General features: G+C 69.5%; 46 protein-coding genes (1 of these 46 running past the window's edge). 23 read left to right on the forward strand and 23 right to left on the reverse strand.

The genetic code is table 11. The features are described 5' to 3' along the window. Positions 1-58 precede the first annotated feature (58 nt). The 8 genes from G7072_RS13850 to G7072_RS13885 all read right to left on the reverse strand — a co-directional run bounded on the left by G7072_RS13850 (position 59) and on the right by G7072_RS13885 (position 13234). Complete coding sequence (locus G7072_RS13850) at positions 59-1285, reverse strand: restriction endonuclease (protein WP_166087321.1); 1227 nt, start codon at positions 1283-1285, stop codon at positions 59-61. Between the two features lie 20 nt (positions 1286-1305). Continuing rightward, complete coding sequence (locus G7072_RS13855) at positions 1306-4569, reverse strand: AAA family ATPase (protein ID WP_166087323.1); 3264 nt, start codon at positions 4567-4569, stop codon at positions 1306-1308. A 261-nt stretch (positions 4570-4830) separates the two neighbouring features. Beyond that, on the reverse strand, positions 4831-7767 hold the full coding sequence (locus tag G7072_RS13860; protein WP_166087325.1) for a type I restriction endonuclease subunit R: 2937 nt from the start codon (positions 7765-7767) through the stop codon (positions 4831-4833). After that, positions 7767-8903 carry a restriction endonuclease subunit S gene (locus tag G7072_RS13865; protein ID WP_166087327.1) on the reverse strand — a complete coding sequence of 379 codons (1137 nt, stop codon included), beginning with the start codon at positions 8901-8903 and terminating at the stop codon, positions 7767-7769. Before G7072_RS13865 ends, G7072_RS13860 begins: the two co-directional genes overlap by 1 nt. Next, positions 8900-10393, reverse strand: coding sequence for a class I SAM-dependent DNA methyltransferase (locus tag G7072_RS13870; RefSeq protein WP_166087328.1), 1494 nt, complete (start codon positions 10391-10393; stop codon positions 8900-8902). Before G7072_RS13870 ends, G7072_RS13865 begins: the two co-directional genes overlap by 4 nt. Continuing rightward, a complete protein-coding gene (locus G7072_RS13875) occupies positions 10390-11892 on the reverse strand; it encodes a class I SAM-dependent DNA methyltransferase (RefSeq protein ID WP_206063120.1) in 1503 nt (500 codons plus the stop codon). The genes G7072_RS13870 and G7072_RS13875 overlap by 4 nt, the downstream gene beginning before the upstream one ends. A 201-nt stretch (positions 11893-12093) precedes the next feature. Beyond that, a complete protein-coding gene (locus G7072_RS13880) occupies positions 12094-12879 on the reverse strand; it encodes a hypothetical protein (RefSeq protein WP_166087332.1) in 786 nt (261 codons plus the stop codon). A 49-nt stretch (positions 12880-12928) separates the two neighbouring features. Continuing rightward, complete coding sequence (locus G7072_RS13885) at positions 12929-13234, reverse strand: nucleoside triphosphate pyrophosphohydrolase (protein ID WP_166087334.1); 306 nt, start codon at positions 13232-13234, stop codon at positions 12929-12931. Positions 13235-13267: 33 nt separating this feature from the next. Here G7072_RS13885 and G7072_RS13890 point away from each other — a divergent pair, with 33 nt between their 5' ends. Both G7072_RS13890 and G7072_RS13895 read left to right on the forward strand, forming a co-directional pair. Further along, positions 13268-14260 (forward strand): HNH endonuclease domain-containing protein, encoded by a 993-nt coding sequence (locus tag G7072_RS13890; RefSeq protein WP_206063121.1) that lies wholly within the window; start codon positions 13268-13270, stop codon positions 14258-14260. 846 nt (positions 14261-15106) lie between these two features. Further along, on the forward strand, positions 15107-16957 hold the full coding sequence (locus G7072_RS13895; RefSeq protein WP_166087336.1) for a hypothetical protein: 1851 nt from the start codon (positions 15107-15109) through the stop codon (positions 16955-16957). Between the two features lie 525 nt (positions 16958-17482). On the opposite strand, the gene G7072_RS13900 is transcribed toward G7072_RS13895, so the two are convergent. Further along, positions 17483-18334 (reverse strand): hypothetical protein, encoded by an 852-nt coding sequence (locus G7072_RS13900; RefSeq protein WP_166087338.1) that lies wholly within the window; start codon positions 18332-18334, stop codon positions 17483-17485. Positions 18335-18922: 588 nt separating this feature from the next. On the opposite strand from G7072_RS13900, the gene G7072_RS13905 reads away from it, so the two are divergent. After that, positions 18923-19264 (forward strand): endonuclease, encoded by a 342-nt coding sequence (locus G7072_RS13905; RefSeq protein WP_206063123.1) that lies wholly within the window; start codon positions 18923-18925, stop codon positions 19262-19264. Between the two features lie 608 nt (positions 19265-19872). Here G7072_RS13905 and G7072_RS13910 read toward each other — a convergent pair. Beyond that, the gene (locus tag G7072_RS13910) at positions 19873-20841 is read right to left on the reverse strand and encodes a nuclease-related domain-containing protein (RefSeq protein ID WP_206063125.1); all 969 of its coding nucleotides are present in this window, start codon (positions 20839-20841) and stop codon (positions 19873-19875) included. Positions 20842-21149: 308 nt separating this feature from the next. On the opposite strand from G7072_RS13910, the gene G7072_RS13915 reads away from it, so the two are divergent. The 7 genes from G7072_RS13915 (at position 21150) to G7072_RS13950 (ending at position 30446) form a co-directional block, all read left to right on the forward strand. Continuing rightward, positions 21150-21404, forward strand: coding sequence for a helix-turn-helix transcriptional regulator (locus G7072_RS13915; RefSeq protein ID WP_240917292.1), 255 nt, complete (start codon positions 21150-21152; stop codon positions 21402-21404). 1161 nt (positions 21405-22565) lie between these two features. After that, complete coding sequence (locus tag G7072_RS13925; RefSeq protein ID WP_166087344.1) at positions 22566-23729, forward strand: hypothetical protein; 1164 nt, start codon at positions 22566-22568, stop codon at positions 23727-23729. A gap of 258 nt (positions 23730-23987) precedes the next feature. Further along, positions 23988-25217, forward strand: a complete 1230-nt coding sequence (locus tag G7072_RS13930) for an AAA family ATPase (protein ID WP_166087346.1) — start codon at positions 23988-23990, stop codon at positions 25215-25217. Next, positions 25214-26539, forward strand: a complete 1326-nt coding sequence (locus G7072_RS13935) for a VWA-like domain-containing protein (protein WP_166087349.1) — start codon at positions 25214-25216, stop codon at positions 26537-26539. The genes G7072_RS13930 and G7072_RS13935 overlap by 4 nt, the downstream gene beginning before the upstream one ends. A 209-nt stretch (positions 26540-26748) precedes the next feature. Next, positions 26749-28032: a Fic family protein gene (locus G7072_RS13940; RefSeq protein ID WP_206063126.1), complete on the forward strand. Its 1284-nt coding sequence runs from the start codon at positions 26749-26751 to the stop codon at positions 28030-28032. Positions 28033-28112: 80 nt separating this feature from the next. Further along, positions 28113-29399, forward strand: a complete 1287-nt coding sequence (locus G7072_RS13945; protein WP_166087351.1) for a plasmid pRiA4b ORF-3 family protein — start codon at positions 28113-28115, stop codon at positions 29397-29399. A gap of 39 nt (positions 29400-29438) precedes the next feature. After that, on the forward strand, positions 29439-30446 hold the full coding sequence (locus G7072_RS13950) for an FkbM family methyltransferase (protein WP_166087353.1): 1008 nt from the start codon (positions 29439-29441) through the stop codon (positions 30444-30446). Between the two features lie 146 nt (positions 30447-30592). Here G7072_RS13950 and G7072_RS13955 read toward each other — a convergent pair whose 3' ends face one another. The 6 genes from G7072_RS13955 to G7072_RS13980 form a co-directional block, all read right to left on the reverse strand. Further along, positions 30593-32080 (reverse strand): FAD-dependent oxidoreductase, encoded by a 1488-nt coding sequence (locus tag G7072_RS13955; protein WP_166087355.1) that lies wholly within the window; start codon positions 32078-32080, stop codon positions 30593-30595. Between the two features lie 118 nt (positions 32081-32198). Then, positions 32199-32474, reverse strand: a complete 276-nt coding sequence (locus tag G7072_RS13960) for an HU family DNA-binding protein (RefSeq protein ID WP_166087357.1) — start codon at positions 32472-32474, stop codon at positions 32199-32201. A 148-nt stretch (positions 32475-32622) separates the two neighbouring features. Continuing rightward, positions 32623-33453: an ABC transporter permease gene (locus G7072_RS13965; RefSeq protein WP_166087360.1), complete on the reverse strand. Its 831-nt coding sequence runs from the start codon at positions 33451-33453 to the stop codon at positions 32623-32625. Then, positions 33453-34529: an aliphatic sulfonate ABC transporter substrate-binding protein gene (locus G7072_RS13970; protein WP_166087362.1), complete on the reverse strand. Its 1077-nt coding sequence runs from the start codon at positions 34527-34529 to the stop codon at positions 33453-33455. Before G7072_RS13970 ends, G7072_RS13965 begins: the two co-directional genes overlap by 1 nt. 79 nt (positions 34530-34608) lie before the next feature. Then, positions 34609-35493 (reverse strand): ABC transporter ATP-binding protein, encoded by an 885-nt coding sequence (locus G7072_RS13975; protein WP_166087364.1) that lies wholly within the window; start codon positions 35491-35493, stop codon positions 34609-34611. A 157-nt stretch (positions 35494-35650) separates the two neighbouring features. Beyond that, positions 35651-38113: a phosphoketolase family protein gene (locus G7072_RS13980; protein ID WP_166087366.1), complete on the reverse strand. Its 2463-nt coding sequence runs from the start codon at positions 38111-38113 to the stop codon at positions 35651-35653. 119 nt (positions 38114-38232) lie between these two features. On the opposite strand from G7072_RS13980, the gene G7072_RS13985 reads away from it, so the two are divergent. The 3 genes from G7072_RS13985 to G7072_RS13995 all read left to right on the forward strand — a co-directional run bounded on the left by G7072_RS13985 (position 38233) and on the right by G7072_RS13995 (position 41317). Continuing rightward, on the forward strand, positions 38233-39822 hold the full coding sequence (locus G7072_RS13985) for an MDR family MFS transporter (protein ID WP_240916955.1): 1590 nt from the start codon (positions 38233-38235) through the stop codon (positions 39820-39822). Between the two features lie 35 nt (positions 39823-39857). After that, a complete protein-coding gene (locus tag G7072_RS13990) occupies positions 39858-40289 on the forward strand; it encodes a MarR family transcriptional regulator (RefSeq protein WP_240916956.1) in 432 nt (143 codons plus the stop codon). Positions 40290-40441: 152 nt separating this feature from the next. Then, positions 40442-41317 carry a hypothetical protein gene (locus G7072_RS13995; RefSeq protein ID WP_166087368.1) on the forward strand — a complete coding sequence of 292 codons (876 nt, stop codon included), beginning with the start codon at positions 40442-40444 and terminating at the stop codon, positions 41315-41317. Positions 41318-41630: 313 nt separating this feature from the next. Here G7072_RS13995 and G7072_RS14000 read toward each other — a convergent pair whose 3' ends face one another. Beyond that, entirely contained in the window at positions 41631-43526 is a 1896-nt protein-coding gene (locus G7072_RS14000; protein ID WP_166087370.1) for a LuxR C-terminal-related transcriptional regulator, read from the reverse strand. 102 nt (positions 43527-43628) lie between these two features. On the opposite strand from G7072_RS14000, the gene G7072_RS14005 reads away from it, so the two are divergent. Together G7072_RS14005 and G7072_RS14010 are read left to right on the forward strand one after the other, a co-directional pair. Beyond that, on the forward strand, positions 43629-44453 hold the full coding sequence (locus G7072_RS14005; RefSeq protein ID WP_166087372.1) for a class I SAM-dependent methyltransferase: 825 nt from the start codon (positions 43629-43631) through the stop codon (positions 44451-44453). Between the two features lie 49 nt (positions 44454-44502). Next, positions 44503-44907 (forward strand): RidA family protein, encoded by a 405-nt coding sequence (locus tag G7072_RS14010; RefSeq protein ID WP_166087375.1) that lies wholly within the window; start codon positions 44503-44505, stop codon positions 44905-44907. A gap of 218 nt (positions 44908-45125) precedes the next feature. Here the strand turns inward: G7072_RS14010 and G7072_RS14015 are convergent, their stop codons facing one another. Next, positions 45126-45482 carry a TfoX/Sxy family protein gene (locus G7072_RS14015; RefSeq protein ID WP_166087377.1) on the reverse strand — a complete coding sequence of 119 codons (357 nt, stop codon included), beginning with the start codon at positions 45480-45482 and terminating at the stop codon, positions 45126-45128. A gap of 113 nt (positions 45483-45595) precedes the next feature. Beyond that, positions 45596-46450, reverse strand: coding sequence for an NAD(P)-dependent oxidoreductase (locus G7072_RS14020; RefSeq protein WP_166087379.1), 855 nt, complete (start codon positions 46448-46450; stop codon positions 45596-45598). 149 nt (positions 46451-46599) lie between these two features. Here G7072_RS14020 and G7072_RS14025 point away from each other — a divergent pair, with 149 nt between their 5' ends. After that, positions 46600-47778 (forward strand): zinc-dependent alcohol dehydrogenase, encoded by a 1179-nt coding sequence (locus tag G7072_RS14025; protein WP_166087381.1) that lies wholly within the window; start codon positions 46600-46602, stop codon positions 47776-47778. A 143-nt stretch (positions 47779-47921) separates the two neighbouring features. Here the strand turns inward: G7072_RS14025 and G7072_RS14030 are convergent, their stop codons facing one another. The 3 genes from G7072_RS14030 to G7072_RS14040 are packed head-to-tail and all read right to left on the reverse strand — an operon-like array spanning position 47922 to position 50211. After that, positions 47922-48080: a hypothetical protein gene (locus G7072_RS14030; protein ID WP_166087383.1), complete on the reverse strand. Its 159-nt coding sequence runs from the start codon at positions 48078-48080 to the stop codon at positions 47922-47924. An 11-nt stretch (positions 48081-48091) separates the two neighbouring features. Next, positions 48092-48340: a hypothetical protein gene (locus G7072_RS14035; RefSeq protein ID WP_166087385.1), complete on the reverse strand. Its 249-nt coding sequence runs from the start codon at positions 48338-48340 to the stop codon at positions 48092-48094. Then, positions 48337-50211, reverse strand: a complete 1875-nt coding sequence (locus G7072_RS14040; RefSeq protein ID WP_206063129.1) for a hypothetical protein — start codon at positions 50209-50211, stop codon at positions 48337-48339. The genes G7072_RS14035 and G7072_RS14040 overlap by 4 nt, the downstream gene beginning before the upstream one ends. A 58-nt stretch (positions 50212-50269) precedes the next feature. Between G7072_RS14040 and G7072_RS14045 the strand changes: the two genes are divergently transcribed. The 3 genes from G7072_RS14045 (at position 50270) to G7072_RS14055 (ending at position 52459) form a co-directional block, all read left to right on the forward strand. Continuing rightward, the gene (locus tag G7072_RS14045) at positions 50270-51028 is read left to right on the forward strand and encodes a MerR family transcriptional regulator (RefSeq protein WP_166087389.1); all 759 of its coding nucleotides are present in this window, start codon (positions 50270-50272) and stop codon (positions 51026-51028) included. A gap of 68 nt (positions 51029-51096) precedes the next feature. Continuing rightward, positions 51097-51477, forward strand: a complete 381-nt coding sequence (locus G7072_RS14050) for a hypothetical protein (RefSeq protein WP_166087393.1) — start codon at positions 51097-51099, stop codon at positions 51475-51477. Between the two features lie 82 nt (positions 51478-51559). Further along, a complete protein-coding gene (locus G7072_RS14055; RefSeq protein ID WP_166087395.1) occupies positions 51560-52459 on the forward strand; it encodes a universal stress protein in 900 nt (299 codons plus the stop codon). A 34-nt stretch (positions 52460-52493) separates the two neighbouring features. Here the strand turns inward: G7072_RS14055 and G7072_RS14060 are convergent, their stop codons facing one another. Continuing rightward, positions 52494-52799, reverse strand: coding sequence for a GNAT family N-acetyltransferase (locus G7072_RS14060; RefSeq protein WP_206063131.1), 306 nt, complete (start codon positions 52797-52799; stop codon positions 52494-52496). A 154-nt stretch (positions 52800-52953) separates the two neighbouring features. On the opposite strand from G7072_RS14060, the gene G7072_RS14065 reads away from it, so the two are divergent. The 4 genes from G7072_RS14065 to G7072_RS14080 all read left to right on the forward strand — a co-directional run. Next, positions 52954-53931, forward strand: a complete 978-nt coding sequence (locus tag G7072_RS14065; RefSeq protein ID WP_166087397.1) for an NAD(P)/FAD-dependent oxidoreductase — start codon at positions 52954-52956, stop codon at positions 53929-53931. A 9-nt stretch (positions 53932-53940) separates the two neighbouring features. Then, on the forward strand, positions 53941-54759 hold the full coding sequence (locus tag G7072_RS14070; RefSeq protein ID WP_166087399.1) for an ABC transporter: 819 nt from the start codon (positions 53941-53943) through the stop codon (positions 54757-54759). Positions 54760-54907: 148 nt separating this feature from the next. Next, positions 54908-55477: a TetR/AcrR family transcriptional regulator gene (locus G7072_RS14075; RefSeq protein WP_166087401.1), complete on the forward strand. Its 570-nt coding sequence runs from the start codon at positions 54908-54910 to the stop codon at positions 55475-55477. 60 nt (positions 55478-55537) lie between these two features. Then, a protein-coding gene (locus tag G7072_RS14080; RefSeq protein ID WP_166087403.1) for an MMPL family transporter crosses the window boundary here: on the forward strand, positions 55538-57671 show its 5' portion. It continues 173 nt past the right edge of the window; 2134 of the gene's 2307 nt are visible here — the first part of the coding sequence; its start codon is at positions 55538-55540; its stop codon lies beyond the right edge, outside the window.

Here is a 57671-nt window from a genome sequence, read left to right on the forward strand (position 1 = left end):
TCGGCTCCCAGACCGATCCACGCAGGGCGAAGCGTGATGCCCAGGATCGCAGCGGTACTCACGCCAGTGCCGGCACTTCATCTAGCGCGCGGAGCGCAATCTGCCGGATGCGTGCCAGCACCTCCTCTGGTGACTGGCGCAAGTTGATCGGAGCAGCTACCACGTCGACTCCGGTGTTCTTGATCGTGCGTCGGATGTCCTGCCCGCCGCCGGCATAGATCAGCCAGGCCACCGGGACCTGGAGCGCCGTGCAGTAGGCGAGCATCTGGTAATGGTCGGCGTTGGCGTAGTCGCCGGTGCTCGATGCGAGTTTGTACTTCGCGTCGAAGACGACGTTGGGAGTGCCACCATCGTCTAGGTGAACGACGTCCACGTCCATGACGACGTCCCCATGCGGGTCATCCGCTCCCTTGCCGGTCATGCCCTGGCTCCAATCTCCTTCACCTGTCAGATACGCGGGCAACTGCGGGCGAACGAAACCGGGGTGGTCGGCAAGTACATCGCGGAGGGCGGTAGTGACGAAATCCTCGAAGACCTTCCACATCACGACGACGAAGGCCGACATCTCGACGCCGACGGCGCTGGCGCGGGCCGAACTGTTCCGCAGTAAGACCTCGGCCAACCCCAGGGCCGACTGGTATCGCTCGTTGAGGCGAGAGCGGTGCCAGCGCGGGATCGGTGTACCAGGCAGGAGCCGGGTCACCCCGGCGAACCGTGCGGCCAGGTGGAGCAATCGTCGTCGCGTCTCTGGCTGCAGGCGGGGTACGCCGAGCATCAGGTGGAGCGCCGCAAGCAGGATCTGGTTTTCGGCGATGTCTGGGCTGAACTCGTCGTACCTCACCTCGATCGGTACGAGGTACCCGGGCCGGCGGCGGATCTGTTCCTCGAACGCGATGCGGCCGCGGACCGTCAGGAGAGCTTCCTGCTCGGTTCGGTAGCCCTGCAACAGCCCCAAGGTCAGCGACCGCTCGACGGACACCACCAGCGAGTGAGCCATGGCCGGCCACAGGTCGCTATACGTCTCGGCCATGACGGAGTCCGGGCGGAAACCAGGGTTCTTGGCATAGCCGAGGAGGAACATTAAGTGGGCCACTCCCAGCTTGTGCTTCGGGGTCACCTCGATCTGGAGGTCTTCGAAACGCACGGCCCCGACTCGGCCGTTGGGCAACAGCCGGAAGCTATGACCGCTCAGGGGCTGGACATCGACGAGCTTCGACTCCGCGAGGAGCCTCGCCTGGTCGGTGTCCAGCTGGACCTCGATGCCGTCAGCGTTGAGCTCGTCCATCGACTCGTGCCTGAAGGCCATCAGGTGTCCGAGTCGGCCGAGCTCTCGTCGGCCTTGGTCCGGATCTCGATGCGCTTCCTCAACGACATCAGGCCGAAGTCCTGATCAATCGCCTCAGGGGACTTGCTGCCGTAGAAGTGTTCATGCAGCAACGGCAGGATGTCGTATCGCCACACCAGATCGAGCGCTCCTGGTTCATGTAGTCCGTCGCGCATCAGATACGACGGCCCGATGTGCAGGTCGTGCCCACGCTGCCCCATCGTCGCGTTCAGTTCCTCGAGGAGGTCGACCCGGTCGTCGGTCAGTTTGTTTCGCTTGGCGAACTCGGCGAGTACTCCACTAACGGGTTCCCGTTGCGGATGCATTTCGTAGAACGGGAACCGTCGCCGGATGGCGGCGTCGACGAGGGCGATCGAGCGGTCCGCCGTGTTCATGGTGCCGATGATGAACATGTTGTCGGGAAGGCTGAACGGTTTGTCGGGTCGGTACTGGAGCCGTACGGTCTCCTCCCGGTACTCCAGCAGGAAGTACAGCTCGCCGAATACCTTCGCCAGGTTGGCACGGTTAAGCTCATCGATGATGAGCACGTAGGCCTTGCCTCGATTCTCCGCCTTGGCTGCCTCCGCCGCCATCAATTTCAGGGGTCCGTCCTGGAGGGCAAAGTGCGCCTGGCCGTCTTTCTCTACAGGTCGGAAGCCCTCAAAGAAGTCCTCATAGCCGTACGACGGGTGGAACTGCACAAGCCGGACCCTGCTGGGATCTTGCGCCCCCGCCAGGCGTTCTGCGAGCTTCTTGGCGACATACGTCTTCCCTGTCCCGGGCGGGCCGTAGATGACGAGCTGCCGTCGCCGGTTTAGCAGGTTGACCAACTCCTGGAGCGGCGATATCGGCATGAACAGCTCGTCGGCCAGGCTTTGGGGGACAGCAGGCAGCATCGCCCGCTCGGCCGGCTTGGGAGGGGCGGGTGAGTCCACCGACGCGACCGTCTCGTTGTCCACCAGCTCAGACAGAAGTCGGATCACGGCCGTCAGGTCGACAACGTGCCCCTCCTGTTCCAGGGCGGCGTTGAGCTTGGCAGGGAGTCCGCCCAGCGGCGTCCGTGACTCAGACCAGAGAACTGGGCGGCTCAGCAGCGAAGTCGACTGTTCCTCGTGGGGCACAGTGTCATCGATCGTGCCGATGATGAGCTGCTCTTCTGTCAGGGCGACAACCAGGTCGTCCTCCTGCATCCCCTCGAGGAATGTATGCAGGGCGACGGACAGTTCGTCACGCTGCGAGGGCGGGAGGTGGGCGTAGCCGTCCGCCACGAGGCTTGAGACCTCGGACCGGGTCAGGCCGGGCTTCAAGGAGAGCTCGGCGTCGTCACGGAGATCAACGCATTTGTTGCTCAGCCACCTGCTTACGTCCTCAGGGGTGTCAGAGCGGACCAACCAGGCGCGCGGGCCTGCAGACGAGCCGGGGCGCCAACGGTTCACGTATGGCGGGTCGTACCACGACACGAAGCCCTTCTTCTTCCGTTCGTGAAGGTTCCGGAGGGCGACGAGGTCGCGCGTCACCTCGTCGTCCTGATCGCCGCTCGAACCCCCGACGTCTGAGATGAGTCCGTTTCGGATCTTTCGGCGGTGGGCTGCACTCACGATCGACGGATAGATACCCGGCCACGCGAGGTACTCGACGACGTAACGGATCGATGGCGAGTCGCCGGGCACGCTCGTCGTTACCTCACGGAAGGCGACGGGGTCCCGCAGCGCCTCGTCGATGACCTCCGGGGATTGTTCAAGCCAATGAAGTACGAACCGACACAGCCACTGGAGATGTTCGGGTGCGCGGGCATGGTAGCCCTGGCCACCCGCGAAGGCGTGGCCGTCGTCCAGTCCTGTTCTCTGTGCTTCGGGTAAGGGCGGAGCACCCGACACCGCGGCCAGGATGGCGCCGATCCGGTCGGCCTTCGTCGTCGCCTTCATGTCGTGCAGCGGCGCGTCCCTGATGTAGAGCAGCTCGGCGGCCAGGCACAACACGCCGTCGGACGCGCCCTCGAGCTGTTGGGCGAGGCGGTCCGCGAAGCGCTGGCCGCTTTCGCCGGTTGTGAACCGGGCGGCGAGATCCTGGGCGTTCTCGACCGACCAGCTCCGGATCCCCCTGACGAGGGCTGAGGTCTGGCCCCTCAGCCCGGCGCCCAGCACCTCCCACGCGGCACCCTCCATCGCGGGGCATATCCCGGCCCCCCGACCGACGCGCACCTCGTCGGTGCGCCCCTCGCGCCAGTGCTGCAGCTCGGCACGCTTCATGGGGTGCCACGTGTCAGGTGGCGCCCACTTGAGAACTGCCCAACCCAGGCCCTGAGCGTCGAGCCGGTCACGCAGCCGCGGCTCCTCGTCCGTCCAGCGCTCGCGCAGGCCGTCGCAGAGCGAAAGTAAGGTCGCGTAGCGCTCCCCCGGTGTGGTACCTGCGGTCTCGCCGACCCGTTCTGCCCAGGCTTTGCCTAGCGCGGGTCGGTACGGAGCGAACGACGACGCGTCCCGGCCGAGCAGGAGGCAGGAGGCGAACACGGTGCGATCTCCGGGACTGACGTACTCATCCCAACTGCCGAGCTGCTCACCGAACTCCTCGACCGCCTCCACTGTGCCCGCGGAATACAGCTGCCCGAACGCTGCGCGCACCTCATCGGGATGATCGAGGATGCGGTTGCGCAGCCAGGTCTGGGCAAACGAGTCGACGAGATTCCCGGCTCCGGACGCCTGCTTAAGTCGCACGGCCCAGTCCCTGCTGTTGGCCGCACAGGCGGCGCCGGCCGCGGCCCACTTTTCGGCAGCCTTGAGCTTGTAGTCGCGCTCCTCGACGTCAAGGTCGATGACACTGGAAAGTTCGCGTGCCCAAAGGATAAAGGATTCCCAGCCGACCCCTTGCGACGCGCTTTCAAGCTTCGACGCGTGGTAGCGACGCGCGATCTCTAACCAGAGATCGTCAGCCGACAGTTCGCCGAGCGCCTCGGCTCCGCTCTCTGTGAGCGAGTACCCGCGATCCTCGTCTCGCGTCAACCAACCGCCAAAGGTGGACCAGGACATAGCAGCGTTGGCGGCCGTGCGCCAACGAATCTGCCCACTCGCGTTCGTGCTCAGTTCGCGTTCGTTGAAGCCGATGAGCTCGGAAACGCGCGATAGGATGTCGCCGCTACGCATGGGACTCTGACCGGCGGCTAAGACTTCGTAGACGGTCCGAGTCAGCAGACCGCGGCGGACCCCATCGCTCGGCGAGCTAGCCCCGTCGCTATCGGCGTCGTTCACGTCCACCCCTCACTGTCACGTGGCCACGTCCCGAAGCCATTACGACCCTATCTGCGATTCAACATCTGGCGTCCCTCGAATGCTGGTGATTTGGGTAGCCTCGAGTACCAGCGCCGAGCATGCCGCGCAGAGCACGTCGCCGGCGACCGTGCGCGCCGCCCACCCCGGCGAACTGGGCGCGATGAAGCCCAGCGGACGAGGTCAAGCAGTCCTCAACGACCTGCACAAATGATCGGAGACGTAGTCCGATCACTCTGCTCGTCAGTAGTACTCACGGACATAGCCCAGCGCCTTCTCGAAGACGTCGTTCTCGCGGATCTTGAACTGAACGTAGAGCGTCCTGCGCAGCGCCTGCCGGACCTCCTGGTCGCCTCGAATGGTCGACTGCCAGCCCTCAAAGCGGACAGCTCGAACTACCTCGTCGATTCGATTGACGACATTCTCGACGATGATCGGGGTTTCCTCACCCTTGAGGGCCTCGAATAGCTCGGTGAGCGCCGCTTTGCCCTGCTCCTCCCGGGGCACGTCGGCAGCGGCCTTGCCCGCGGCGACGGTGTCACGGGCCAGTTCCAAGAGCTCGCGCAGGAAGTCCAGGCTGGACTGCTGGATGTCGGCGTACTTCTCCCGGAGCGCGTTGAGGCGCTGCCCGAGCTCGATGAAGACCGGGTTGTTGAGGTGGCGCGCGATCCGGGCGGTGATCTGCTTCTCGACCTCCTCAATCGGGACGTCCTTGCGCTTTCCCGTCATCAGGTCCTCGATGGTCTGAGCATCCAGGACAATCGTTTCGGCGCCTCGCGGGATCTCGACCTCGACGTGCTCGTTGATCAGGTCGATCGTCTTCGCTCCGAGAGCGTGCCACACCAGACGGCCGGCAATGTCGGACGGGCGCACGGACTCGTAGACGTCGGTCAACCAGCGGTAGTCATCGCGGTACTGGGCGAGCATCGGATCGGGGCTAAGGGCCTCCCACAACTGCGAGACGACGCTGTACGCCAGACCGAATGCATCCTTGGCCCCGTCGTCCGCGATCGCCGACTGTGCTTGAACGAGTCCCGCGTAGCCGCCGACGGTCCGATCGACTCCGGGGAAGAACGCCAGAGCCGCGGCCATGGCCGGCTCGAGCTGCTTCTTGAGCTCCTCGATGTTGGAGATCAGCTGCTGCACGGACTTCTCGTCGAAGGCCAGCGACTTGGCGACGTCGTCGAAGATGCCGAGGTAGTCGACGATCAACCCATGGGTCTTGTTGGGCGGGTGGACCCGGTTGGTGCGGGTGATCGCCTGAAGGAGCGTGTGCTCCTTGAGCGGTTTGTCGAGGTACTGGCAGTGCAAGATCGGTGCGTCGAACCCCGTCAGCAACTTCGCCGTGACGATGATGATCTTCAGCGGATCGGCCGGGTCGTTGAATCGCGCGACGACCTGCTCCAGCGCCTCCGCTCCCGGTGTCCACCTCGCCCAGTCCGGCGAGTCGCCGCGGGACTTAGACATCACGATCGTCGAGACGTCCGGGCCGAGGTGCTTGTCGAGCTCCTCCTTGTACGCAACGCACGAGGCCTTGTCGTAAACGACGACCTGCGCCTTCAACCCCTGCGGTTCGACCTTGGAGCGGAAGTGGTCGGCGATGTCGGAAGCGATCTTCGCGATCCGTGACGGGGTCTTGATCAGAACCTCGATCGATGCGGCCTTCCTCGACAGCGTGATCTTGTCCGCCTCCGTCAGTCGCTCCTCAATTGCGAGTTCCTCGAACGCGGTGTCGATCGCCTCCTGGTCGATGTGCAGCTCAGACAAACGCGGCTCGAAGTGCAACGGCAGGGTCGCCCCGTCGCGGATGGAGTCGTGGAAGGAGTACCGGGACAGATAGCCGCCCTCGTCCTCGGGCGACCCGAACCACATGAACGTGTTGCGGTCGCGCTTGTTGATCGGCGTGCCGGTCAGGCCGAAGAGGAAAGCATTGGGCAGCGCCTCGCGCATCTTCTGCCCGTAGTCGCCCTCCTGAGAACGGTGCGCCTCGTCGACCATCGCAATGATGTTGTCGCGCGCGTCGAGCACGCCCGGCGCCTCGCCGAACTTGTGGATCGTGGTGATGATGACCTTCCGCGCACCCTGGCTCAGCAGCGTCTGTAATTGGGCGCGCGAGTCGGTCGAGACAAGGCCGGGTACGTCGGAGGCGTTGAAGGTGCCAGTGATCTGAGTGTCGAGGTCGATGCGGTCGACCACGATCAGGATCGTCGGGTTGGTCAGCGCAGCCATCGCCCGCAGTTTGAGCGCGGTGAAGACCATGAGCAGCGACTTTCCCGAGCCCTGGAAGTGCCAGATCAGACCCTGCTTGATCTTGCCCAGCAGTACCCGCTCGACGATCAGGTTGGTCGCTTGGAACTGCTGGAACCGAGCGATGATCTTGATCTTGCGGTGCTTCTTGTCGGTGGCGTAGATCGTGAAGAACCGCAGAAACTCCAGTACTGCCGCCGGCTTGAGGACACCCTCGACCGCCTCTCCGACCGCGACCAGACCGACCTTGGCCGGGGCATCATCTTCGGTTGTCTCCTCGCGCCAGGGACCCCACAGCTCCACCGGCATCCCGACCGTGCCGTAGCGGAGGTCCTTACCTTCGGTGGCGAAGGAGAATACGTTGGGCACGAAGAATTGCGGCACGCTCTGCTCGTAGTCGTCGTGGACCTGAGCAGCAGCGTCGATCCACGTGTACGCCGCCCGAACCGGCGTCTTCGCCTCACCCACCACCAGCGGGAAGCCGTTGCACCACAGCACCAGATCGAAGCGCTTATCGACGCGTCCCTGCTTGAAGGTGACTTCGGTCGAGATCACCCACTGGTTCGATGAGTCATCCGCGGGTTCATCGAAGTTGATCAAGCGGACCGTCGTGTGCTCGCCGTTCGGGCCGAAGGGCATCGACTTCTGGCCCGTCAGCCATGCCATGAACTCCTCGTTCGCCACGACCGGATGCGGGCTGGTCCGGGCGGCGATCAGGATCGCGCGGAGGTTGTAGATCACCTCGTCTGCCTTGTCCGGGTCGGCCGCGATCTCCGGGTTCAACCGGATCAGCGCAGCCTTGACCAAGCCTTCGAGCATTACCTCGTCGGTCTGTCGCGGAAGCTCGTTGCCTGCGAGTGACTGGACGTTGGTCGATTCCACCAGGTCGCGGACAAAGTCTCGGACTGAGTTGGCCTCGTTGAACTGAGCCATCAGTTGCCTCCGAAGACATCCGCTAGGAGCGACGAACGCAGGCCGACGAGGGTGTCAGCTTCCGCCTCAAGGCTCCCGACCGCTCGGCGGTGATTACCAACCAGCAGGTGGAGAACACTCCTGTCCTCCGGCCAAGGCACCTCGACCTTCATGAGGTCGCCCTTGTTGAGCTTCCGAACAATCGTCGTTGTCTCTCGTGCCTCCATCGCAGCGCGCCCGAGCGGGTGCGCAAGGAGCGCCTGCAAGAGATAGGCGTCCTCAGTCGATAGACCCACCACTGAAGTGATCTGCTGATTGGAGATACCTGGCTTTTCGATGACTGCGGACTTGCCCATATCGCCGCCGATACAGGCGACAGCGACCGAGTTCGGAAGGAGCCGACGGCCGGCTTTGGCGCCAGCCTCACTGACCTTCTGGCGTGCCACGCGAACCGTGTCTCCCTCGATCTCGGACGGTGTGTAGAACGGGACATCTTCGCTGTCCCAGAATGTCCGGTTCGACTTCGACGGGGTCGACCCAGTCACACAATCGCCGATGCGTCCGACCGGCTGGAGTGCCTCAAGGGACCACAACTCTCGGATCTTCACCGCGAGCACAGTCCGAACTTCGGTGACCAAGTTCCGAGTTGCGAGCCGGTTGGCCTCGACCGCCCAGACCAAGGCGGCGATGCGCTTCTGCTCGTCGAGTGGTGGGAGATCGAACTCCTGCACTTTGAGGTCACGCCAGTTGACTGTCGGAGAGAGCGATCCGACTGAGATCTCGATGGCGCGCTCGAGAAAGTAGTCGCTGGAGAGGAAGACGGGAAGGAAGTCGGGGTCGACGTAGTCCGGCCGCGCACGAAGGACGAGTGCGTGCGCCGAGCAGATGCCCTCAAACTCGGCTTTGGCGACCTTCTTCTGGTAAGCGCGGCGCCGGCCGAAGATCACGTCACCCGGAAGGAATCGCAGCTTCTGGGCTTCCACCCTTTCGGGGGCATCCCAACGTGTGACCGTCATTCCTCCCGGGTCCAGGTGCTCAAGGCCGACATACCGATCGACACCCGCCTCGGACGGGTTGTCGACACGATCGGTGACGCTGTCGATGACGTCGCCGAAAGCAACGCGCTTCCAGGTGGACTTGTCGAGGTTAAGACTCATGCCGACACCTCCGATCGGAGCACGGTGAGGACGTCGGTGATCGCGGCCTCCGACTCGGCAGCCGCGACCCTCCACTCGGCCAGCGCATCGACTACGTCGATCTTCTCGCCAGCATCGCCAGCCTTCACGCCTGCGACGTACAGCGGGATCGCGAGGCTGAAGGACCTGCCTGCGATCTGATCGACAGTCGCCACTACCGCGAACTTGTCGATGTCGGCGAAGCCACGGTAGGCGTCGAGGATCTTCGACTGATGGGATTCGCTCAGGAATGACTGCGCCTGTTCACGTGCGACCTCGTTAACCGCGTTGATGAAGAGCACAAGGCCCTTGTGCTCGGAAGGCTTGTTGGCGCGCAGGATGATGACGACTGCTTCCATCGGTGAGTTGTAAAACAGGCCGGCGCCGAGTCCGAGGACGCACTCGACCAGGTCTGACTTCACAAGTGCCTCGCGCAGGGCGGCCTCCTCGCGCCGGAAGAGCACGCCATGCGGGAACAGGATCGCTGCGCGTCCCACCTTGGGGTCGAGGCTCTTGGCGATGTGCTGGAAGAAGGCGTAGTCCGCCCGGCCCTGAGGCGGGACACCCCAGAGGTTCCGGCCGAAGGGGTCGTTAGTGAAGCCGTCACGATTCCACGCCTTGATGGAGTAGGGCGGGTTGGCCAGCACGACGTCGAAGGTCTGCAGACGCCCCTTGGCGTCGTGGAATGCCGGTCGCGACAGGGTGTCGCCGTGGGCGATGTGGCCGTCGGTCACCCCATGAAGGAACAGGTTCATCCGGGCGATGGCCGATGTCCCGTAGTTGAGCTCTTGGCCGTAGAGGCGCAGGTTGCGCCATTCTTTGCCCTGCCGCTTCACCTCGGCAGCGGTCGAAATGAGCATGCCCCCGGTGCCGCAGGTGGGGTCGTAGACGGATTCCCCCGGCTGTGGTTCCAGCATCAGCGTCATCAAGTGGACGAGGGTGCGGTTGGTGTAGAACTCCTGCGCGGTGTGGCCGGAGTCGTCGGCGAACTTCTTAATCAGAAACTCGTACCCGTTGCCGAGTTCGTCTTCTGGAAGGTTCGCGATTGACAGAGTCCTGGCCGAGAAGTGCTCGATCAGCTCACTCAGCGTCGAGTCGGGCAGGAGGTTCTTGTTGCCCCAGTCCCCGTCGCCGAACACGCCTGGGAGGGTGTCGGGGTTGGCGGACTCGATCGCGCGCATGGCCTTCAGAACGGTGTTGCCGATGTCACGGGTGACAGAGCGGATGTCGTCCCAGTGGCAGCCGTCTGGGATGGCGAAGCGGTGGTTCTCGGGGAGGTCGGCGAGTTCCTCGTCGCCGTACACCTCCATCGCGGCGGCGTGCTCCTCGTCGTAGACGTCGGAGATCCGCTTCAGGAAGACCAGCGGGAAGATGTACTGCTTGTAGTCGCCGGCGTCGATGAGGCCGCGCAGGACGACGGCGGCACCCCACAGATAGTTTTCCAGCTCGCGCTGGGTGATTCGCGTACTCACGCCGACAACCCCCACTTCGCCAGCTCTGCTACCAGAGCCGAGCGGGTCTCCGCGGCTCTCGCGTATGCGCCTTCGAGGCGCGCGAGCGCATCCTCCATCGTCAGTTTCTCGCTGGCATCGGCGGGAGCCACGTAGAGCGGGATACTGAGGTTGTATTCATTGGCGGCGATTTCGTCGAGGTCGACGACGCGTGAGAGGCCGTCGATGTCGTCGAACGTCTCGTAGGCGTCGAGCAGCTGCTGGGCGTGCTCTGGCTCCAGGGTGTTCTGGTTGCGCCCCTTCTTGAGCAGGCTCTCTCCGTTGATGAAGAGGATCTTTCCCTGCTCATCGGGCTGCTTCTGGCGTCGCAGAACCAGGACGCAAGCGGCCAGGCCGGTGCCGTAGAACAGGTTGGGTGCAAGTCCGATCACGGCGTCGACGACGTCGGACTTGAGGATGTGGGTGCGGATTCTTGCCTCCGCACCCTGACGGAAGAGCGCGCCTTGGGGAAGGACGACGGCGACGCGGCCGGTCTTGGGCCGTGCGGAGGTGAGCATGTGCTGCACCCACGCCCAGTCGGCGTACCCCTTCGGCGGAACTCCGCCGAGGCCGTTGCGGCCCCACCTGTCGGATCCCCACGCGGTCTCGCCCCAATTCTTCAACGAGAATGGCGGGTTGGCCACGACGCAGTCGAACTGCGCGAGGCGGTTGCCGGTGTAGAAGGCGGGGCTACGAAGGGTGTCCTCGCGGAGGATCTTGAAGTCTTCGACGCCGTGAAGCAGCAGGTTCATGCGGGCGATGGAGGAGGTGGCGAGCACCTTCTCCTGCCCGTAGAGCTTGCCCCAGAGCGTCTTGGGGCTGCCGCCGGCAGCCTTCACGTGCTCGATGACCTCGATCAGCATGCCGCCAGTACCGCAAGCCGGGTCGTAGACGCTCTCCGCCTCCTGAGGGTCGAGGATGTTGATCAGCAGACCGACGACCGAGCGCGGGGTGTAGTACTCACCGGCCTTCTTGTTCGACTGGTCGGCGAAGCGCTTGATGAGGTACTCGTACGCGTTGCCGAACACGTCCGGGGCCACGTTCGCGTTGGAGAGTGTCTTGCTCGAGAAGTGCTCGATCAGGTCGGCGAGCTTCCGGTCGGGCAGTTTGTCCTTGTTGGTCCAGTTGGCATTGCCGAAGATGCCGTAGAGCGTCTCAGGGTTGGCCTTCTCGATCTCGCGGAACGCCGTCTGTAGGGCGCTGCCGATGTTTTCGGTGTGATTTCGTACGTCGTCCCACAGGTTGCCATCAGGAATGGCGAAGCGGTGATTCTCGGCGAAGGCCGCGAACTCGTGGTCGCCGCCGGACTCCTCCAGCGCGTCGGCGAACTCCTCAAGGTAGACGTCGTTGATTCGTTTGAAGAACATCAGCGGGAAGATGTACGCCTTGAAGTCAGCCTGGTCGATGCTGCCGCGGAGAATGTCGGCGGCCTTCGCGAGGTACTGCTCTAGCTCCGACAGAGTGATCTGAGTTGTGGTCACTTGACTCCTTCTGGTCCGCACGATCATGCCCTAGAGCCCCGACGGAACCCATGAGTGTCGACATCTCCCTCCGGGGAGGGCGACACCCGAGTAGGCAGCGACCCCGACTGCCGATCCGACTGAAATCCAGATGGCATCACCCCGGCGAGCGCCCGTGCCCGGACGGACCATCGACGCGCAATCGGATCACCTCTCCGATCATTAGTCGTGAACTAGCTTGCGCAGCCACGCCGTCAGGAAGGTCGGCGCGCCGGTGTGTTCGAGCGCCGCGAATGCGTCCTTCCATAGGACCGTCTGGTAACTGGGCGTGCTGGCGGTCCCAGCCTTGACGACGTAGCGGAAGACGGCTTCAATCCCGAGGATTTCCTTGAACAGATACTGCTGGACGTCGGTCTGGCGTACGTATGGCAACCCTCGCCGTTTGAAGATGTCCTTCTCCGGAGTCGTGCTTGGGTACGAGCCTTCACCTGCGGTGCACTTCGCCTCGATTACGACTGCGTGGTCGTTGTCGGTGTGGATCACGATGTCCGGTTTGATGTTGAAAGCCCACTTGAACTGGCACGTGGCCAGGAAGTCATCGTTGTCGGCGACGTTGGCATCGAACTTCGCCAGCGACCACCGCGAAGGGCTCTGGACATGCGCCGTCGACGCGACAGGCGTCCCGACTCCGAAGTGTTCATTCCACTCCTGCACCGACGCGGACTCCAGGGAAGAGACATCGTGGGTGTTGAGCAGCGCCGAGATGAGCTTGCGCTTCTTGTCGTTGTCGTTTCCGATCTTGTCCCACGCGTCCCGCAGGTAGGCGTATTCGACGTAGGCGCTCCAGGTTTCATCGACTTTGTACGGACAGTCGATCAGTTCCAGAAACCGGGGTAGGTTGTCGCCGTTCAAGAGCAGGTGGTACAGGATCGCCGCGTACTGACGCTCCTCACGGTTAATCGCCCAGTACGTCTCGCCGACCCCTGATAGCTCGCGAAAGTCCCCCATCGATTGAACGTAGCGGCGTGTGTAGCTTGCCGCCAGTCCTCGACCGTTCTCAGCTGCCTTCGAGCCAGAACCGACCAGCGAATCCGCCCCGGGCGGCGTTCTTCGCGTCCGCGGCTTCACTGACCTGCTGCAAAGAGATTCCGAGGTTGGAAGCAAGGGACCGGAGCACCTCGTAGACGTCCGCCATCTCCTCCAGACGTTCCTCGGGAGCAGCGCGCCGGAGCTCTTCCGCCTCTTCCACAATCTTCTCCAACAGCGCATCTAGGTAGCGGGTCGCATCGAGAACTTGGACGACTGGTTCTTGACCTTCCGCGCGAATCAAATCGGGTATGCCGTCCCGAACGAGTTTGCCCATTGAACTGTCCACTCCTTGTTCGATACTGCCTCGGTGGACTACTACACCAGTCACCCGACACCAGCGACCGCGTGGCGGCTTGCGGTACTCATGGGGGCCAACAGTCGCACGTACAAGTTCGCCTTAGCGGATGCGCTGCTGGAGCACGCGACCGCTGGCCGTGAGGACGTAACGCTGCTTGAACTCGCAGATCCCTACGCGATGCGCCTCGTGGAGCACGCCCAGCACCTCCCCCAGGCACCGCTTGCAACTGAGTTGGGCGATCAGGACTTCCTGCAGGTCGCGGACGAAGAGAGCAAGGCGTCTCTGGCTGCAGGGCGTCCGACAGAACGCCTCGTGGCCGCCGCCGCCCGCTCGATGCCCGGCATGGTCATGCAGAAGTTCCACAATCTCAACGGAGGCGTCCAGGTACCTCACGGGTTCTACGAGATACGCGGTCGAGGCAAACAGCGGCTGGTCGTGCTGTCCCCGGATTTGCTCCGGATCGCTAGTGAGCCGGGCGCCCGCGCTCTCCGGGGAGAGCTCGATGCCCGGTGGAGCATCGTCGAGAACTCGTTCGCCAGTGGTATCGGCGCGAGCCTGATCAATGAGGGTGTGGTCGCCGACCTCGGCCGAGACGTCATCACCGACAAGCTGCGTCGACGCTCGTTAGCGGGGGTACGAGAGGCAGTCGGCGGATTCTTGTATGACCGCTGCATCATCTGCAACATGGCGTTGGATGGCGACGTAGCAATCGACCACGTCTTCCCGTTCTCGCTCATGAGCCGTCGCATGCCGCTGGGGTGGGAGGGCTTGGACCTCGACTCCATCTGGAACCTCGCGCCGGCGCACGCCGGATGCAACGGGGCGAAGAGCAACCGCCCCCCTAGCTCCGAGGAAGTACATCGGCTCGCCGATCGCAATGCGGCGATCATGCTCTCCCCCCATCCGCTCAAGCGGACGCTGGAGCGCACCCTGCGGGCGCGGGGGTACGCCGGGGGACCCAATGACTGGTACCGGTTCCTACAGCGCGTGCTGAGGGTCTAGGGCAACTGCATCTGATCGCGACTGGACCCAACGATCGGATCGCCTATCCGATCATCCGGCGAAGTGGATGCATGAGGAGGAACGTCCTCCTCATCAATGAGAGTGAGTCCTTTCGCCGCAAGATGGCCGACTCCGTAAGGCCAGACTCGCATGCGGCGCGGAGTAGGGCGACAATGGGACGGTGAACGAGTCATTTCCCTACGACGCCCGTTATCACAGCAGCGGCTCGATCGGCGCATCGGGAAGGTGCTCACAGCACGGAATCGATTCGTGCGCAGAACCTGCAGTGATCTCGTTCCAGGATCGGCACCGGCGCTGGCAATCGGGCTGTGAGCGTGCGCTTGAGGAGTTGGTGGCTCGTGGAGAAATCTCGCCGCCTCGTAGCTGAGTCCTTCCGCCGCGATCAACCTTGGGCAAGGCTTACACCGGCATGGATGCTGGCGGCGGCGGATGCGGCGCCCAGCATGGTTCAACTGGACGGGACTACGTCGACGAAAGCGAGACTGCTCGGTCTGGTCGTCGCGCGAGCAGCGAATCTTCTTTTGTGATCGACGTCGACGGAGTCGCGGTTGCTCGTCAACGAGCTCTTTCTTTCCACGCGCTGCACATGAAGCGCCGTGGGCGCGTCGCTCCACGCGTTCGCCGAGGCGCTCGGGACCTTCGTTATCGAGTGCTCCTTTGCGGGATGTTCTCCGACTTCGACCTCTGAGCGAACCACGACCCCAAGGGGGTTCCAGCACCACTGCTGGACTGCCATTCTCAATCGCATGCGATTCAGTCCGATGCGCAGCCTCGACGCTTGCACGCCTCCCGACACCCGTTCTGCACAGGCGGTAGGGGGAGGGCATGGGTAGTCACAAGCCGGCGACGAGGTGGCTGGACCTACACGAGCTCGTCCGCACCGGCTTGAAGGTGCACGACGCTGAGCAGTACGGCAGGTTCACCGCGGCGCGCCAGGCTGCGATGGGGTACAAGTCCGGGTCGTGGTATGACTTCGCGCCTCTCGGTGTGAGGGCTGAACCATTCGTCGTCGACTTCCTAGCCGACACCGGCGACGGGTTCGACGCCACCTATGCGATGGCTCGGTGCCTGACTTCGGCATGCCTTCCAGAAGCATCCAAAGACCGCGGCCGCCACGCAAACCTGCTCATGCTCGGCGGGGACGAGGTCTACCCGACGCCGAAGAACGAGAACTACGAGTACCGCCTCAAGCGGGTCTTCGAGACAGCCCAGCAGGATGTCACAGAGGACCTCGGCTACATTGCCGCCATACCCGGCAACCACGACTGGTATGACGGGGACCTCGGCGAATGGATGAAGATCTTCATGACAGCGTCGACCTCCGCCGAAGACCGGTATGCCAACACTCCCGTGGTACCCGTTCCCGTCCTAGACGCGGAACGCGTCCTGGGACGTCACCCCTTCCAGGACCGCTCGTACTTTGCCGCTCAGCTGCCGCACGGGTGGTGGCTCTGGGGCATCGACACGCAGTTGGACGCCACCATCGACGATGAGCAGCTCCAGTACTTCCACAGTGCTCGTCGCGCCGTGACTGGCGACCAACGCGTCATCCTGTGCACCCCGAAGCCCTCGTGGACCGAGCTACCCACCGCCGCCGAGAGCACGGCCGGTCGAGCCGCCGACGAGGACAGCCTTCGAGGGCGTCTGGCCACCTTTGTGCATAGGCTCTTCGCCGACCCGGCGGCCGGACCCGCGGTGGATCCGTCCAACACCCCGGGTCGGCTCGGGCAGGTGCGGCTGCTCCTCAGCGGAGACACTCACCATTACGCGCGGTACCGGAGCTCTGGCGACAAAGCGGAGGATGCGCCCGAGCATCTGGTGACCTGCGGAGGCGGTGGAGCGTACCTGTCCTCCACGCACCACCTCCAATGCTCGCTGTCGATGCCATGGGAACTGACGGAGCCGGGAACCCCGTACTGGCGCGAGTGCGAGTACCCATCTCAACACGAGTCCCGCAAACTCGCCCGGGGGTGGTGGCGGATCCCGATCGCGAACGGGGTACTCACACCGGCGTTGGTGCTGCTGATCTCCGGCGCGCTCCTGGCTGCGTTTCGAGGGTGGTGGCCGGTCTGGGCGAACGTGCTCACGGTAGTCGTAGTTGCGGGGCTGGCGGTGTCCTTGGCGCGAGCCTTCGCGCCAAGGCACCTTACGAGACGGCGTCGCACGCTGGCCGCGGTCGCCTTTGGTGCGGGCCACGCGCTCGGGTACGCGGCACTCGCGGCGGGCGCTTCGGCCATTCTGGAACGCGGAGAGACGGAGACCGGCGCGACCGCCCAGAAGGCGGCTAATGCGCTGTGGGAGTCTCGACCAGGTGGTGAGGTGGCCGAAGTGGTGGCGTGGCGTCCACCGGAAGGTTTCTCGGAACTGCTGGTGGCCGCTGCGGTCGCCCTGGTGGTGCTCCTGGTCGGTTCCTGGCTGGTGTTCGGAAGCTACTGGTGGGTGGCAGACAAGTTCGGGTGGCATGAGAACGAACTGTTCTCCGGCATGAGGCTGGACTCCTATAAGGCATTCGTCCGGCTCGTCATCAACCCTCCCGACGTCGGACAGACGGCGGGGAAGGTCACGGTCATGGTGTACGGAATCCGCGAGGTGCCTCGGACCCGTCGCAAGAAGAAGTTGGACTACCGCCATGACCCGCGCGTTGAGATCATCGACACGTTCGTCCTCGACCCTTGATCCGCTCACCCTGGTAGCGGAAGCGCGGAGCGGGCTGTCCGCTGCTCCAGGGATCGCGAGCATCTGACCGGGATGGCAGATGCTGGCTGAGCTCCGGGTTCGCGCTGATCATCGATGTCTGCGGCCCGGACTCGCCGGCGCCCCCGGGGATTCACAACAGAGGCGATTGGCAACGCAGCGGTTCTTTTCGACCGGGAGGCAACCCTTACTGGGTGAGCATCGCGGCTCGGGCGAACCGGGCTGCGGCCTGCGCGTGTTGCCAGATGTCGGTCTCGAGGTGCCGGCTGGTTGCGCCCTCCGAGCCAGGCGGCTCTGACGGACGCCAATGGACGCGTTCGACGAGGCTCCCGAGACCTTCGTCGTACTACCGACAGGTAGGAACCACGGCCACGGCCGGAGCCGCGTCAACTCCGCCCATCCTGACGCCGGTATGCATTTGCTGGCACTTTGCTGGCGCGCGTGCGGCGAGCAGACCCGAATCCCACACGCCGCCCCCAGTCGTGGGAGATGTTGCCGCAAGACGTCTTAGTCCCAGCCGGCAGCCTTTGCGAACGCACCCCCAAGAGCGATCACGGTGCTGAGCGCCCCCAGCCAGGCGAACGACGCACCGACCCGACCCCGGATCGTCGTGCCGCGCCACGCCAGCACAAACCTCGACACCGCCTCCGCCTCCGTCGCAGGCACGAGCGGCGGCCGCGGCTCAATCAGCAGATGCCCCAGCACTTCTGCGAGCACCTTCCGATGCGCGCCCCAGATCTCCGGAGGGACGCCCAGCAGCCACGGCGTCGGCAGAGAAGGGAAGTCACCCTCCAACTCGCCAACTAGATGCGCGTCGTAGTCCAGCACGGCACGCCACCGCGCACGAAGCGCCAACGTGTGAGTCCGCGGCCGGTACCTCAACAGGTTCGTCTCCGCCCGCGCATACCGCTCAGGCGCGTTATCCGCCCCCTTCATCATGTCCAGACCGGACGGCAACTGATACGCGCCCCACGTCGACGACACCGCCCGAGCATGCCCATGAAACCTCACCCACAGCTTCACCAGGACAGCAACGGCGAACGCCAACAGGACCGTGGCCACCCACCACCAGGTACCCGGCTCCGGATCGCCCCACGCAAGCCACGAGATCATCCGCCACGCGACTACGAACGCAAGCAGACCCAAGACGATTCGAGCCGCCTCCAGCCGCACAAACCAACGATTGCACTTCCGCAACCTGGCCAGCGCCCGACCGCCCTGGTCCGGGTACCGCTCGTCGACATCGGCAACCAGCGCAGCCTCGCTCTTCGCCCGGTGCTCACGAAGCTTCGAGACGACCTCCGACCAGAGACCCGCGGAGGAGCCCCCGACGGGTTCCCCGGCGTCATCGGTCGCCATGGCCCAAGCGTAGTGGCGAGGAAGCGTCAGGTCATCAGCACAGCTGCCGGCACCCACTGGCGGACTCCTGATGGAGCATTTTGTCGTGGATCGACACCGTCCCCCTAAGCGCATCGAGAGCTGATCGACCTCGCTACAACCTGCAACGCCTTTAAGCCGGCTACCTCGCGCGGACACGCGACTGGCAGCCACACTCCGGCTACCGCCCGAACATCCTCCATCCGGAGACCGAAGACCTCCTGAACGTCGGCTAGCAGCGTGCGGCGACCTCCAGCAGGAGAGCGTATCCACCGCGACGCCAGCGGTTGCTTCGATGTGCGACTATCCGCCGCCTGGCGGCGTGCAGCCGATTTTCAGCGGAGCCAACCCATCTGGAATCGGGAGGTGGAGTGCTTCTACTCTTCAACTGTGAGCACGTGGTGCCCCAAAGCTGGTTCGCAAAGGCGGAGCCGATGCGCGGGGACCTGCATCACCTGTTCGCGTGTGAGTCCCGGTGCAACAGCTTCCGCGGCAACACCCCGTTCACTGAGTTCACCGACTTCCCTCCCCCCCGGGCCCTCCCCCGCTTCCCCGGATCGTGCGCGGGCGATGGCTGCGGTGCGCAACGAGTGCGGGAAGCCCACCTCGGCGGGGTTCGAACCGGTCCATGGCAAGGGTGCGGCGGCACGGGCCAGTTTCTACTTCCGCATCCGCTACCCCGGCCACATCTCCGAGGAGGAGCTGTCCTCGACGGGCTGGGAGGTGCTGCTGGCCTGGCACGAGCAGGAGCCGGTCTCGCAGTGGGAGCTGCACCGCAACGCCGCCATCTTCGAACGTCAGGGCAACCGCAACCCCTTCATCGACCACCCCCTAGTGGGTGCCCGACGTACTGCTGCTGACCCGCTCGGCCCCTTGATCCTTCGCCCGTCGTGGGGCATGCGTTGGTGGTGATCGGATTGGTTATCGATTACGGCGTCTCGCGGGCGTCGAGACTTTGGCCCGTGGTCGTTTTATGCAGGCCGACGCCGGCGCCTGGCCGCGATGCTCGCACCGTGCGCGCCACGCTGGCGTTATCGTCGAGTGCCGCTCACGGCAAGCTGGCGACCACGGCGCGCCACGTACTGAGCCACGACGCAGGTCTGCCGCGCGTTCCCAGACACGGCGGCGCCTATCGCGTCCGACGGCGCGGATCGGCTGACTGCTCTCCACGCGGACGCGACGCCGGGCCACGAATCTAGCGACGCGGTGGCCGAGCATGCCTAGGCCACGGGCACCTCTGCGAAGGATTAGTCCGAGCCGCCACGCGTGACGACCTCGCGGAGCGGTTCGCGCGCATCGCCGCCGAGCACGGCTGGGAACCTGCATCTGCGTGTCCCCACATCTGAGTCAGGCCGCGTAGTTGACGTCGTAGCGCTCGAGGGTTGACCGGAGACCTACACCGAGCATCCGCGGTGGGCTCCGCGCTGGACCATCCGGCGTTCCGTCGGGCGTCGCGTTACCTAATCATGGGCGGTGGCCGATGCTCGTGGACGCCGGTTGCCCTCGTTCCGTTGGAGGGCTCAGCCTCGCCATGTGATGGACCGGCGCGCTGCCTCATAGATGGCGTCGAGGGTTGCGGTGTCGAGGATGTCGCCGTGGCCGAGGAGCCACTTGGGGAGGTTGTTGCGCCAGGTCACGGAGACGCCGTCGGGTTGGGTCTTGATGACGACGTCGGTGGCGTTGACGGTAACGATGAGCCCTTCCACGTGGACGGGGAACCCGCAGGCGACGGTGAGGAGTTTGGCGGCGCGCTCGGCTTCGTAGCGGGCGTTGCGGATGTAGGGAACCCTGGTGCCGTTGACCATGAAGGTGTTCCCCCCGACCCAGATGTTGGCCTTGGGGTGGTTCTTGGCGTTGACGGTGAACACGCCGCCGGGGCCGACGATGAGGTGGTCGATGTCGGAGCCCCGGTTGCCGATAGGGATCGCGTGGACGGCCCTCCATCGGGGGTCCTTCTTGGTGGTCTTGGCGAGTTGAGCGGCGACCTTCTCTTCGCCGTCCGCGCCGATCCGCCAGGCACGTTCGTTGGTGTGGACCCCGAGGACGCGGGCGAGGGTCGTCTTGACCGGGGCGGCTTCGCGCGCGGCTTGGGCCTGTTCGCGGGCTGAGGCTCCGGGACGGTTAGCAGCGAGGTCGACCCAGGGGCGTGCCGCGCCCCCCGCATCGGGTGCGGGGTTGACGTGGGCTCCGACAGGCAAGGGCCCCAACGCCGCCGCGGGCTCGGGCCCGGGCGAAGGCGTCACCAGAGTCGGGTCACATGTCGGCGCAGGAGCCTCAGCAGACTGCCCCCCGTCGGCCCGGGCTCTCCACGTGGTGACCGCTGTGATCAACGCCCGTTCACCCTGCGGGGACTCCGCGTGCCCTGTGTCCGTCAACAGGTCCCAGAACCCGACCTTGCTGCCGTCAGGACGCTCCACGTACAGCCGGTCCTTGCCGTAACGCCGCCACCTCGTGACCTGCAAATCCCCCGCATCCATGTTCTCAATCATCGGCTGCGACTGGCTTTCATGACAGAAAAACGGCCACAACGGACTGATGGGGGTCGGTGATGGGCCATTGTCCACGGACGCGAGCGGACGCCAGGGCTCGGCAGACGGGGCTGGGGTCTAACTGCTTCATCTGGAGTGGACGTGGTCGCGTCAGACCCGCCGCCGACCCTTCGAAATCGCTCGGCCCGGAGGCGGGATGACCACGAAACCCGAGCTGAGGCGCCGCGAAGCGCACCGATTCTGTGCCGACTACCGAAGGGAACATTTATGTTCTCGTGCCAGCAGTGGTCGTCGCGAAGTCTGTGGCGGTGCCCAATACAAAGGCTCAGACCCACCGCTCCCTGCCCGAAGCAGCGGCCCGATCTCTCGGGCACACGTTGCGCAGGCGGAGAGACGACGCCGGCCTCACGCAGGAGACTCTTGCCACCCGCGCCGGGGTGTCCGTCCAAATGGTTCGCCGCCTAGAGGCCGGCACCTCGAACCCGACCCTGGGCACCCTCTACGCCATCGCGACGGCCCTCGACGTGGCTTGGCCCGACCTGCTTGTCGAGGTCGAGCTCTGATGCCCGGCAGAGTCGATTACTACTTCGGAGAACTTCCCGGACACCCAGTTGGAAGCACTTACCGCGGGCGTAAGGAAGCAATGTGGGCAGGATTGCACGACAACTGGGTTCCGGGAATCTCAGGCAACGGCGACGTCGGAGCCAACTGCATTGCTTTAAATAAGGGCTACGTTGACGACGAAGATCACGGCGATTGGATTCTGTATACGGGGGCGGGGGCAAATGATTCCTCGACTGGGCGTCAAATAGCAGATCAGGACATTAATCATCGCCATAACGCTGCCCTTGTGTACAGCGAACAAAATGGGCTGCCAGTTCGCGTGCTACGGGGACCAAAGGGCGAGAGGCCATATGCCCCTAGCGTGGGTTACAGATACGACGGCCTATATAAGGTCATTGGGCACTGGGCCGAGCCGGGGCGGGATGGGTATCGCATCTGGCGTTTTCGCCTTTCCCGACTGTCTCCTGACGAGGCGATCGCTTGGACGCCAGGGGAACAACGTTCCGCAGGCACCGAGATGGCCCAGAGGTCATCGAGCACTGGTTCCGACGCAACGGGGCAGACGACTGGCGCGCCCACCGGAAATCAGGAGCCCGGCCGCGCGAGTGGCATCGTTCAACGCATCGTTCGATCAACCGCAGTAAGTCAGCATGTGAAGGAACTCCACGGTCACCGGTGCCAAATGTGCGGCCTGAAACTCGACCTCTTAGTCGGTCAGTACAGCGAGGGTGCCCACATTCGAGCACTCGGAGCACCGCACAATGGGCCGGACACTATTGAAAACGTGCTTTGCCTGTGCCCTAACGATCATGTACTACTTGACAAGGGAGCAATCTACATTAGCGACGATCTAACCATTTTCCGTCACGACGGCGCGCCTCTTGGGAATCTGACAACGCGACCGGACCATCGGATTTCAATTCAGAATATCGGTTACCATCGACTGCATCATGGCTTCTGAATTTCGTCTTCATTGTCGTTCGTCTGACTGAACTGCTACCTCCCAGCAGGCCTCGGACGGCTCTACACTCCGAGCGATTCGGGTTCTCAACACGCGGGACGACACGGACGACTCGCTGACGACGCGCCCAACGCCCTTGCGGCACGCCGGACCACCTTGATAGTCCTCTTCGCTCAGGTGTTCGAAGAGGAGGTGGCCGGTGGGAGCGTGGACCTCACCCCTCAGCGACCTCCAGCCCAGCCCCTACGGACCGCTCACGACCCAGGTCACGTGCCGCACCGGCACGCGCGGCCGTGGCACCAAGCACGACGTCACCCTCGCCAGCGACTGGTCGCTGACCACTCCCCACGACCTCGACGCCGAGCGCATCCTCGCGGCCTTCGGCGGCACCCTCTCGTGCATCCCGTTGAACGACGTCGTCGTGCCAGCCCTCCACGAGCTGGTCCAGCTTTCGGCCCGCCGCCGACTGGCCGGGGTGCGGCGTACCGACCGCAGCCGCTGGATCCTCACCCGCCGCACCTGCCCGCGCTGCCACGACCGCGCCTTCCGCACCCCCGCCGACGCCGCCCGGCACGAGCGCACCCTCGACCACTGGGTCGGCGCCACCCGCGCCGACCGGCGCTCCCTCGGCAAGCTGTACGACGCCGTCGGTCACGCCCACCACCAAGCCGACACCACCCGCCCCCGCCAGCACCCTCTCGTCCACGAGGTCGGCGGCGTGGCCGACCTGTGGGAGGCGGGCGTGCCGCTGGAGTTCGTCGAGCACGTCCACGCCCAGGTCTGGCCCGACGGGCCGGCGCTGTCGGTCGCGCTCTACCTCAGCGCGGCGTACCTCCTGCCCGACCTCGACTGGCTCGCCGCCGTCGCCCTCCAGCGCCCGGACCCGGACACCCTGACCTGGGCGGCGTGGACCGAGTGCGACCTCGACCGGCACCACCCCGAGTCCCGGCTGCAGTGGCTCGCGACCGGACTGTCGGTGCGCGACGTGCAGCGGCTGATGACCGCGGGCTACACCATCGACGACGCGCAGGACTACGCACGACGGACCGGACGCCCGCTGCGCTCCGCCGCCGCGTTCCTCGCCGCCTGGCACGCCGCCGACTGCCTCCCCGGCTCCGGCGACCTCGCCGCGCTCGAGGCGGCCGCCCCCGACGCCTGGACCGTGCCCAGCGGTGGCGCCATCGACCTGCTCGCCAACGACGTCAGCGGGCTGCGGCCGGTGCCCACCCGCACTCAGGTCGGGCTCGTGCTGGCGATCGCCGGGACGCGCGCGCGGGCGCTCAGCCTGCTGCGGCTCGGCGTCCGCACGCCCGCTGAGGCCGCGGTGTTCCTGGACGACTCGCTGCCGCTCGGGGGTGAGTGAGGTCGCGACGAGCTCGACCACTGGGGTCACCGGGTCTCGACATCGGTCGCTGCGCGACCTGCTCGACCACCGAAGTGCTCGACCAGCAGGGTCACCGGGTCTCGACATCGGTCGCTGCGCGACCTGCTCGACCACCGATTCAGCTCGACCACCGGGTCACCGGGTCTCGACGACGCTCGCTGGCGCTCGCTGCTCGACCAACGGAACTAGCTCGACCAACGGATCTCGACAGGCTCGATCACCGAATCAAGGAGACGCATGACCATTCGCACGCGCACCGACTACGAGCACGCCCTGACCGCCCTCGGCGTCTGCGTCAGCGCCCGCATCCCCGTCCTGCTCTGGGGCAACCCCGGCGAGGGCAAGACCGCCGTCGTGGAGTCCGCGCGCGAGGGCGGCTGGCACGTCGAGACCCTCATCGTCAGCCACTACGAACCCAGCGACTTCGCCGGCCTCCCCGTCCTCACCGGCGACGGCGGCGTCTCGCTCGCCCCGCCCCAGTGGGCCAAGCGCCTCGCCGCCCACGAGGGACCGGCCATCGCGTTCTTCGACGAGTTCAGCACCGCCTCCCCCGCGCTCCAGGCCGCCGCGCTGCACCCGCTCACCCACTACGAGGTCGGGTCGCTGCAGCTGCCCGAGACCGTCTCCTTCGTCGCCGCCGCCAACCCCGCCGACGTCGCGGCCGCCGGCTGGGAGCTCGCCTCCCCCACCGCCTCACGCTTCGTCCACCTCGACTGGGGCATGCCGCTCGAGGTGTACGCCGAGTCGATGGTCACCGGGGTGTGGCCGGCGATGCCGGTGTTCGATCGGGTCTCGACCGACGAGGTCTCGACGACGCTCGCTGGCGCTCGCTGCTCGACCACCGGGGGCGGCTCGACCACCGGGGAGGACGAGGTCTCGACAAGCTCGACCACCGAAGCTACGACCCGTGAGCGGGTGCTGGTCGCGGGGTTCCTACGCACCCGCGAGTCCCAGCTCAGCGTCATCCCCAAGGACGCCGCCGGCCGCGGCCGGGCGTTCCCCACCCCCCGCACCTGGGAGTACGCCGCACGCCTGCTCGGTCTGGCCCGCGCGCTCGGCACGCACGCCACCGTCCGACGCCTCCTGGCGGCCGGCTGCCTGGGGGACGCGGTCGCCCACGAGTACCTCGCCTGGGTCGCCGCCCAGGACCTCGTCGACCCCGAAGCGCTGCTGGCCGACCCCGCGGCGTACGACTTCGCCGGCATGCGCGCCGACCGCGTGCACGTCAGCCTCCAGGCCGTCCTCGGCGCCGTCGCCCGCGACAACGCACCCCAGCGGTGGACCAACGCCGTGCTGCTCTGCGCCCGCGCCGCCGAGGCGGTCGGCGTAGACCCGGCCGTGCCCGTCGTGCGCGCGCTGGTCCGTGACGGGCTGCGCCCGGCCGGCGCCGCCGTACCGCCCCAGATCGCCGTCTTCGCCCCTGCCCTCGCGCTCGCGGGCCTGCTCCCGGACCGCCCCGCAGCATGAGCGCCCACCTGCTCGACCGGCTGGCGGCGGCGAAGCTGTGGCTGATCACCGAGGATCTCGACAGGCTCGATCAGCGTGGACAGGGTCTCGACGACGCTCGCTCGCGCTCGCTGCTCGACCACCGTGGGTCACCGGGTCTCGACAAGCTCGACCACGGGGGGCCGCCGGGGCTGGCGTACCTCGCGCACGCGCTCTACGCGCTGGTCCCGGTGCTGACCGAGGACGTCGAGACGATGACCGTCGACGAGCGCTGGCGCGTCTACGTCCACCCCGGCTGGCTGGCCGCCAGCGACGTACCCACCGTCGCCGGCGACCTCGCCCACGTCACGTGGCACCTGCTGCTCGACCACGCCGACCGCGCCCGCGACCAGCACGTCGACGCCCGCACCGCCGAGCCGTGGCACCAGGCCGCGGACCTCACCGTGCGGCAGGTGCTCGACGGTGACGCGCTCGCCAACGAGCTGCCGTGGACGACCGGGATGGCGCCGAACCTGTCGGCCGAGGAGTACTTCGCGATCATCTCCCGACTCCCCGCCGCGCTCGACGACGAGCCCACCGACACCGGCCCCCCTCCGCCCGGGTGCGGCAGCGGCTGCGACGGCCTGCTCCGCAGCCACGAGCTGCCGCCGGACGCCGACGCCGCCGGGGTCGACGCCGAGGACGCCCGCCACATCCGCCGCCGGGTCGCCATCGACTTCACCGAGCACTGCACGCGCCGCGGCACCGAGCCGGGCGACGCCGGGCGCTGGGCCAAGGAGATCCTCGAGCCGACGATCGCCTGGGAGCCGCTCCTCGCCGGAGCTGTACGACGAGGGGCCGGCTGGGCCCACGGGCACGCCGAGTACACCTACACCCGCCCGTCGCGGAGGGCCGGCGCGGTCAGGGGCATCGTGCTGCCGTCGACCCGGAGGCCACTGCCCCGGGTGGCGATGGTCGTCGACACCTCCGGCTCGGTCGACGACCGGCTGCTCGGGCGCGCGCTCGGCGAGGTCGACGGGGCCCTGCGAGCCCTGGGGGTGGGCAGCCAGGCGGTCAGCGTCATCTCGTGCGACGTGGCCGCGACCCAGCCCACGCGGGTCCGCCGCGCGCGCGAGGTACGCCTGGCCGGAGGGGGTGGCACCGACATGCGCGTCGGCATCCGGGCCGCCGAGGCGTTGCGGCCACGACCGGACCTGGTGGTGGTGCTGACCGACGGTTACACGCCGTGGCCGGACGCTCCCCCGCCCGGCGCGGCCGTGGTGGTGGCACTGCTCGGTCGCGATCGGCGCGAGCTGCCGCCGACCCCTTCGTGGGCGACCCGGGTCGAGTGCCTGCTCGACTGAGTGCGGCGGTCACCGGGTCTCGACGACGGTCGCTGGCGCTCCCTGCTCCTCGGATCGAGCCCGTTGAGGGCAACCACCGGTCGCGAGCGACCTATGCAAGAATCTTGTTTGTCTTTGCATAGATCTTGCACACCCCCGCCCATGCCCTGGAGGCTCGAGTGAAAGTACCGGCGCGTCCCCCGGCGTTCGACGAGCTTCTCAGGAAGATCATGGCGTCCGACAACGCCGTGAGGGCGATGCTCGCAGCGCAACAGCACACACCCACAACTGAGTACCTGTCGTGGGACAGGGTGCGAAACAAGACTCCACCCGAGGGCTTGACGCACGAGGAGTGGTGGTTCGGCCTCAAGATGGCCAGGCGCTCGGCACAGCGAGATCTTGCATCGCTCCTCGCCATTGACGGCACCCCCTTCCACTTCAACCTCCCCGACCAGCTCCTCCGACTGATCGATGAGATCAATCGAAGCGCGAGCGGCAACATCAGCATCGGTGAGGAGGTCACCAATCCGGGCACACGTGATCGCTATGTCGTGACCTCACTGATCGAGGAGGCAATCACCTCGAGCCAGCTCGAGGGAGCGGCCACGAGCCGGCGTGTGGCCAAGGAGATGCTCCGCTCCGGACGCCCTCCACGCGACCACTCAGAACGGATGATCGTCAACAACTTCCACGCGATGCGGTTGGTCCTCGACTTCCAGGACGATCGCCTGACCCCGGAGCGAGTTCTGGAGCTGCACCGGGTCGTCACCGATGGAACCTTGGCAGACCCGGAGGATGCCGGCCGACTGCAGACCGACCAGGCGGAGCGAATCGCTGTGTACGGCGATCACGACCAGCTCCTGCACAGCCCTCCTCACGTGGATGAGCTGCCGGAACGCCTCCAACGCCTGTGCGACTTCGCCAATGCCGATCCGGAGGACGAGAGTCTCTATCTCCCCCCTGTGCTGCGCGCCGTGGCGCTTCACTTCATGGTCGGCTACGACCACTACTTCGTCGACGGCAACGGGCGGACAGCTCGCGCACTCTTCTACTGGAGCATGGTTCGCCAGGGTTACTGGCTCACCGAGTTCCTCACGATCTCGACGATCCTGAAGGGCGCTCCCGCCAAGTACGGCCGCAGCTTCCTGCTCAGCGAGGACGATGAGGGGGACCTCACGCACTTCTTCGTCTACCACTGTCAGGTCATCGTGCGAGCGATAGAAGCTCTGCACGAGTATCTGGCTCGCAAAGCCGATGAGGTGCGTGACCTGCGGAACAGGCTGGGCTCGACAGGCCGGTTCAATCACCGTCAGCTGGCGATGCTCGAGCATGCGATCAAGAACCCGGGGGCGACGTACACCGCGCAGTCACACGCGCGGAGCCACCAGGTGACCACTCAGACGGCGCGACAGGACCTGGGGCAGCTCGAAGAGCTGGGCCTGCTCCGCCACGAGACGTCCGGACGCCGGATGATCTGGTCGGCGTCTCCAGACCTTCGAGAAAGGCTGATCTAGGTCCCCTTTATGCAAGATTCTTGTTTGCCTTTGCATACGTCTTGCATTCGATGCGCCAAGGGTCGCCCTAGGCTCCTGGGGTGGCTGCTTCCCGACGCCGACCGCGTCTCGACGAACCGGCGGTCCTTCGCGTCCGTGTCACCCTCGAGCACTCCGACCCGCCGATCGTCCGTGTCCTCGACCTCCGCTCGGACCTGCGACTGGATCAGGTCCACGAGGTCCTGCAGGTCGCCTTCGGGTGGGCTGACTCCCACCTGCATCGCTTCGCTCTCGGCGAGAGCGTGTTCGACGACACCTCGGAGAAATTCCTGTGTTCCTTCGACGTCGAGGAGCAGGACGACGGGGTTCCCGAGACCACCGTTCACCTCGACGAGACGCTGTCCCGCCCGGGCGACGTGCTGCGCTACTGCTACGACTACGGCGACGACTGGTCGCTCGACCTCGTCCTCGAGGACGTGCAGGCTCTCGACCGGGTGAGCGTGTCGGCCCGCTGCGTGGCCGCCGAGCGCGCCGCGCCCCCGGAGGACTGCGGCAGCCGACGCACCGCCGAGGAGCTCGCCGGAGTGCTCGCCGATCCCGCTCACGTCGACGTGCACGACATCAACGAGGTGCTCGGCTCACCGCTCGCCCGGTTGGTCACCGGCCCCTTCACTCCTGACCTCGTCGCCGCCCTTCTCCCCCTGACCGGCTCCCTCCCGGACCGGATCGTGCCGGGCCTTCTCGCGCAGCTCGACGAGCCCGCACCACTCGACCGCGCCGAGAAGGAGAGGGCGCTGTCCACCATCCGGTGGTTCCTCGAGCGCATCGGAGCCGACGGGCTGGCGATGACGGCCGCGGGCTGGCTGCGCCCCGAGGACGTGGTCGCCGCGTCCGAGATGGTGCCGGACGGACCGGACTGGATCGGCAAGAAGAACCGCGAGATCGACACCGTCCCCGTGCACCAGTTCCGACTGATGCTCGCGGACCTGGGACTGACCCGGAAGTACGAGGGACGGCTGCGACTCAGCAAGTCCGGCGCTGCGGCGTACGACGACCCCGACCGGCTCTGGCGCTTGCTCGCCGGCGCGCTGCCACCCGGCAAGACGCGCACCTTCGCTCGGCAGGCCGGTCTGCTGGTGCTCGCACAGATCGCCGCGACGGGCGTCAGCGACACCGACGCCGTGGCACGCGCCCTCACCAACCTTGGCTGGCGCACCAGCGACGGGCGACGGGTCGATGGCTTCCAGGCGTATGACGCGACACGCGCCGTCCACGCCGCCCTCGCCAGCCTGGACCCGTCCCGCCACCGGCGGATGCGCCGCCCGGAGGACAGCTTCGGTCCGGCGGGGCGACAGCTGGCGTTCGAGGCCCTCCTCGACCTCCACTGACCCACGGCCGACTCACGGGCGCCGACCTAGACTCCCGTCATGTCTCGACCCGCCTCCCGGCTCCGGCGCGCCCTGTCCTCGGTGAGGAGTCGGCTCGGTCAGGGGTCTGGCGACGCGGTCGGCGGCCCCACCCGCTCGACGCCTCTGGGCAGCCGGGCCCGGCTGGTCCAGCACGGTGAGGGACGCCGTCTGGTCACGAAGCAGCTGGGCACGCGGTCCTGGCTCGTCCACCCGCGCCGCGGGCCGCACCGCCGCACCGTCACCACGTTCGGTCCCGCCGACCACCAGACCTTCCTGCTCACCCCCGAGGGCAAGCCCGACCACCACGTCCCGCTGCTGAAGCACGTCGGCCACGAGCACGTCGGGCAGGTCCTGCACCGGCTGGGCGTGACCTGCGTGCTGGACGTCGGGGCGAACCGCGGGCAGTACGGCCAGCGCCTGCGCGAGACCGGCTACACCGGTCGCATCGTCTCCTTCGAGCCGCTCGACCACCTCGCCGACCAGGTCGCCGATGTCGCAGCCGACGCCCCGGACTGGACGCTGATGCGGTGCGCGCTGGGTCGCGAGGACAGCAAGGCCGAGATCCACGTCGACACCGGCAAGGGCACCCTCAGCTCGATGCTCGAGCCCAGCGACTTCGGACGGTCCTGGAACCAGCGGCTGCGCGAGGAGCCCACGATGCAGACCGTGCAGGTGCGCCGCCTCGACGACGTGTGGGACGAGGTCGTCGAGGGTCTCGAGGACCCCCGGGTCTTCCTCAAGCTCGACACCCAGGGCTTCGACCTCGAGGCGTTCGCGGGGGCGGGCGAGCGGGTCGCTGACGTCCTCGCGATGCAGTCGGAGCTGGCTTCCATGCCGATCTACGACGGCATGCCGCGCATGACGGAACAGCTGGAGACCTACCAGGACGCCGGCTTCGTGCTCAGCGGGCTCTTCCCGGTCGGCGTGCACAAGCCGACGATGGGCGTCATCGAGTTCGACGCCGTGATGGTGCGGCCCGAGGCCGTCCGTGCCGCCAAGCGCGCGGGTCGACGCGGGGGACGCTGAGGGTCGCCAGGTCTCGACGACGCTCGCTGGCGCTCGCTGCTCCTTGGATCGAGCTCGTCGAGATCGACCGGCGGGTGACTCTGCTCCTTGGATCGAGCGGGTCTCGACGACGCTCGCTGGCGCTCGCTGCTCGACCAACAAGGCGCTCAGTCGTCGACCTGGGACAGGTCCTTCGTGGCCATGCCTTCGAGCAGGGTGCCGTCTGCGGCGAAGCGCGAGCCGTGCAGCGGGCAGTCCCAGGAGGTCTCGGCGGCGTTCCACTGCAGGATGCCGCCGAGGTGCGTGCAGATCCCCGACACCGAGCAGACCCGGCCGTCGACGTTCGACGTCGCCACCACCGAGGCGCCCTCGCGGTGCACATGGCCCTCTCCGGGCGCGGGCGCGCTGCTGCCGAACGGCGCCAACGCGCCAGTCCACCCGCGCACCGCGTGGAAGCCGACCTTGGTGCCCGCCCGGGTCGCCTCGGCGAGGTCACGCACGCCCGGCACGCGACGTCGCATCTCCGCGCGCCACGACGGCTCCGCCTCGCCCGTCACGTGCGCGACCATGGCGATCGCCGCGGCGGGCCCGTTGCTCATCCCCCACTTGTGGAACCCGGTCGCGACCTGGATGCCCGAGCCGCCGGGCAGGCTCTGCACGATCGGCAGCTGGTTCTCCGCGGCGTAGTCCTGCGCCGACCACTGGTGGGTCAGCACGGCGCCCGGCCAGTGCTCCTCGGTCCAGCTCACGAGCTCGTCGACGCGGCGCTGGGTGTCGGGCTCGCGACCGACCTCGTGGCCGTTGCCGCCGACGAGCAGCAGCCGCCCGTCGTCGTGCGGTGCGTAGCGCAGCGAGCGGCTCGGCGAGTCCGCCGCGAGGTACATGCCGTCCGGCACCGCGGGGCCGCCGTCGGGCACCCGGAACGCCAGCGCGTAGGAGCGCTCGGCCACCAGACGCGTGAAGTGGCCGCCACGGTCGAGGATGGGCGCCCCGGTTGCCAGCACGACGTGCGGGGCGCGGACCACGCCGTACGTCGTCTGGACGGTGTCCGAGCGCAGCCCGAGGCCGGTCACCCGCACGCCCTCGACGACCCGGCCGCCGGCGTCGACGAACGCGCGGTGCAGGGCCTCGAGCAGCTCGACCGGGTCCATCTGGAGCTGGTCGGCGAGCCGGATGGCGCCGCCGGTGCGGTACGGCAGCTCGGTGGTCTCGGCCCACAGCACGGGCAGACCGGCGGCGCTCGCGGCGTCGTACTCCTTCTCCAGCGTGCTGATCCCGCTGTCGTGGTTGACGTAGGTGTACGCCGCCTCGCGCTGGTAGGCCACGCCGAGCTCGTCCATGAGCTCGTGGACCTGCTGCTGCCCGGCGGCGTTGGCCTGCACGTAGGCCCGGACCGCGTCGTCGTCGTGGTGCGCGCGGATCGCCGAGAGGATGGTGCCCTGAAGCAGGCTGACCTTGGCGGTGGTGTTGCCGGTGGCGGCGGCGCCGAGGTGCCGCCCCTCCAGCACGAGTACGTCGACCCCCGCGCGCTGGGCGAGCAGGGCCGTGGTGAGACCCGTGATCCCGGCCCCCACCACGACGAGCTGGGCGTGCTCGGGGAGGGAGCCGCCGGCGGAGGGCGCGCGGGAGGAGGTGTCGTGCCAGAGCGAGGTCATGGTGGGCCTGTACCCCGCCGGGCCCTGCCCGAACTCCTGCGGGACGTGACCGGACGCACGAAGGGCGGACCAGCAGGTCGTGGGACCTGCCGATCCGCCCTGTCGGACGTGGGGGCGATCAGCCCGCGACGCGGTCCTTCAGCTGCTTGGCGGCCTTGAAGCCGGGCACCGTGGTGGCGGCGATCTGGATGGTCTCGCCGGTCTGCGGGTTGCGGCCCTCGCGGGCGTTGCGCGGGCGGGCCTCGAAGGTGCCGAGGCCGGCGATCTGGACCTTGTCGCCCTTGGACAGACCGTCCGAGATGATCTCGACGACGGCGTCGAGGGCCCGGGAGGCCTCGGCGTTCTGCAGGTTCGCCGAGTCGGCGATGGCCTTGATGAGCTCGTCCTTGCGCATGGTGGTTCTCCTGAGATCGAGGGTCCGCGGGCCGGTCGAACCGGCCCAGGCGGCACGCGGCGTAGGGCCGACGTGGTCGCGACGCTAGGGGAAACCCCCGGCACAGACAACTAAGCGGGCCGCGACGCGCCCGGACGGGACGGATTCCTCACGCCCAACGCCTCACCGCCCACTTCTGCACCACGCCGAGCAGGGCGTCGCTGGTCTTGCCGAGCACCGCCAGCAGCACGATCGCGAGCAGCAGCCGGTCCGTGCGGCCGTTGTTCTGGCTGTCGATGAGCAGGAAGCCGAGGCCCTTCGACGAGGCGATCAGCTCGGCCGCGACGAGGAACAGCCACGACTGCGCCAGCGCCAGCCGCAGGCCCGAGAACACGGCCGGGACGACGGCCGGCAGCTGCACCGTGCGCAGCAGCCGGACCCCGCTGAAGCCGAACGCACGCGCCGCCTCGACGAGCTGGCGGTCGACGTGCCGCAGCGCCACCGCGACCGTCGTGAAGACCGGGAACACCGCCCCGATCGCGATCAGGGTCAGCTTGGAGTCCTCGCCGATCTGCATCCAGAGGATGAGCAGCGGCACCCACGCGAGCGACGGCACCGCGCGCAGCGCTCCGATCGTCGGGCCGACCATGGTGTCGGCCACCCGCGACAGGCCCACCAGCGACCCGAGGAGCAGGCCGACGGTGGCGCCGATGCCGAAGCCGATGAGCACCCGCTGCGTCGAGATGTGGATGTGGCCGAGCAGCTCGCCGCGCTGCCACAGCTCGCGTCCGGCCAGCAGCACGTCGACGGGCGGCGGCAGCTGCACGGGGCTGAACACCCCGGCGCTGGTCACCAGCTGCCACAGCCCCAGCAGGGCGAGCGGCACGACCAGTCCCAGTGTCCAGCGACCTCCACGACGGGCGGCCGAAGCGGCGTACCGGCCCGACGAGCCGGCGGTGCGGACACCGGAGGTGGCCGCGACCATGTCCTGCAGGGCCATCAGCTCTCGCCACCCACGCGCGCGGGGTCGGCCTTGCTGGCGTACTCGTCCTCGATCAGCGACGCCAGCGCCTCGTCGACCTGGTCCTGCGACGACACGTCGCCGGAGTCGACGAAGATCGGCCCGATCTTCTCGAGCACGTCGATCTGGGCCTGCCCGGGCACGTTGTCGATGTCGAAGCCGGTGCGCTCGGTGAGCACGGTCTTCGCGACCGACTCCTCGACGCCCGACTCCTCGGCCAGGATCGCGACGGCCTCGTCGGGGTTGTCGATGGCCCACTGCCGCGCCCGCTCGTAGACGTCGACGACGGTCTGGGCCAGCTCGGGCTCCTCGGCGAGGAAGTCCTCGGTGGCGTCGAGGGTGCCGTAGGAGGCAAAGTCGACGTTGCGGTAGATGAGCTTCGCGCCGCTGTTCTGTTCCGCGTCGGCCATCATCGGGTCGAGGCCGGCCCAGGCGTCGACCGAGCCGCCCTCGAGCGCCGTCTGGCCGTCGGGGTGCTGCAGGTTCTCGATGGTGACCTCGTCGAGGCCGACGCCGGCCTCCTCGAGCGCCTGGAGCAGGAAGAAGTAGGCGTCGGTGCCGAGCGTGGCCGCGATGGTCTTGCCCTTGAGGTCGGCGACCTCCTTGATGTCGGAGTCGGGGCCGACGACGAGCGCGACCCACTCGGGCTGGGTGTAGATGTCGATGATCTTGATCGGCGTGCCGTTGGCGCGGGCCAGCAGCGCGGCCGAGCCGGCGGTCGAGCCGACGTCGATGGCGCCGGCGCGCAGGTTCTGGTTGGCGATGTTGGAGCCGGTCGACTCCACCCACGTCACCGACACGCCCTCGTCCTTCAGCTCGTCCTCGAGCCAGCCCTGGTCCTTGATGACGAGGCTGAGGGGGTTGTAGGTGGCGAAGTCGATGGCCAGCTCCGGCCCGCCGTCCGACCCGCTGGCGCCGGAGGCCTCGCTGGCGCAGCCGGCGAGCGCGCTGGACGCGAGGGTCAGGGCGGCGGCGGCCACCGCGACGCGGGCGCGGGTGGCGCGCAGGGGGTTGCGGGTGGGACGGGAAGCGGCCGGGGTGCCGGTCGTGGGCATGGTGGAACCTTTCGGGAGGGTGGGGGGAGGGTGCGCCCGCGAGCGCGGGTGCGGATCGTTGCGGGTGGTTCGGGGCAGATCAGTGCCGGTGGGCGTCGACCCCGAGGCTGGTGAGCAGGTCGGAGCGCATCGCGGCCAGGTCGGCGGCGCCGCGGTCGCGCGGGCGGCTACCGGGTACGTCGACCAGGCGGACGAGTCCGGAGGGCTCCCCCGCGCTGGGGCGACCCAGGACGGCCACCCGGTCGGCGAGCTGGAGGGCCTCGTCGACGTCGTGGGTGACGAGCAGGACCGTGGTCGGGGCGGCCCGGTGGATCGACAGCAGCAGGTCCTGCATGCGCATCCGGGTCAGCGCGTCGAGGGCGCCGAACGGCTCGTCGAGCAGCAGCACGCCGGGGCGTCGGGCCAGGGCGCGGGCCAGCGACGTGCGCTGGGCCATGCCGCCGGAGATCTCGCGGGGCCGCTTGTCGGCGTGCTCGGCCAGCCCGACGAGCTCGAGCAGCTCGGCGACCCGGTCGACCCCCTCGGCGCGCGGCGTACCCCGGGGCAGGCCGAGCGCGACGTTCTCGCGCACCATCTTCCACGGCATGAGGCGCGGCTCCTGGAAGGCGACCGCGCAGGAGGCGTCGATGCCGTCGACGGCGTGGTCACCGACGAGGACGCGGCCCTCGGTGGGCCGGTCGAGGCCCGCGGCCGAGCGCAGCAGCGTCGACTTGCCGCAGCCGGACGGCCCGAGCAGCGCGACGACCTCGCCGGCCGCGACCCGCAGGTCCACGCCGCGCAGGACGGCGTTGGCGCCGAGGCCGGTGCCGAAGGTGCGGCCAGTGTGCTCGAAGGTCAGCGGCAGGGCGGTGGACGTCGCGGTGCGCGTCGTCCCGGGGGCGCCGTCACGGGCGGGGTCGGGCACGGCCGAGAGGCCGCCGCGACGGTCGGGCAACCGGTCCGCGGGCGCCGGGCTGAGCGCCATGGCGTCTCCTTCAGGTCATAGTAAAGTAAGTCACTCGACTATAGGAGATAGCCGTGCCCACTCCTCGACATGGGCCGCGTTCTGGACGATCGCTTCCCCCGACCGGGCCATCGGCGTCCCCGACCACCCCGGCCCGCTCCTGACCGGCTGCCGGGGGTCAGCCCTCCGGGGTGTGGAGAGCGGCGTCCTCGGTGACGACCTCGGGACCGGCAGCCGAGCCCCACTGCCACTCGCGGATCTCGGGCAGGTCCTCCCCCTCGGTCCGGACGTGACGGCGGTGCTCGATGAGCTTGTTCTTGAGCCGCTCGCGCACCGGGCCGCTGGTGCCCTGCAGCCGCGGCACCCGGTCGATGACGTCCATGGCGAGGTTGAACCGGTCGATCTGGTTCATCACCGTCATGTCGAACGGCGTCGTGGTCGTGCCCTCCTCCTTGAAGCCGCGCACGTGGAAGCTGTCGTGGTTGGTGCGGCGGTAGGTCAGCCGGTGGATGAGCCACGGGTAGCCGTGGTAGGCGAAGATCACCGGCTTGTCGCGGGTGAACAGCGCGTCGAAGTCGGCGTCCGACAGCCCGTGCGAGTGCTCGGTGTGGTCCTGCAGCCGCATCAGGTCGACGACGTTGACGAAGCGGATCCGCAGGTCGGGGAAGGCGTCGCGCAGGATCATCACCGCCGCCAGCGCCTCCATCGTCGGCACGTCGCCGGCGCATCCGATGACCACGTCGGGCTCGCCGCCCTGCGACCCCTCGCCCTCGGTGCCGGCCCACTCCCAGATGCCGATCCCCTTGGTGGCGTGGACGATCGCCTCGTCCATCGTGAGGTACTGCGGCGCCGGCTGCTTGCCCGCCACGATCACGTTGACGTACTGCTTGCTGCGCAGGCAGTGGTCGGCCACCGACAGCAGCGTGTTGGCGTCGGCGGGCAGGTAGACCCGGATGACCTCGGCCTTCTTGTTGACCACGTGGTCGATGAAGCCCGGGTCCTGGTGGGAGAAGCCGTTGTGGTCCTGGCGCCACACGTGCGACGTCAGCAGGTAGTTGAGCGAGGCCACCGGTCGCCGCCACGGGATGTGATTGGTGGTCCGCAGCCACTTGGCGTGCTGGTTGAACATCGAGTCGACGACGTGGATGAACGCCTCGTAGCACGAGAACAATCCGTGCCGCCCGGTGAGCAGGTAGCCCTCCAGCCAGCCCTCACAAGTGTGCTCTGACAATATCTCCATGATCCGGCCGTCGACGGCGAGGTGGTCGTCGTCCGGCAGCGTCTCGGCGTTCCACGTCCGGTCGGTCACCTCCATGACGTCCTGCAGCCGGTTGGAGCTGTTCTCGTCCGGGGCGAACAGCCGGAAGGTCTCGCCGTTGCGTGCCATCACGTCGCGCAGGAAGCGCCCGAGCACGCGGGTGGACTCGACGGCTCCGGTCCCCGGCTCCTCCACCTCGACGGCGTAGTCGGCGAAGTCCGGCATCACGAGGTCCTTGAGCAGCAACCCGCCGTTGGCGTGCGGGTTGGCACTCATCCGCCGCTCGCCGACCGGGTGCAGGTCGGCGATCGCCGCGGCGGGCGCCCCGGACTCGTCGAAGAGCTCCTCGGGCCGGTAGCTGCGCATCCAGTCCTCCAGCACCTTGCGGTGCGCCGGGTCGGGTCGCGCGTCAGCGAACGGCACCTGGTGGGAGCGCCACGACCCCTCCACCCGGTGGCCGTCGAGCTCCTTCGGCCCGGTCCAGCCCTTGGGCGAGCGCAGGACGATCATCGGCCAGGGGCGTCGCGTGGCGACGCGACCCTTCTTCTGCCCGCGAGCCTCGCGCTGGATGTCGGCGATCTCGTCGAGGCAGTGGTCGAGCGTGGCGGCGAAGGCCTGGTGCATCTCGGCGGGGTCCGAGCCGGAGACGACGTACGGCGCGTGCCCGTAGCCCCTCATGAGGGAGAGCAGCTCGTCCTCGGGGATCCGGGCGAGCACCGTGGGGTTGGCGATCTTGTAGCCGTTGAGGTGCAGGATCGGCAGCACGGCGCCGTCGCGGCGCGGGTCGACGAACTTCGTCGAGTGCCAGCTGGCGGCGAGCGGGCCGGTCTCGGCCTCCCCGTCACCCACCACGGCAGCCACGACGAGGTCCGGGTTGTCGAAGGCGGCGCCGTACGCGTGGGAGAGGGCGTAGCCGAGCTCGCCGCCCTCGTGGATCGAGCCCGGCGTCTCGGGCGCGACGTGGCTGGGGATGCCGCCGGGGAAGGAGAACTGGCGGAACAGCCGCCGCATGCCGTCGAGGTCGCGCCCGATCGCGGGGTAGACCTCGCTGTAGGTGCCCTCGAGCCAGGCCGCGGCGACCGGGCCGGGACCGCCGTGGCCGGGGCCCATGACGTACATCAGGTCCTGGTCGCGGGCGGTGATGGCGCGGTTGAGGTGGGCGTAGAGGAAGTTCAGCCCCGGCGTCGTACCCCAGTGGCCGAGCAGGCGGGGCTTGACGTGCTCGGGCAGCAGCGGCTCGCGCAGCAGCGGGTTGTCCATCAGGTAGATCTGGCCGACGGACAGGTAGTTGGCCGCCCGCCACCAGGCGTCGATGCCCTTCGCCTCGCTCCGAGCGAGGGGCTTGCCGGTGACGGTGCTGCGGGTCGGCTGGGTTCGGCTCATCCGTCACCGTGCCCCTCCGCCCGACGCACATGCAAGGGCTGTCCACGGTTTCGCCGCACGCCCCGCCGGGAATATAGTTGCCACTAGCAACCTTTTTACCTGACGTGAGCAGAGAAACCGTGACCCAGACCCACCCGACCGCGACGAGCACGCCGACCCTCGGCGCGATGACGCACCGCGAGGTGCTCGAGGCCCTCAGCGGCCTGCTGCTGGCGATGTTCGTCGCCATGGTCTCGAGCACCATCGTCACCAACGCGCTGCCGCGCATCGTGGCCGACCTCGAGGGCACCCAGACCGGCTACACCTGGGTGGTGGTGGCGACCCTGCTGACGATGACCGCCACGACCCCGATCTGGGGCAAGCTGGCCGACCTGTTCAGCAAGAAGCTGCTCGTGCAGTCCGCGCTGGTGATCTACTCCGCCGGCTCGCTGGTCGCCGCCTTCGCACCGAGCATGAGCGTGCTCATCGGGGCGCGCGCCTTCCAGGGGCTCGGCGTCGGCGGCCTGACCGCGCTGGTCCAGGTCGTCATCGCGAGCATGGTCAGCCCGCGTGAGCGCGGCCGCTACTCCGGCTACATCGGCGCGGTCTTCGCCCTGGCCACGGTCAGCGGCCCCCTCATCGGCGGCCTCATCGTCGACAGCCCGCTCGGCTGGCGCGGCTGCTTCTTCGCCCCGCTCCCGATCGCGCTGGCGGCGTACGTCGTCCTGCAGCGGCGCCTCAAGCTGCCCGTCGTCAAGCGCGAGGTCTCCATCGACTGGGCCGGCGCCACCCTCATCGTCGGCGGCGTCTCGATCCTGCTCGTGTGGGTATCGCTCGCCGGCTCGAGCTTCGACTGGGTCTCGGTCACCACCGCGCTGCTGCTCGGCGTCGGCGTGCTCGTCATCGCCGCCGCGGTGTACGTCGAGGCGCGGGTTGCCCGCGAGCCCGTCATCCCGCTGAAGCTGTTCAAGGACCGAACCATCGTGCTGGCCACCCTGGCCTCGGCGATGATCGGGCTGGCGATGTTCGGCTCGACGGTCTACCTGAGCCAGTACTTCCAGCTCTCCCGCGGCATGTCGCCCACCGAGGCCGGCCTGATGTCGATCGCCATGGTCGGTGGACTGCTGGTCTCCAGCATCGTCACCGGGCGGATCATCTCCTCGACCGGGAAGTGGAAGCGCTACCTCGTCGGCGGCTCCGCGCTCGTCGTCATCGGCTTCTCGCTGCTGTCCACCATCGACCACGCCACCTCGCTGTACGTCGTCGGCGGCTACATGGCCCTGCTCGGCCTCGGCATGGGCGCGACCATGCAGAACCTCGTGCTCGCGGTGCAGAACAACACCCGCCAGGCCGACATGGGCGCCGCCAGCGCGACCGTGGCGTTCTTCCGCTCGATGGGCGGCGCGGTCGGCGTCTCCGCACTCGGTGCCGTGCTGGCCCACCAGGTCCGCGACTCCCTCGAGGCCGGGCTGGAGCGCATGGGCGTCTCCGGCTCCGGAGGGGGCAGCAGCATCCCGGACCTGGCGTCGCTGCCGGCGCCGGTGCGCGAGCTCTACGAGACCGCCTTCGGCGACGCGACCGGACACCTCTTCCTGATCTCGGTGCCGTTCGCGGTGGTGGCGTTCGTCTGCATCCTCGCGGTCCGCGAGGTGCCGCTCCGCACGACCCTGGACGTCGAGGAGGCCGCCGGGTCGGTCACCCCGGTCCCCGCCGCTCCCGAGAAGGCGTGAGCGGCATGGGTCCCGGCGCGGGCGGAGGGTCGGACGTGCGGTCGGACGTCGTCCACCGGCTCGAGCAGGAGGTCGGCGTGCTGCTGCGGCGGGTGCGCCGCGCCATCGGCGAGCGGGCCCGGCTGGTGCACGAGGACCTGCACCCGTCGGCGTACTTCCTGCTCGTGCACGTCGCCGAGCACGGCCCCCTGCGCGCCTCCGCGCTCGTGGAGGCGATGGACCTCGACAAGGGCGCGATGAGCCGTGGCGTGCAGCACCTCATCGACCTCGGCCTGGTCGACCGCACCCCCGACCCCGACGACGGTCGCGCCACGCTCATCGCGGTCACCGACGAGGGCCGCACGCGCCTGGCCGACATGGCCGAGCACCGCCGCAAACGCCTCGACGAGCGCCTCGCCGGCTGGTCCGACGACGAGCTCACCGCCTTCGTCTCCGAGCTCGCCCGCTACAACGCCACCCTCGGCTGACCTGGTCGGAGCGGTCGGTTTCCCAAGGTATGCAGGCAACCTGGCGCTCCCCATGGCGTCGGGAGCGTGGGGAGCGTCAGGTTGCCGTGGGGAGTACGGCGTACCGCGGCCCGGCCCGGCGTCCTGTCCGGGCCTCTCGCTAGCGTCGCCGCATGACTGCGCTCGTCCTCATCGCCACCTGCTCCGAGCTGCCCGACCTCGACCACGACAGCCGCGCCCTGCAACGGGCCCTGGTCGAGCGCGGGGCCGACCGGGGTGTCGAGGCCCGCCCGGCGGTCTGGGACGACCCGTCCGTCGACTGGTCAGCCGCCGACCTCGTGCTGGTCCGCTCGACGTGGGACTACGCCCGGCGACGTGACGAGTTCCTCGCCTGGGCGGCCCGGGTCGAGCAGGTGACGGCGCTGCACAACCCGCTCGAGGTCCTGCGGTGGAGCACCGACAAGACCTACCTGCGCGACCTCGCCGCGGCCGGCGTACCGACGGTGCCGACGGCATTCCTCGACAGCGCCGACGAGGAGCACCCCTATGGGGACGTCGAGCACGTCGTGAAGCCGGCCGTCTCCGCCGGGTCGCTCGACACCACCCGGGTCGCGCCCGGCGACGGCGTCGAGTCGCGGCGGCGGGTCGAGGCGATCCTCGCGACGGGCCGGACCGTGATGGTGCAGCCCTACCTCCACGGCGTCGACGAGCTCGGCGAGACAGCGCTCGTGTTCTACGACGGGACGTTCTCCCACGCGCTGCGCAAGGCCGCGCTGCTCACCGCCGACGGCGGGGAAGCCACCGGGTTGTTCAAGGAGGAGGACATGTCTCCGCGCGAGCCGTCGGAGGTCGAGCACGCCGCGGCCGCGCGCGTCGTCGCCGCCATCCCGGGCGGGCCACCCCTCTACGCCCGCGTGGACCTCCTGCCCAGCGACGACGGTCCGCTGCTGCTCGAGCTGGAGCTGGCCGAGCCGTCGTTCTTCCTCGACCTGGTCGACCCCGCCGCCGCCGACCGGGCCGCGGACGCCGTCCTCGCCCGCCTGGCCTGAACCAGGTCCTCGTCCGTGCCGCGCCCCTGGGCCGGGGCGTCGCAGAACCGAGAGAAAAGCACCTCATCACTCCCATGGCGGGTGCTTTTCTCTCGGTTCTGCCACCTCCTGGTCTGCCGCCCATCCCGCGTAGCCGTCCAGGCCCACAGATGCGTGGGAAAAGCACCCCCGGACCCCGCCCTCAGGGTGCTTTTCCCACGCATCTGGAGGCCCAGAGCACCGAGCCACTGGTCACGCCCAGGGGTTAGCCACTGGTCACGTCCAGGCACGGAGCCGCTGGGCAAGGGCCGGGATCCGCGAGGTGACTGCGGGCTCAGGATCCGGGTGATGGAGCCCGTGACATGGCGGCCGCCTCGGCGCGGTTGCGGGCGCCGAGCTTGGCCAGGATGTGGCTGACGTGGTGGCCGGCGGTCTTCTCCGAAATCACCAGCTCCCGGGCGATGGCGGCGTTGGACCGTCCTCGTGCCACCAGCTCGAGAACCTCGCGCTCCCGCGCGGTCAACGGGCGCCCCAGCAGCCCGGCCTGCACGCGGTCGACCCCCGCGGACGCCCCGACGGACACTCCGGCGGCCCCCCTGGCCGACACCCCCGCACCCGTAGACATCGGTCCACGACCACCGAGTCCGGGACTACGCAGCCCCGCGAGCACCGACTCCGCCCGACGCTCCGCCGCGACCGCGCCGAGCTCACGGAACGTCGCGAGGGCTGCATCGGCCTCTTCGGCTGCGACCTCGGGGCTCGTCTCCACCGAGGCGCGTGCCAGCTCCAGCCGTGACTCGGCCACCTCCAACGGCATCACGAGCGACTCGAACAGCGCCAACGCCTCCGCGGCCCGCCTGGCCGCGCACCTCGTGACGTCCTCAACAGCGCCCCCGCCACGACCCTCGCCACGACCCTCGCCAGCGTCAGCGCCTGCACTCCGAACACCACCTCCGTCGGCCCCCTCGGCCACCCCTCCGCCCGCAGCCCCTTCAGCATCCTCAGCCGCACCGGGGGCTCCGGTCGGGCCAGATCCCAGGAAGACCCGGGCGGAGGCGAGGGCGCCGCGTGCCCGCACCAGGTGGATCCCCGTCGAGTCGGCCAGCGCGTCGAGCCGCGCCGCCGCCGTACCCGCCGACGGGGCGTCCCCCACCGCGAGGTGGGCGTCGACGAGCGCGGCCAGCAGCTGCGCCGTACGCATGACGTCGCCGCCCGCGGCCCGCAGCCCGCGTGTCAGCAGCTCGACGGCGACCGCCGGCCGGCCGTCGGCGATCCTCAGCAGCGCCAACGAGCGCAGCGCCGACGCCGTCTCGGAGCGCCCGGTGAGCAGCTGCTCGGCCTCGGCCAGGCGCCCCTGCGCCACCCGCAGCTCGGCCAGGGAGGCGATCGCGGGCTCGCCGATGCCGGGCACGAACCGGCCGGCGGTCTCCAGCGCAGCGGTCAAAGCCGTCTCGGCCTCGGCCCAGTGCCCCCGCGCCAGCAGCACCTCGGCGTGCACCGACCGGCACGCCCCCCACAGCGGCGCCGTCTCGTGGGTGCGCGCGAACTCCTCGACGTGCTCGCACCACTCCGCGGCCCGCTCCCACTCACCCGCGTTGGTGCACGCCATCACCAGGTTGCAGTAGGCCTCGGCCAGCGTGTGCACGTTGCGCACGACCCCGGAGGTCGCGGCCGCCATCGCCTCCTCGAGCAGGCCCATCCCCCGCTCGCGCCGCCCGGCTGCGGTCTCCGCCCGCCCGAGCAGGCTGAGCGCGAAGACCTCGAGATCCTCGGCTCCGGTACGCCGTGCCACGTCCAGCGCCCGCTCGCAGTGGCCGACCTGCTCCTCGACGTCGGTGGCGTGCCGGGCCCGCTCGACGGCGACCCAGCCGTGGCCGGAGCACTCCGGCACGTGCTCGAGGGCCCGCTCGGCCCGGGCCAACCACCCCCGCGCGGCCGACGTACGACCGGCCGTGAGGTGCTGGTGGGAGACCCAGACCGCGACCCGGGCCGCGTCGCCGCAGGCCCGCGCGGCGGCGTACTCGGTGAAGGCGCGCTCGCGCGCCGTGATCCCCGCGGCGACCTCGCCGAGGAACCACAGCGCCTGGCCGAGCCCCTCGAGGGCGGCGCCGGTCTGCTCCGGGCTCGGGTCCGTGTCGAGGACGCGTTCGTACGCCGTGCGCGCCTCGAGCCACCGGGCCTGCTCCATGGCTCGCGCGCCCGCTCTCAGGTCCTCCACGACCGCCGCCATCACCTGGAGTATCGCGCGATAGGGAGCAGATGGGGAGTCCTCCCGATGCCGGGACCCCCGGGTCGGGAGCACGGTGGGACCAGGACCTACAAGGAGGAACCCATGACCACGACCATCTCCGACGACGAGCTCAAGACCCGCCACCGCACGATGTGGGCCTCGGGCGACTACCCGACCATGGTGGAGACGTTCCTGCTGCCGCTCGGACCGCGGCTCGTCGAGGCGTGCGGGGTGACGGAGGGCGCGCGCGTCCTCGACGTCGCCGCCGGCACCGGCAACGCCTCGATCCCGGCCGCGCAGCGCGGGGCGCACGTCACCGCCAGCGACCTCACCCCGGAGCTGCTCGAGGCCGGACGGGCCCGGCCGGAGGCGCAGGGCCTCGACATCGACTGGGTGCCCGCCGACGCCGAGCACCTGCCGTTCGCGGACGGCTCGTTCGACGTCGTCATGTCGTCGATCGGCGTGATGTTCGCGCCGCACCACCAGGCGGCCGCGGACGAGCTGGTGCGGGTGCTGCGACCGGGCGGCACGCTGGGGCTGCTGAGCTGGACGCCGGAGGGGATGCTCGGTGCGCTGTTCGCGACGATGAAGCCCTACGCACCCCCGCCGCCCGCCGGCGCGCTTCCCCCGCCGCTGTGGGGCAGCGAGGAGCACCTGCGCGGTCTGCTCGGCGGCCGGGTGCGGCTCGACTCGGTCACCCGTGACGAGCTCGCGATCACCGCGTTCGGCCGGCCGCAGGAGTACGCCGAGCACTTCAAGGCGTTCTACGGGCCGACGCGTGCGGTGCGGGCCAACGCGGAGAAGGAGGGCCGGGCCCACGACTTCGACACCGACCTGGACACCTTCTGCGACCGGTGGAACCGCGGAACGCCGGAGGACGCGGTGTTCGGCAAGGAGTACCTGCTGACGGTGGGCACGCGCCTCTGACGCCGAGGCGTGGCAGGGTGGCACGGACCCCGACCGACCGGAGGAGCCCGTGCCACCCGTCTCCCTCGTGCGTGCCGCGTCGCTCGACGGCACCGTTCCCTACGCGTACGCCGCCGTCACCGCGCCGGGCAGCCTGGTCTTCACGGCCGGTGCCTGCCCGCTCGACGAGGCCGGCGACGTGGTGGCCGTCGGCGACGTCGCCGGGCAGGCGGCCGTCGTGATGGCCAACCTCGAGGTCGCGCTGGCCGCCGCCGGAGCCGGTCTGGACGACGTCGCCAAGTCGACGGTCTACGTCGCCTCGTCGCGGCGCGAGGACCTGGTCGCCGCGTGGGACGTCGTGCGCGCCGCCTTCGGTGACCACGACGCTCCGAGCACGTTGCTCGGGGTGGCCGCCCTCGGGTTCCCCGACCAGCTCGTCGAGGTCGAGGCGGTCGCGGCGCTGCCACCCGCCTGACGCGTACGTCGGGCGCGCCCGCCGACCCCGCAGATGCGTGGGAAAAGCACCTCCGGGCCGCCTCCCGACGTGCTTTTCCCACGCATCTGCGCTCGGTCGAGGTCCGGGTGTGAAGGCGTCCGGGCGTCGGGGCGTGAGGGGGGCGGGGCGTCCGGGCGTCCGGGCGTCCGGGCGTCGGTGCGTCGGGGCGTCGGTGCGTCGGGGCGTCCGGGCCGGGTCTAGCCCGGCGGCGTCTCGGCGCCCGGCTTGGGCGGCAGCGTCCGGACGTGGTCGCGACCGACCCCGACCCAGCGCGCCAGCACCTCGTCGTCGGTGACCGCGTCGGCCTCGACCCGCATCCAGCCCGTCATCTCCCGCCCGCGCATCACCATCGGGCCGGCTCCCGGCTCGGCGAGCAGCTCGTCGAGGCGCTCGGGCGGCACGCGCAGCATCAGCCCACCAGCACCGCTGACGGCCACCGCCATGTGGCCGCCGAGCAGGAACGCCAGCCCGCCGAACATCCGCTTCTCGGTCGACCCCGGCTCGCCCGCCAGCTCGTCGCGGACCCGGGCGGCCAGGGCTTCGTCGTACGCCATGGGTCCAGGGTGACCACCGGACCGCACGGATGTCGAGGCCGCCGAGCGACCCGCCGCGGACGACCCGCCGCGACCGAACCGCCGCGGACGACCTGCCGCGATGGGTCCGCAGCTCAGGCGTCGAAGGCAGAGCGCACGGCGGCCATGTCGGCTCCGCCGTGACCACGGGCCGACGCGTCGTCGTACAGGCCGAGCAGGGCGGTCAGCAGCGCGGGCGGCACGTGCGCGGTCTCTGCGGCGTCGAGCATCAGCCCGACGTCCTTGCGCACCCCGTCGACGGCGAAGGCCGGGGTGTCCCAGTCGCGCGACTGCATGAGTCCGCCCTTCAGCTGGGCGTACGGCGTGTCGACCGGCCCGCCCTTGATCGCCTCGAGGAACAGCGCGGGGTCGACCCCCTGCCCCTCGGCCAGCGCCATCGCCTGCGCGGTCGCGGCGTTGATGGTCGCGACCCAGGAGTTGCAGGCCAGCTTCAGCGCGCTGGCCGGGCCCACCTCGTCGGCGACCGTCACCACGCGCGAGCCGACCGCCCCGAAGACCGGACCCGCGGTCTCGCGCGCGGCCGCCGGGCCGGACACCAGCAGCACCAGCGCCCCGTCCTCGGCCGGCTTGCGCGTGCCGAGCACCGGAGCGTCGAGCAGCCGGTCGGACACCGAGCCGGCCGCCGACGCGATCCGCTTCATCCCGTCGGGGCCGACCGTGCTCGCCTGCACCCACACCGCCTCGGGACCGAGCGCCTCGGCGACCTCGGGGGCCACCGCGACCACGGAGTCGGCGTCGAACAGCATCGTCACCACCGCGTCGGCGCCGGTGACGGCCCCGAGGACCGAGGTCGCGGCTGTGATCCCCTTCCCGAGGTCGCGGGCCTTCTCAGGGGTGCGGTTCCAGGCCACCACCTCGTGTCCCTCGCGGGCGAGGGAGCGGGCCATGGCGGCTCCCATGATACCGGTTCCGAGCATCGCGACGCGCATGACGGGTTCCTACCCGGACGGTCGCCCACCCACCCCTACGGGCGTGTTGGCCCCCTCCCGGGCGGGGCAACCTCCACGGTCCCGTCACGACAGTCGGGCGGCCGACGGCCGCCGGCGAGGGACCCTCACGACATCGAGAGGACAGCCCCATGAAGGCAGTCACCTGGCAAGGCAAGCGCAACGTCGCGGTCCACGAGGTCCCGGACGCCCGCATCGAGCAGCCCACGGACGCGGTCATCAAGGTCTCGACCACCAACATCTGCGGCTCCGACCTGCACCTCTACGAGACGCTCGGCGCGTTCATGACGCCCGGCGACATCCTGGGCCACGAGCCGATGGGCACCGTGGTCGAGGTCGGCAGCGAAGTCCGCGACCTGAGCGTCGGCGACCGCGTCGTCATCCCGTTCCAGATCGCCTGCGGCCGCTGCTGGATGTGCGAGCGCGGCCTGCCCACGCAGTGCGAGACCACCCAGGTCCGCGAGCAGGGCACGGGCGCCGCACTCTTCGGCTTCTCCTCGCTGTACGGCGCGGTGGCCGGCGGCCAGGCCGAGCTGCTCCGGGTCCCCCACGCCGACTTCACCCACGTCAAGGTGCCCCAGGGTCCGCCGGACTCGCGGTTCGTCTACCTCTCCGACGTGCTGCCGACCGCCTGGCAGGGCGTGCAGTACGCCGACGTGCCCGAGGGCGGCTCCCTCGTCGTCATGGGTCTCGGCCCGATCGGCGACATGGCCTCACGCATCGCCACCCATCTCGGCCACCGCGTCATCGGCGTCGACCTCGTGCCCGAGCGTCTCGAGCGGCTGCGCGCCCGGGGCATCGACGCCGTCGACCTGCGCGAGCACGACGACCTCGGCGAGCACCTGCGCAGCCTGACCGACGGCCGCGGCCCCGACTCCGTCCTCGACGCGGTCGGCATGGAGGCCCACGGCTCCCCCGCCGCGACCTTCCTGCAGAACGTCGTCGGCTTCCTGCCCGACGCCGTCGCGGCCCCGATGATGAAGAAGGCCGGTGTCGACCGGCTCGCGGCGGTCTACGCCTCGATCGACGCCGTACGCCGCGGCGGGACGGTCTCGCTGTCCGGCGTGTACGGCGGAGCGCAGGACCCGTTGCCGCTGATGACGATGTTCGACAAGCAGCTCACGGTGCGGATGGGACAGGCCAACGTCAAGCGCTGGGCCGATGACATCCTGCCGCTGCTCACCGACGAGGACCCGCTCGGCGTCGACACGTTCGCCACGCACGAGCTGTCCCTCGACGAGGCGCCCCACGCCTACGAGATCTTCCAGAAGAAGCAGGACGGTGCGGTGAAGGTGCTGCTCAAGCCCTGATCCGCAGAGCCGAGCGGGCCGGGCCCGGCCGGCGCTCGGCGTACCTCCCGCCCCTGCTCCCCATGGCGTCCTGGCACTCCCCGTGCTCCGGACGCCGTGGGGAGCGCCAGTTCACCTGCATACCGTGGGAAACCGGCACCCGGTCAGGAGCCCGCGGGGGTGTGGCGCTCGGTCACCTCGATGAGGTGGGACAGGCGCTCGTCGTTGGTGCGCTTCAGCTCGGCGAGGACCTCGGCGAGGAGCTTGTTGGTGGTCTCCAGAGCGTCCTGCACCTGGGCGATTCCCGAGAGGTTGTTCAGCACGGCGGTTCTCCTCAGTTGAGCTGGTTGGGTCGGTCGAGCTGGTCGAGCTGGTTGGGTCGGTCGAGCTGGTCGAGCTGGTCGAGCTGGTTGGGTCGGTCGAGCGGGTGGGATCGGTCGAGCAGGTCGAGCCGGTTCTGGTCCCGACGTCGGGCGACGACGATGACGATCCCGAGGCCGAGGAACGGCCCGACGGCGAGCGCGACGAAGAGCACGAGCTCGATCGCGTGCAGGCTGCCCATGTGCAGCGCGACCGGGCTCACGAGGCGACCCGCTCCCGCTCACGCGGACGCACCGACCCGCCGGAGCGGGCGTAGCGGTTGACGCCCCAGCCGAGGGCGAGCACGAGGACACCGGAGCAGACGAGCACCACGAGCCCACCGGCGGCCCACAGCCAGCCGGCCACGCCGTCCTTGCGCTCGCGCTGCAGGAGCAGGTGCTCCTCGGCGAAGGCCCGCGTCTCGCCGGCGGTGGCGGGCACCTCGGGCGCGTCGATGGCCGGGTCGGCCGGCAGGAACACCGGGGCGGCGGTGAGGGTGCGGCCGTCGTGCACGCGCACCATCGTCTTCCAGGTGCCGCCGACCGGTGCCGGCTCGGTGAGGCGGTACTCGGTGGCCGAGACCCGCTCGAGCGGCTCGACGTGCAGGCCGTGGGCGTCGGGGACCGTGCCGGACCCCTCGCCCTGCCAGGCGGTGACGGTCACCCAGGCGGCCTCGTCGTCGACGGGTGCCCGGTTGAAGCGGACGGTGCCGACGACATGCTCGGGCGCCACGGTGCCGGTCGCGGCCGAGGTGGGCTCGAGGTCGAGCGTCACCGACAGGTCGTCGGGCACGTCGGTCCGCAGCCCGTCGTACGTCGCAGCGGAGATGGCGAGCACCGACAGGGCGAAGAGGCCGGCAGCGACGCGCGGGGCGGGCAGCCGCTGGTGGAGGCCGAGCGTGAGCAGCGCACCGAGCACGCCACCGGCGACGCCGCCGACCACGGCCAGCGCGACGCCCTCGACGAGGATGTCGCTGGTCCACGGCAACGGGAAGACCAGGCGCGTCCACCAGAACTCGGCGGCGAACCCGACGGTCCCGACGAGGAAACCGGCAACCGCGCCGAAGGCCAGCGGGCGACGACGAAGCAGCACGAGGGCTGCCACCTCGACCACGAGCGCCTCACCGAAGTAGAGCGGCACGGCGGCGAAGAGCTCGCCCAGGCCGGGGCCGACCAGCAGGCTGACGCCGCCGCGGACGAGCATGTAGAAGCCGACCGCGGCGAGCGCGCCCCCGCGTCCGATCCACATCCGGGCGGCGACGAGGGTGAGCGCGGCGGCGACGGCGATGAGCAGCGGCTGCAGGACCAGGCGGAACTGCGGGACGCCGAAGTCGAACTCGGCCTGGAAGACCGACAGCCCGATGAGCATGCCGCCCATGACGCCGACGCGGCGCAGCAGGCTGGGCAGCGACCCGTCGGCCTCGGGGGCGCCGCCGGGGTTGCGGGCGCGCAGCCCCTCCTGGAGCAGGATGGCCATCCCGACCAGCGAGAGACCGGCGCCGCCGATGAGCATGAGGTGGGTGGGGCCCCACAGCGTCACGTCCTGGCCGAAGAGCCGGTGCCAGACGTCGTCGAGGGGGAAGCCGAGCAGCGCGTAGGAGCCGGCCGCCAGGATCAGCAGTCCGCCGACGGGCATGGACCAGGTGCTGGTGACGCGGACCGCGGCGGGTCCGGCCTCGTCGCCGCGGGGCAGCGCGCACGCCAGGGCGCCCGAGGCGGACAGCCCGAAGAGCCCGATGAGGATCGGGTAGTGGGCCGGGTTGGCCAGCGGGCCCTCGTCGCGGCCGACGCCGATGTGCAGGGCGATGTCCCAGTACATGCCGATCAGCGCCGTGATGAGCGAGACCATCGCCGTCATCAGCGGGACGGTCGCCCACCCCGCGGCGCCGCCGAGGCCCTGGGTCGCCTCGGCCCGGGCGGTGAGCCGCGCCAGGACCGTGGTACGTCCGGAGCGGTGGGCCAGCAGGAGGGCACCGAGCGCGACGGACGCCACGACGACGACGCCGGTGGCCAGGACGACCTGGTCCAGCGGGGCCGGCCCGGCGGGCCGGGTGACCTCGGCGACCTCGGTCGCGGACAGCAGTGCGGCTGACATGTTCATCCCTCTATGTAACACCAAACGATGTCACAGTCACAAGTGTCATACTGCTCACATGAGCAGCACGTCCGACCCCGAGCCGTTCGTCATCGAGGAGCTCGCCCGACGCACCGGGATGACCGTCCGGTCGATCCGCGCCTACCAGTCCCGCAAGCTCCTGCCGCCGCCCGACGTCCGCGGCCGCACCGGCTGGTACGACGAGCGCCACGTCGCCCGCATCGAGCTCATCAAGGACCTGCAGAGCGAGGGCCTCAAGCTCGACTCCATCGCGCGGATGCTCGACAACGCCGGGCGCTCCGACGCCGACCTGCTGCGCTTCAGCCGCACCGTGGCCGGCCTGTTCGGCGACGCCCCCGGCACCATGTCCACCCTCGAGGACCTCCGGCAGCGCTTCGGCGTCGGCGAGTCCGAGGAGCGCAGCGTGCTGGCGCGCGCCGAGAAGCTCGGCATCATCCGCTCGGTCGGTGACGACCAGTTCGAGGTGCTCTCCACCCGCCTCGTCGACGCCGGCGAGCACGCCGTCCACACCCTCGGCCTGACCGCCGACGAGGCGCTGCGCGTCGTCGAGCGCCTGCGCCGCCACGCCGACGGCGTCGCCAGCACCTACCTCGACCTGTACGTCGACCGCGTCTGGGCACCCTTCGTCGACCGGGGCCAGCCGTCCGAGGAGTGGCCCGGCGTCCAGGACGCGCTGCAGATGGTGCGCAACCTGGCCACCGAGGCCCTGGTGGCGGCCTTCGAGATGGTCATGGCCGAGCGGGTCGACGAGGTGTTCGGGCGCGAGATCGGGCGCGACCGCAAGCGCCGTTCCTGACCCTGAAGGGTCCCGAACTGCCTACAGTGAGGGTCCGTCCGGCCGGGCGGTCTCACCTCGGAGGACTCGTGAAGTCGAAGATCACCGCCGTCGTCGCCGCCCTGGCGGTCGGCGTCCTGCTGGTGGGCGGGTTCCTGGCGCTCCAGGGCGACGGCAGCGAGGAGCGGCGCGAGGAGCGCGAGACCGCGCGCCAGGCCGGTCCGGCCGGCAACTGCGCGCCGCAGAGCGAGGAGAAGGCGCAGCAGGCCACCCGCGCCTTCCTCGACCGGTTCCTCGGCGAGGACGGCCAGGGCTCGCTCAAGGGCGTCGGTCCCACACAGCTCGGCGGCGGCTGGGTCCTCTTCGTCAGCACCGGCAACGAGAGCCCGCTCACCAAGGAGCCGGACTGCTTCATGGGCGTCCCGGTGCGCTACCAGCGCACGCCGCCGGACATCCCCACCAACGAGTGACCCCGGGTGCAGGGCCGGTCGACCCTCGCGGTGATGACATCCGGGCCTGCCGGGCAGGCACGCGCCGCGACACGCTGAGGGCATGACCTTCACCCCTCCCCGTGGCGCCGTCGTGGTCGGCGTCGACGACTCCGACGCCAGCACCCGGGCCCTCGAGGCCGCCGCCCTCGAGGCGACCGCCTCCCACCGGCCCCTGCACGTCGTCCACGCCTGGTCGGCGCACCCGACCGGCTACGCGCCCGGGACCTACCCGCACACCGCCGTCGGCCTGTCCGACGCCCTCAAGGAGTACGCCGCCACCGTGCTCACCCGGGCGGTCACCGGCGTGCGGGAGGCCCACCCGGGTCTCGAGGTGACCGAGGAGCTGGCCATGGGTGACGCCCGCCAGGTCCTCGAGACGCGCTCGGAGGAGGCCGCCGTGCTCGTGGTCGGCTCGCGCGGCCACGGTGCGCTCAAGCGGATGCTGCTCGGCTCGACCAGCGCCTGGCTCGCCCGTCACGCCCACAGCCCGCTGCTCGTCGTACGCCCCTCGCTGGACGGCGAGAAGCGAGGTGTCGCGGTCGGCACCGACGGCGGGCACGCCTCCGCGAACGCCCTCGCCCACGCCTACGCGGCGGCGTCGCGCCGCGGCACCGGACTGACGGTCGTCACCTGCTACGACCCCATCCCCCGCCACGTCAACGACGGCTCCCCCGACCTGCAGCCGGGCGAGCCGGAGGCGGTCCGCCGCACGATGGCCGAGGCGGTGGCCGGCCTCGCCGAGAAGTACCCCGACGTCGAGGTCACCCTCGACGCCGTCGCCAGCCCGGCGGTGGACCACCTCGTCGAGCTCTCCGACCACGTCGGGCTGCTCGTCGTCGGCTCGCACCGGCGGTCCCGGATCGGCTCGCTCACGCACCTGTCGACCAGCCGGGTCGTCGTCGAGCACGCCCGCTGCGCGGTCGCCGTCGTCCCCGAGACCGAGGACCGAGCGGCCGTCTGACCGGGCGCCGGGCGACCGGGCGACGTGACCGGGGTCAGTCGGTCGCGGTGCTCCGCGGCGCCCGGTAGTCGAGGTCGGCGTAGTCGGGGTGCCGCTGCATCCACGACTGCACGAAAGGGCAGGTCGGCAGCACGGGCAGGCCCTGGCGACGCACGTCGTCGAGGGCGGCGCGCACCAGGCGGCTCCCCACCCCCTTGCCCTCCCAGCCCGGGTCGATCTCGGTGTGGGTGAAGACGATGAGCCGCTCGGCCTTCTGGTAGGCCGCGAAGCCGATCACGGCACCGCCCTCACCGTCGGTGATCTCGTAGCGGCTGCTGGCGGGGTTGTCGCGGACCTGCACGGCGTCCTCCTGGCTCGGCGAGGTGCTCGAGTGTGCCAGCCCTGCCCGCCCCGGGTCGTCCCGCCCCGGATCCACACGTCGGACTTGCCAAACCGGCAAGAAAGGTTGCCACCAGGCTCCGACGCGGCGCACGCTCACCTCGGAGGTGGTCGAGATGACCGATCGGTTGGAGAAGGACTACGACGTCGTCGTGATCGGCGGAGGAGCCGCCGGGCTCAACGGCGCGCTGATGCTGGGACGGTCGCGGCGCTCGGTCGTCGTGATCGACGGCGGGCACCCGCGCAACGCCCCGGCGCACGCGGTGCACGGCCTGCTGGGGCACGACGGCACGCCCCCGGGCGAGCTGCTGGCGCGCGGCCGCGCGGAGGTGCGCTCGTACGGCGGCCACGTCGTGACGGGCGAGGTGGTGACCGCGGAGCCCACGGACCTCGCGGCCGACGCCGACGACGGGTCTCCGGCGCCCGGGTTCACGGTGACGCTCGCCGACCGACGCACGGTGACCGCGCGGCGCCTGCTCGTGACGACCGGGCTGGTCGACGAGCTGCCCGACGTGCCCGGCGTGCGCGAGCAGTGGGGTCACGACGTCATCCACTGCCCCTACTGCCACGGCTACGAGGTGCGCGACCGGGCCATCGGCGTCCTGGCGACGACACCGATGGCCACCCACCAGGCCCTGCTGTTCTCCCAGCTCAGCGACGACGTCGTCCTGCTCTCCCACACCAGCCCGCCGGACGACGAGCAGCGGGCTCTCCTCGACGCCCGCGGCGTCCGGGTCGTGACCGGGGAGGTCGAGGCGCTCGTGGCAGAAGGCGGCCGAGTGACGGGCGTCCGCCTCGTCGACGGCTCGGTCGCGCCCCGCGAGGTCGTGACGGTGCAGTCACGGATGGTGGCGCGGGCCGGCTTCCTGTCCGGCCTGGGGCTCGCGGTGGTCGACCACCCCAGCGGCCTGGGCGTGCACCTGCCCGTCGACACGTTCGGGCGCACCGACGTGCCCGGGGTGTGGGCGGCCGGCAACGTGGCCGACCTCGCGGCGCAGGTCGGCGCCTCGGCTGCCGCCGGGGCGATGGCGGGGGCCCAGATCAACGCGGACCTGGTGATGGAAGCGGCCCGGCGGGCCCCGGCGCCCGCCTAGGCTTCGCGCATGGCCTCTCCGCTCGACCGCGCCCTCGCGCGCCCCGACACGTCCCTGCTGCTCCACCGGGCGACCGCGCTCGCCGCCCTGCCGGGCCAGCTCGCCGTGGCCGGGGTGAACATCACGTTGGCCGCCGGGGAGCTGATGGCGCCGCGGGGGCCGATGCGGCGTCGCGGCGGCTACCTCGACCAGCTCTCGGCCCTGCTGGGCGAGGACGGCATGATCGGCAAGCTCGACGCGATGAGCCGTGACCCGCAGAGCCCGCTGGGTCGCATCGCGGCCATCTCGCGGGCGGCCGGCGCGGACCGGCCGCTGGGCAAGGCGCTGGCGCCCGGCGGCTTCCTCGACCGCTTGCTCGCCGAGGACGGCCCCCTGGGACGCATCCTGAGCGAGAACGGCGCCGCCGACCGGTTCCTCGCCCCGAACGGGCCCCTCGACCGGCTCCTCGCGCCGGGCGGCGCGCTCGACCGGCTCCTCGTCGAGGACGGTCCGCTGGAGCGGCTGGTCACCGACGAGGGGGCGCTGGACCGGATCACCCGCCCGGGCGGCGCGCTCGACACGGTGCTCGCCGAGGGCGGGCTGGTCGACCGGCTGCTGGAGGACCGCGGCTTCGTCGAGAAGCTGGTCGCCCACGGCGGCACCCTCGACCAGCTGGTCGCCCTCGGACCGATCCTGGAGAAGGTGCACCCGCGCCTGCTCGAGCTCGTCGAGGTGCTGCCGCAGCTGCACGACTCGGTCACCACGCTCTCGGAGACGGTCGGCCCGCTCGGCGACCTCGCCAACCGCATCCCGGGCGGGCGCCGCAAGGCTCTCTCCAGCGGCAGCTGACGCCACCGGCGCCGCGGGCCGAGCGCCCGACCGCCTCGGGGCCGCGTGACGGTCGCCACGCTTTTTGCACTCACTTGATCAGAGTGCAAGAATGCACTCTGTGGACAAGAGTGCAGAAACGAAGGGTCGGAGCGACCGCCGTCAGCGGATGCTCCACCGCATCACGCTGACGGCCCAGCGGCTGACCGACGACCGCGGGCTCGACGGCTTCACCATGGACGACCTCGCCGCAGCGGTCGACGTCTCGCGACGCACGCTCTTCAACTACTACCCGAGCAAGGTCGACGCCGTCCTCGGTCCGGACCCCGACCTCGACGACGAGGTGTGGGCGACCTTCGTCGCCGGCGGCCCGTACGGCGACCTCGTCGAGGACCTCATCGCGTTGGCCGCCCACGTCCTCGAGGCCAAGACCCTCACCCGTGAGGAGCTCGCCCTCGGACGCCGCGTGATGCTGGCCGAGCCGCGGCTGCTCGCCGCCGTCCACGAGCGGCTGGCGAGCGTGAGCGCCGACCTGGGCGCCCTGCTCGTCGCGCGCACCGGCGAGAAGCTCGACCTGGCCACGGCCCAGCTGCTGGTCCGCGTCCTGGCCGCCACCTTCGACTGCGCCCTCGACCGCGCGCTGTCCGACGACACGCTGGCCGCCGACGCCATGCCGCAGCTCGTCGCCGAGAACATCCGCGCCCTGCGCGACCTCTTCACCGGCGCCTACGGCACCTGACCCGCAGGTCCCCGGCACCCCCAGTCCCCCGCCCCGCCCCCCACTCCAGGAGTCCCCCGCATGGCCACCCTGCTCTACCGCCTCGGACGCGCGTCGTTCCGCCGCTGGCCGATCGTCCTCGCCCTCTGGCTCGTCACCGTGGTCGTCGTCGGCACCGCCGCGGCCACGCTCGCCAAGCCGACCACCGACACCTTCTCCATCCCCGGCATCCCGTCCGAGGAGGCCGCCGACCTGCAGCAGGAGCTGTTCCCGACCGCCCAGGACGCCTTCGACCAGGCCACCGTGAACGTGGTCGTCGCCGCGCCCGAGGGCGAGACGCTCACCGACCCCGGCCCCGCGAAGGCGGTCGACGCCCTGGTCGCCGACCTCGAGGCGATCGACGACGTGCCTGCCGAGCCCGCGCTCGCCAACCCCGGCACCGCCGGTCCGGCCCAGGTCGACGCGATGGTGAAGAGCGCCGTGAAGGCCGGCACCCCGCGCGCCGAGGCCGTCGCCGACGCCGAGACCCTGTCCCCGCTGAGCGAGGACGGCCGCGTCGGGCTGATCACCTTCGCCTTCGACGTCGACACCGTGACCGACGTGGACCCCGCCACCCAGGACGCCGTACGCGGCGCGCTCGACGACGCCCGTGACGCGGGCCTCGAGGCCGAGGTCAACGGGCAGGGCATGCAGAGCTTCGCCCCGCCCGGCGGGGAGTCCGAGCTCATCGGCATCGCGGTCGCGCTCGCCGTCCTGGTGCTGACCTTCGGCTCGCTGGTCGCCGCCGGGCTGCCGATCCTCACCGCCCTCATCGGCATCGGGATCGGGATCTCCGGCATCACCGCCGCCACCGCGTTCCTCGACCTGGGCTCCAGCACCGCGACCCTGGCCACGATGATCGGCCTCGCGGTCGGCATCGACTACGCGCTGTTCATCCTGGCCCGCTACCGCTCCGAGCTGCGCCGCACCGACGACCGCGAGGAGGCGGTCGGCGTCGCCGTCGGCACCGCCGGCTCCGCGGTGGTCTTCGCCGGCCTGACGGTGCTCATCGCGCTGGCCGCGCTCGCCGTCGTCCGCATCCCCTTCCTGACCGCGATGGGCATCGCGGCCGCCGCCACCGTGCTGATCGCGGTCCTGGTCGCGCTCACGCTCCTGCCCGCGCTGCTGGGCCTGTTCAAGTCCAAGGCGTTCGGCGGCACCGTCCGCCGCTACCGCCCGAAGCACGACGAGCAGGGCCAGGTCGTCAACAACGGCGCCCGCTGGGCCCGCGTGGTCGGCAGGCGTCCGGTCGCGGTCGCCCTGCTGGTCGTCGTCGTCCTCGGGGTGCTCGCCACCCCGGTGCGCGACCTCTACCTCGCCTTCCCGAGCGACAGCACGGCGGCGACCGACACCACCCAGCGCCGCGCCTCCGACCTCATCTCGGCGTCGTTCGGCCCCGGCCGGGAGGCGCCGATGATCGCCGTCGTCGACGCGCGCGACGTGGCCGAGGACGAGCGCGGCCAGGCCTTCGGCGACGTCGTCGCCTGGGCCGCTGCGCAGGAGGGCGTCGCCAACGCCCAGGTCGCCGGCACCAGCGAGGCCGGTGACGGCGCGCAGGTCCTCATCACCCCCGAGGCCGGCCCCGACGACCCTGCGACGCAGGACCTGCTCGACGAGCTGCGCTCCACCGAGGAGGCCACCGAGGCCGACACCGGTACGACGATCGGGGTGACCGGCCTGACCGCCATCACCACCGACGTCTCCGAGCGGCTCGACGCCGCCCTGCCGGTCTACCTCGCCGTCGTCATCGGCCTGGCGTTCCTGCTGCTGATGGTCGTCTTCCGCTCGGTGCTGGTGCCGCTGACCGCCACCCTCGGGTTCCTGTTCTCGGTGCTCGCCACCCTGGGCGCGACGGTCGCGGTGTTCCAGGAGGGCATGTTTGGCCTGGTCGACCCGCAGCCGATCGTCAGCTTCATGCCGATCTTCCTCATCGGCGTGGTCTTCGGCCTGGCGATGGACTACCAGGTGTTTCTGGTGACCCGGATCCGGGAGGCACACGTGCACGGGGCCTCGCCGCGCGAGTCGGTCGTCGACGGCTTCCGCAACAGCGCCCGGGTGGTGGCCGCCGCGGCGGTCATCATGACTGCGGTCTTCGCCGCCTTCATGCTGATCGACGAGCCGATCATCAAGTCGATGGGCTTCGCGCTGGCCGTCGCGGTCCTGCTGGACGCCTTCG

Origin of the sequence: Nocardioides sp. HDW12B, assembly GCF_011299595.1 — a bacterium.
Taxonomy (GTDB): domain Bacteria; phylum Actinomycetota; class Actinomycetes; order Propionibacteriales; family Nocardioidaceae; genus Marmoricola_A.

What these genes read in the sequence shown, in the direction of transcription:
- G7072_RS14040 (WP_206063129.1), bottom strand. Translation starts at nt 50,211, where the DNA reads ATGTCAGCCGCACTGCTGTCCGCGACCGAGGTCGCCGAGGTCACCCGG.
- G7072_RS14070 (WP_166087399.1), top strand. Translation starts at nt 53,941, where the DNA reads ATGGCCTCTCCGCTCGACCGCGCCCTCGCGCGCCCCGACACGTCCCTG.
- G7072_RS14055 (WP_166087395.1), top strand. Translation starts at nt 51,560, where the DNA reads ATGACCTTCACCCCTCCCCGTGGCGCCGTCGTGGTCGGCGTCGACGAC.
- G7072_RS13940 (WP_206063126.1), top strand. Translation starts at nt 26,749, where the DNA reads ATGGCGTCCGACAACGCCGTGAGGGCGATGCTCGCAGCGCAACAGCAC.
- G7072_RS13860 (WP_166087325.1), bottom strand. Translation starts at nt 7,767, where the DNA reads ATGGCTCAGTTCAACGAGGCCAACTCAGTCCGAGACTTTGTCCGCGAC.
- G7072_RS14005 (WP_166087372.1), top strand. Translation starts at nt 43,629, where the DNA reads ATGACCACGACCATCTCCGACGACGAGCTCAAGACCCGCCACCGCACG.
- G7072_RS13950 (WP_166087353.1), top strand. Translation starts at nt 29,439, where the DNA reads ATGTCTCGACCCGCCTCCCGGCTCCGGCGCGCCCTGTCCTCGGTGAGG.
- G7072_RS13905 (WP_206063123.1), top strand. Translation starts at nt 18,923, where the DNA reads ATGGCTGCGGTGCGCAACGAGTGCGGGAAGCCCACCTCGGCGGGGTTC.
- G7072_RS13885 (WP_166087334.1), bottom strand. Translation starts at nt 13,234, where the DNA reads ATGGGCAAACTCGTTCGGGACGGCATACCCGATTTGATTCGCGCGGAA.
- G7072_RS13900 (WP_166087338.1), bottom strand. Translation starts at nt 18,334, where the DNA reads ATGGCGACCGATGACGCCGGGGAACCCGTCGGGGGCTCCTCCGCGGGT.
- G7072_RS13965 (WP_166087360.1), bottom strand. Translation starts at nt 33,453, where the DNA reads ATGGCCCTGCAGGACATGGTCGCGGCCACCTCCGGTGTCCGCACCGCC.
- G7072_RS14000 (WP_166087370.1), bottom strand. Translation starts at nt 43,526, where the DNA reads ATGGCGGCGGTCGTGGAGGACCTGAGAGCGGGCGCGCGAGCCATGGAG.
- G7072_RS13995 (WP_166087368.1), top strand. Translation starts at nt 40,442, where the DNA reads ATGACTGCGCTCGTCCTCATCGCCACCTGCTCCGAGCTGCCCGACCTC.
- G7072_RS14065 (WP_166087397.1), top strand. Translation starts at nt 52,954, where the DNA reads ATGACCGATCGGTTGGAGAAGGACTACGACGTCGTCGTGATCGGCGGA.
- G7072_RS13930 (WP_166087346.1), top strand. Translation starts at nt 23,988, where the DNA reads ATGACCATTCGCACGCGCACCGACTACGAGCACGCCCTGACCGCCCTC.
- G7072_RS13865 (WP_166087327.1), bottom strand. Translation starts at nt 8,903, where the DNA reads ATGAGTCTTAACCTCGACAAGTCCACCTGGAAGCGCGTTGCTTTCGGC.
- G7072_RS14020 (WP_166087379.1), bottom strand. Translation starts at nt 46,450, where the DNA reads ATGCGCGTCGCGATGCTCGGAACCGGTATCATGGGAGCCGCCATGGCC.
- G7072_RS13975 (WP_166087364.1), bottom strand. Translation starts at nt 35,493, where the DNA reads ATGGCGCTCAGCCCGGCGCCCGCGGACCGGTTGCCCGACCGTCGCGGC.
- G7072_RS13980 (WP_166087366.1), bottom strand. Translation starts at nt 38,113, where the DNA reads ATGAGCCGAACCCAGCCGACCCGCAGCACCGTCACCGGCAAGCCCCTC.
- G7072_RS13960 (WP_166087357.1), bottom strand. Translation starts at nt 32,474, where the DNA reads ATGCGCAAGGACGAGCTCATCAAGGCCATCGCCGACTCGGCGAACCTG.
- G7072_RS14025 (WP_166087381.1), top strand. Translation starts at nt 46,600, where the DNA reads ATGAAGGCAGTCACCTGGCAAGGCAAGCGCAACGTCGCGGTCCACGAG.
- G7072_RS13895 (WP_166087336.1), top strand. Translation starts at nt 15,107, where the DNA reads ATGGGTAGTCACAAGCCGGCGACGAGGTGGCTGGACCTACACGAGCTC.
- G7072_RS14015 (WP_166087377.1), bottom strand. Translation starts at nt 45,482, where the DNA reads ATGGCGTACGACGAAGCCCTGGCCGCCCGGGTCCGCGACGAGCTGGCG.
- G7072_RS13910 (WP_206063125.1), bottom strand. Translation starts at nt 20,841, where the DNA reads ATGATTGAGAACATGGATGCGGGGGATTTGCAGGTCACGAGGTGGCGG.
- G7072_RS13955 (WP_166087355.1), bottom strand. Translation starts at nt 32,080, where the DNA reads ATGACCTCGCTCTGGCACGACACCTCCTCCCGCGCGCCCTCCGCCGGC.
- G7072_RS13935 (WP_166087349.1), top strand. Translation starts at nt 25,214, where the DNA reads ATGAGCGCCCACCTGCTCGACCGGCTGGCGGCGGCGAAGCTGTGGCTG.
- G7072_RS13970 (WP_166087362.1), bottom strand. Translation starts at nt 34,529, where the DNA reads ATGCCCACGACCGGCACCCCGGCCGCTTCCCGTCCCACCCGCAACCCC.
- G7072_RS14075 (WP_166087401.1), top strand. Translation starts at nt 54,908, where the DNA reads ATGCTCCACCGCATCACGCTGACGGCCCAGCGGCTGACCGACGACCGC.
- G7072_RS14045 (WP_166087389.1), top strand. Translation starts at nt 50,270, where the DNA reads ATGAGCAGCACGTCCGACCCCGAGCCGTTCGTCATCGAGGAGCTCGCC.
- G7072_RS13880 (WP_166087332.1), bottom strand. Translation starts at nt 12,879, where the DNA reads ATGGGGGACTTTCGCGAGCTATCAGGGGTCGGCGAGACGTACTGGGCG.
- G7072_RS13850 (WP_166087321.1), bottom strand. Translation starts at nt 1,285, where the DNA reads ATGGACGAGCTCAACGCTGACGGCATCGAGGTCCAGCTGGACACCGAC.